Genomic DNA, 57,182 nt, shown 5'->3' with positions numbered 1-57,182 from the left:
GGGTGGTGCAGGTGACCGTCGCGCTCGGGGCGGGCGCCCCGTCGCCGGAGGTCGTCGAGCGGGCCGCGCGGCGGGTGCTGACCGAGCCGGTCGCGCTGCTCGACGCCCTGGGAGTCGGCACGGCGGACCAGGCGTCGTGAGTCGCCACGCTGGCCGCGGGGACGACGGCCCGGTCGGCCGCCGAGTCGCCCGGCGCGCCGGCCGCCTCGCGGCGCGCCCTGCCGTGGTCGCGGGCGTCGTCGCCGCCGGCTCGGGCGTGCTCGCCCTCGTCCTGGTGGGCGCCTCCGTCGTCGTGCCGGTGGTGCGCGCCGCGACCGGCATCGAGGCCCCGCTCGGCGACGCGACCTGGACCGAGGACTTCGACGGCCCCGCGGGCACGCCGCCGGACGCGGCGTCGTGGACGGCGCAGACCGGTGCGGGCGGCTGGGGCAACGACGAGCTGCAGACGTACACGGCCGACGCGGCCGTGCTGGACGGCGACGGGCACCTCGTGATCACCGCGACCGTCGGCGCCGACGGCTCGGCCACCTCCGGTCGGATCACGACGCAGACGAAGCGGTCGTTCGGGGCCGGCACGGTCGCGGCACGCGTCCGGCTGCCCGACGGCACCGGCCTGCTGCCTGCCTTCTGGCTGCTCGGCGACTCGGTCGACACCGTCGGCTGGCCGGCCGCCGGCGAGGTCGACGTCGTCGAGACCCCGTTCTCGACCGGCACCTCGACGCACCTGCTGCACGGCGGCACGCTCACGGCGCCGACCACCGACGCGCAGGCAGGGGGAGACGCGGTCCACGACGTCCCCCTGTCCGACGACTTCCACGTCTTCGCGGTGACGCGCACCGTCGACGCCGTCACCTGGACGATCGACGACGAAGAGGTGCAGCGCGTCGACCGCGCGTCCGCGCCGGACGGGCTGCGGTGGGTGTTCACGCAGCCGTTCCATGTGCTGTTCTCCCTCGCCGTCGGCGGCCGCTGGCCGGGTTCGCCCGACGAGACGACGCCCGCTGAGAGCCGCATGGTCGTGGACTGGGTGCGCGCGGCGGAGGGGTAGCTAGCGTGGCGTCATGACCGCCTCCCCGCTGGACGCCTCCCCGGTGTCGGCTGCCGCGCCTCCTCTGCTCCGTCGCCCCTTCGTGCGTCAGCACTGGGGCGGCCTGGCGTTCGCGCACTGGCGGGTGGAGCCCGAGCGGGTCGCGCCCCTGCTGCCGCCCGGCACCCGGCCCGACGTGCACGACGGGTCTACGTGGGTCGGGCTCATCCCGTTCCGCCTCTCGGGCAGCGCGTTCGGGCCGTTGCCCGCAGTCCCGTGGGCGGGCTCGTTCCTCGAGACGAACGTGCGGCTGTACTCGGTCGACGACCTCGGCCGCCGCGGCGTCGTGTTCCGCACCCTCGAGGCGCAGAAGCTGCTGCCGGTGCTCGGCGCGCAGGCCGGTCTCGGCCTGCCGTACCGCTGGGCGTCGATGTCGAGACGAGAACGAGGAGGCGTCGTCGAGTACACCTCCCGCCGCCACGGCCCCGGAGCGCGGCCGTCCAGCCGCCTCGCCGTCCGCCCGCTCGCCGACGAGGTGGTCGGCGACCCCCTCGCGGACTTCCTCACCGGCCGGTGGGGCATGCACGTGGCCCGCGGCGGACGCACCCGCTACTGGCCGAACGAGCACGCGTCGTGGACGCTGCGCCGCGCCGAGCTGGTCGACCTCGACGACGAGCTCGTCGCTGACTCGGGCCTGCCCGGGGTCACTGACCGCGCACCCGACTCGCTGCTCTGGTCGGACGGCGTCGACACGGTGTTCGCGCCTCCCGGCGGCCGGTGGGAGCAGCCCGACCGCTGACGGGGCCTGGACGCCGGCCCGTGGTGCACCTGCGCCGACGGTGGCTGGCCGTGGGCGACGCGTCGTGGTCAGCCGGCGTTGTTGTCGGGGTGCAGCGCCTCGAGATCGATGTCGTGGTCGATGATCGCCTGGACGGCTTCGGGGCTCGCGTCGAGAGCCGCCGAGAGGTCTGCGACGGGGACGTGGGCATCGACGGCGTGCTCCAGGGCGAAGACGGCGGCCGCGGCCGCGTCGTGGATGCCCTCGGCAGGGCTGGCGAGGAACGCCTGGACTTCGTCACGAGCGGTGTCGGCGAGGGACCCTTGCTCGTCGGTGAGTGCTGCCGAGGTGAGGTCGGACGTGGGCAGCGGAGAAGAAGGGTCGCTCATGACGCTGATCCTAGAGCTCGCCGTTCCTGGGACGACTCCGCACGGAGCGGAGCGGCTCGTCCGCCCGCCACCTCAGGGCCCTGAGTCGGCCCGCTCCTCGCCCGCCTGCCGACGAGGTCCAGGGGCCGACCGGCAGGGACGTCTCGTCCCGCGACGGGCGTCGCCGACTGCGCCACGGCCCGGTACGGTTGCGGGATGGTCTCCTCACCCGACGCCCCGTCCGACCTCGACCCCTCGTCGGCCGGAGCGGCCCCCGTCGTGGTGGAGGACGACGTGGCGGGAGATCCTGACGCCGCTGCGCCTGCCGCAGCCGCCGCCTCCTCTGCTCCCGGTCCCGCACCGTCGGGCGAGCGCGAGGTCCTCGGCTGGCTCGAGTTCGGCGAGGCCGCCCGGCACCTCGCCCGCGACGTCGTGGCCGCCGATTTCACGCCCGACGTGATCGTCGCCGTGGCGCGCGGCGGGCTCGTGCTCGCCGGCGCCATCTCGTACGCCCTCGACACGAAGATGTGCGGGTCGATCAACGTGGAGTTCTACACGGGCGTCGACGAGCGCCTGCCCGAGCCCGTGCTGCTGCCCCCGACGCTCGACGCCCCGGCGCTGGCGGGCAAGCGCGTGCTCGTCGTCGACGACGTCTCCGACTCGGGCCGCACGCTCGCCCTCGTCCGCGACCTGCTCGCGGAGGTCGCCTCCGAGGTGCGCACGGTGTGCCTCTACAGCAAGCCCCAGACGATCCTCGAGCCCGACTTCACCTGGAAGCGCACCTCCCAGTGGATCACCTTCCCCTGGAGCGCCCTGCCTCCCGTCACCCGCGACGCCGGACAGGGCGACGCCTCGTGAGCATCCACCTGGTGGGGGGCGGCTGGGCGCCCGACGAGCCCGGGCTCTACGACCTCTTCGTCGCCGAGGCGGCGGTCCGCGGCCGCGCGGTCGGGCGCGACGTCCCGCGGGTCGGCGTGCTGATCGTCGTCGCCGACGACTCGCCCTCGGAGGAGTGGCGCACCGGGTTCCCCGCCCTCATCGCGTCCGGCGGCCGCTGCGAGGCCGTCACGACCGTGGTCGAGGCAGGCGACGTCTTCGACACCCGGGTGCTCAGCGACGTCGACGGCCTCGTCGTCGGCGGCGGGCTGACGCCGGCCTACCTCGAGGCGGTGGCTCCGCTGGTCGACCAGGTGCGCCTCCTCGTCAGCGACGGCCTGCCGTACGTCGGGTTCTCGGCCGGTGCCGCGATCGCGGCCGACCGGGCCCTGCTCGGCGGCTGGCTGATCGGCGACGTCCCCGTCTGCCCCCAGGACGCCGCGGAGGACCTCGACGAGGTCGAGCTCGGCGAGGGCCTCGGCCTCGTCGACCTCGCCGTCGACGTGCACGCCGCCCAGTGGGGCACGCTCACGCGCCTGGTCGCCGCGACCGAGGCGGGCATGGTCCGAGGAGGCGTCGCGATCGACGAGCACACCGCCCTCGTCGTCGGGGAGGGCGCGTTGACCGTGCTCGGCCGCGGCAGCGTCTGGCGAGTGGAGCCGCAGGTCGACGAGCAGGGCGACGTCGTCGGCGTGTCCGTCGGCTCGCTGGGCGCGGAGTGATCGCGCGCCCGCTCGCCGACCTGGTGCACCCGAGCTGGGCTGAGGCGCTCGCGCCCGTCGCGCCGCTCATCGCCGACATGGGCGAGTACCTCCGCGCCGAGGTGCGCGCCGGTCGCGGCTACCTGCCCGCGGGCGAGGCCGTGCTCCGTGTCTTCACGACGCCGCTCGACGAGGTGAAGGTGCTCGTCGTCGGCCAGGACCCCTACCCGACGCCCGGCCACCCGATCGGGCTCTCGTTCGCCACCGCGCCTGACGTCCGGCCCGTGCCGCGCAGCCTCGCGAACATCTACCGTGAGCTGCACGACGACCTCGGCCACCCGCCCGTCGCGCACGGCGACCTCACCTCGTGGCAGCGCAACGGGGTCATGCTGCTCAACCGCGTGCTGACGGTGCGCCCCGGCGAGGCCGGCTCGCACCGCGGCAAGGGCTGGGAGCCCGTCACCCAGCGCGCCGTCGAGGTGCTCGCCGCGCGCGGCGGGCCGCTCGCGGGCCTGCTCTGGGGTCGCGACGCGGCGTCGCTGGTGCCGATGCTCGGCGACGTCCCGACGGTGCAGTCGGCGCACCCGAGCCCGCTGTCGGCGTCGCGCGGGTTCTTCGGGTCGCGGCCGTTCAGCCGCGTCGACGAGCTGCTCGTGCAGCAGGGCGGCACGCCCGTCGACTGGCGCCTGCCCGATCTGCCCTGAGCTCGCTGGTCTGCCCGCGCCTCCTCGGTGCCGGACCCGCGCCTCCTTCGCGGTTCAGGAGATCGCGGGCGGCGCCTCCTGCATCGTGCACAGGTCAGGACTCGCGTTCCCCCCGCCGCGCGATCCAGGACCGATGTTCCTGAATGAGGAGGCGGCAGAGCGCGGCAGAACGAGGCGGCGGCGTGCCAGAGTGGGGACGTGCTCGAGGAGGAATACCAGCAGAGGCGGCAGCTGCCCCGTCGGCTCCGCCCTGCGCCGGCCCCCGAGCCCGAGTTCTCGTTCGAGATCAGGCCGCTCGAGCCCGCCGACCTGCCGTACGTCCGCGAGATCCACTCCCACTACGTCGCGAACTCGAGCGTGACCTTCGACGAGAAGGCGACGACCCTGGCCGAGTGGCGCCGCAAGGCGGCCGTCGGGCAGAAGCTCGGCATGCCGTTCCTCGTGGCGGTCAGCCCGGCCGGCGAGGTGCTCGGCTACGCCCACGCGACGCCGTGGGGCGGCAAGGCCGCCTACCGGTACACGGTCGAGACGTCGATCTTCCTCCGGGCGGCGGCGACCGGCCGGGGGCTCGGCCGGGCCCTGCTGGAGGCGCTGGTCGAGGCCTGCAGGGAGGCCGGCATCCGCGAGATGATCGCGGTCATCGCCGACGCCAAGGCCGACGCCTCGATCGCCCTGCACGCGCGGCTCGGCTTCGTCGAGGTGGGCCGGATGGGCCGGGTCGGGTTCAAGTTCGGCCGCTGGCTCGGCACGGTCACGATGCAGAAGTCGCTGAAGAAGCGGCGTCGTCGTGACTCCGCTCCGCGCGCCTGAGGGCCGCGTGCCCTGCGCCTAGGCTCGGGGGCGTGTTCGAACTCCACCACCTGAGCGCCCAGGAGCAGTGGGACTGGCTCCGCCGCGGCGAGGTCACGCCCCGCGAGCTGACCGACCACTACCTGGCGCGGATCGACCGGCTCGACTCAGGCGCCGACGGCGTCGGCGCGTTCGTCGCGGTCGGGGCTGACGCCGCGCGCGGCCGGGCCGACGCCCTCGGGCGCGCCGGCCGCAGCACCGCCCCACTGTGGGGCCTGCCCCTGGCCGACAAGGACCTCACCGACCGTGCGGGCCTGCCGACCGGTCTCGGCTCGCGGCTCTCCCGCGGGCGCGTCGCCGAGCAGGACTCGGAGATCTCCGCGGTGCTGGGCGAGGCCGGCGCGGTCAGCCTCGGCAAGACGGCGACGCCCGAGTTCGGCCTCACGGGCTACACCGAGCCGGTGGTCGGTCCCGTCACGCGCAACCCCTGGCGTCGCGACCTCGGCGCCGGCGGCTCGAGCGGGGGAGCGGCGGCCGCGGTCGCCGCCGGCCTGCTGCCGTTCGCCCCCGGCTCGGACGGCGGCGGCTCGATCCGCATCCCCGCCGCCGTGACCGGGCTCGTCGGCCTCAAGCCCTCGCGCGGCCGGGTGCCGGCCCAGTCGGGCATCACGAGCCTCGGCGGCCTCGCCGTCGGCGGCCCGATCGCCCGCACCGTCGCCGACGCCGCGATGCTGCTCGACGCCATGGTCTCGCCCGACGGACGGGCACCGCGCGACCACTTCGCCCTGCGGGCGCCCGGCTCGCCCGACGGGGCGTGGCTCGGCACCGCCGTCCGCGGCGAGGGGCGGTTCCAGCTCGGGGTGCTGACGGCCAGCCCGTGGGACGACGCGTACGACGTCCGGGTCGACCCGCGCCTCCTCGGGGTGCTGCGCGACACCGCCGACCAGCTCGATGTGCTGGGTCACGGTGTGGAGGACGCGACGCTGCCCGGCTCGGACCCGGGGGCCCCGAACTACCCGGCCCTGTTCCGCACGATCTGGCAGGCCGGAGCGGCGGGCATCCCGGCCGAGACCGACGCCGACTTCGCGCTGCTCGAGCCGATGACGGCGTGGCTCGTCCGCCGGGGCCGCGAGCTCGGCGCCCGCGAGCTGGGCGCCGCCCTCGCCGGCCTCAGCGCCTTCGAGCAGAGCGTCGTCGCGGCCTTCGACCGCTTCGACGCCGTGCTGACGCCGTCGCTCGCCCTGTTGCCGCCGGCTCTCGGCTGGCACGACGCCGACGACCCCGAGCGGGCCTTCGAGCAGCAGTGTCTCGTGTCGCCGTTCACCTCGTTCGTGAACGTGGCGGGCCTGCCGGCGATCACGCTGCCGGTGGCCGAGGTCGACGGGCTGCCCGCGGGGGTCCAGCTGATCGGCCGACCGGGCCGCGAGGACGTGCTGCTCGCGATCGGCGCGCAGCTCGAGCGCCGGCTGCGCTGGCAGCGGCGGCACCCCGACTGCTGGTGAGGCGCGCGGTCAGGACCCGTCGAGGGTCGGCACGGACGCGATGAGCCGCTTCGTGTAGTCGTGCTGCGGCCGCCCGAGCACGTCGGCGGTGGCGCCCTGCTCGACGATGCGGCCGCCTTGCAGCACGGCCACCCGGTCGCTGAGGTGCTGCACGAGCCCCACGTCGTGCGAGACGATCAGCAGCGACAGCCCGAGGTCGTGGCGCAGCTCGGCCAACAGGCCGAGGATCTGCGCGCGCACGGTCACGTCGAGCGCGCTCATCGGCTCGTCGCCGACCAGCAGGTCGGGGCCGTGCACGACGGCACGGGCCAGGGCGACCCGCTGTCGCTGGCCGCCGCTCAGCTCGTGCGGCCAGAGGTCGACGCCCTGGGGGTCGAGTCCGACACGGTCGAGCACGTCGGCGACCCTGCGCTCGTGGTCGCCCGGCACGTGCAGCAGGCGCAGCGGCTCGGCCACGACGTCGCCGATCCGCATGCGGGGGTCGAGCGAGCTGTACGGGTCCTGCAGCACGACGCCCGTGCGGCGGCGCAGCCAGCGGAGGCGCGACGCGCGGTCGGGACGCACCTCCCGCCCGTCGAACGTCACGGTGCCGGCGGTCGGCCGGTCGAGCGCGAGCAGGAGGCGCACCAGGGTCGACTTGCCCGAGCCGGACTCGCCGATGAGGGCGACGCTCTCGCCCCGCCCGACGTCGAGGTCGGCCTCGACGAGGGCGTGCCGCACGGGCCCGGGCTGGAGCGGCGATCGGCGGGGCAGCGTGAAGGTGCGCGAGAGCCCGCGGCCGCTGAGCAGCGGCCCGGTGCCTCCGTCGACGTGCTGCGTGTCCGAGTCGGTCACGGTGCCCTCCAGGTCGTCGCCCGCGTGGCCTCGACGAGGCCGCGCGTCACGGGGTGGGCAGGCGAGCCGAGGAGGCGGGCGACCGGCCCGCTCTCGACCACGCGTCCCCGGGACAGCACCGCCGCCTCCTCGGCCACCTGGGCCAGCACCGCGAGGTCGTGGGTCACGAACAGGAGCGAGGCCCCGCGTTCGTCGACCAGCCGGCGGAACAGCGCGAGCACCTCGGCCTGGGTCGTCACGTCGAGCGCGGTCGTGGGCTCGTCGGCGAGCAGCACGGCGGGGCGGGCGATCAGCGCCGTCGCGATGACGGCGCGTTGCCGCTGGCCGCCCGACAGCTGGTGCGGCCAGGAGTCGGCGACCGACTCGTCGAGCCCGACCTCGGCCAGGGCCTCGACGGCCCGGCGGCGCGCGTCGGCCCGCGAGACGCGGCCGTGCAGGCGCAGCGGCTCGGCCACCTGACGCCCGATGGTCATGACGGGGTCGAGGGCCGTGCGCGGGTCCTGGAACACGGCGGCGATCGTCGCTCCCCGCAGCGGGGCGAGCTGCCGGTCGGAGAGGCCGACGAGCTCGCGGCCGTCGAGGCGGATGCTGCCCGTCACGACGGCCTGCGGCGGCAGCAGGCCGAGCACGGCGAGCGTCGTCATCGACTTGCCCGAGCCGGACTCGCCGATCAGGCCGAGGCGGGCGCCGTCGGCGAGGTGCAGCGAGACGCCGTCGACGACGCGGCGCCCGTCGATCGTCACGGTCAGGTCGTCGACGTCGAGGCTCACGAGGTCACTCCGGGGGAGGCGGCGGGGGAGTCGGCAGCGGCAGGCGCGGCCGTGGGGGCGGCCGGGGCGCCGGGGTCCACGGACAGGCCGGCACGTCGCCCGCCTCCGCGGAGGCGCGGGTCGGCGGCGTCGCGCACCGCGTCGCCCAGCAGGTTCAGCGCCAGCACGGTCAGCGTGATCGCGAGCCCGGGCCAGACGATCGTCCACGGGTGCACGCCGAGGAACTTCTGCAGGTCCGCGAGGAGGCGCCCCCACGAGGCCGTCTCGGCCGACGCACCGTAGCCGAGGAAAGACAGCCCCGCCTCCGCGAGGATCGACGTCGCCATCGCGAGCGACAGCTGCACGACGAACACCGGGGCGATGTTCGGCAGCACGTGCCGCAGCAGCACCGTCGCGGTCCCGGCGCCCGACGCGCGGGCGGCGGTGACGTAGTCCTCCCGGGCGACCCGGCGGATCTCGCTGCGGGAGACGCGGGCGATCGTCACCCCGTAGCCGAGGCCGGCGGCGACCACGACGACCCCGAGCGACCCGCCGAACGCCGCGGCGAGGGCCATCGCGACCAGGATGGTGGGGAACGCGACGAGCACGTCGATCAGCACGGCGACCGACTCGCGCACGAGGCGGGTGGTCAGCGAGCCGAGGGCGGCCAGGCCGAGCCCGACGACGAGCGCGAGGAGGCCGGCCGAGACGGCGACGACCACGGTGGTGCCGCTCGCGGCCATCACGTAGCTGGCGATGTCGCGGCCGACGGCGTCGGTGCCGAACAGGTGCGTTCCCGACGGGGGCAGCCAGGCCGAGTAGGGATCGGTGCGGAACGGGTCGGCCGGGGTCCAGAAGGGGCTGACCGCCGCGGCGAGGGCGACGAGGGCCAGCCAGGCGACGGCTGCCGCGCCCTGGGGTCGGCGCAGCAGGGCGCGCACGAACGAGCCGCGCCTCATCGCTCGACCTCGCGCAGCCGGGGGTCGAGCCGACGGTGCGCGACGTCGACGAGCAGCCCGACGAACAGGACGATCGCGGTGAGCGTCATCAGCTCGCCCTGGACCTTGGTGAGGTCGCGGCGGCCGACGTCGGTGACGAGCATCCGTCCGAGACCGGGCAGCGTGAAGAGCTGCTCGACGACGACGGCGCCCACCACGAGACCGACGACCTGCAGGCCGAGCACGCTGACGACGCTGAGCATCACGTTCGGCAGGCCGTGCCGGAGCAGCGCGCGGTCGAGCGTCATGCCCTTGGCCGCGGCGGCGCGGACGTAGTCCCGGTCGAGCGCGCCGATCGCGGCCGACCGGGTGAAGCGCAGCAGCACCGCACCCTCGATGATGCCGATCGTGAGGGCAGGCAGCACGAGCGAGCGGAGCGCTCGCCCGGGGTCCTGCCAGCCGTCGAGGGGCCAGCCCTGGGTGGGCAGCCAGCCGAGCGTCACCGCGAAGAGGGCGATGAGGAGCATGCCGAGCCAGACGGCCGGCACCGCGGCGAGCAGCTGTGAGCCGAGGCCGACGACGAGGCCGACGGGACGGCGGTGCCGGGCCGCGGCCCAGACACCCGCGGGCACTCCGATCAGCAGGCCGAAGACGAGCGACAGACCCGCGAGGGGCAGGGTGACGCCGAGCTTCTCGGCGATCTCGCCGGCGACGGGGCTGCCGGTCACGAGCGACTCCCCGAGGTCGAGCCGCAGCAGCCCGCCCGCCCAGTCGAGGTACTGCGCGACGATCGGCCTGTCGAGGCCGAGCTGCTCGCGCAACGCCGCGACCTGGGCGGGCGAGCCCGTCGTGCCCGCGATCGCCTGCGCCACGTCGCCGGGCAGGAGGCGGAGCGCCGCGAAGATCAGCACGCTCGCGACCACGAGCCCCAGGGCGAAGAGGGCCGTGCGTCCGAGCAGGAAGCGGGTCACTCCGAGACGGCCAGCGCGGACAGGTCGAGGCGGGTGCTGGTGGACGACGTCGGGAAGCCCGTCACGCCGTCGCGCACGGCCGTCAGCGTCGTGGCGGTGTACAGCCACTCGGCCGGGGCGTCCTCCGAGACGATCCGGGCGGCCTCGGCGAGCTTCGAGGCGGCGACCTCGGGGTCGGTCGCGGCCAGCGACTCGGCGTACAGCTGCTGGACGGGAGCCGAGTCGTAGCCCCAGTAGTAGGTCGGGTCGGCCCAGTTCGAGAAGTCGTGGGTCTCGGCGTGGTTCACCATGCTCAGCTGGAAGTCGCGCGTGCCGCCGTCGGCGGGCGGCGCGAGCACGTCGTCGAGCCAGGTCGTGAAGTCGACCTGCTGCACCGTCAGCGTGACGCCGACGTCGGCGAGCTGGGTGGTGAGCACGTCGCCGATCGCGGCGGGGTAGAAGTTCGCGTACTCGAGCGTGAGGTCGAGGTCGTCGGCGTGGCCCGCCTCCGCCAGCAGCTGCTTCGCCTGGTCGGGGTCGTAGGCGTCGACGTCCGTCAGGTCCTCGAAGCCGGGATCGAGCTCGGGGATCGGTCCGCCCTGGTCGACGGCCGAGCCGCCGACGGCCGCGATCAGGGCGTCGTTGTCGACGGCCATCCGGATCGCCTGGCGCACCCGCGGGTCGGTGAAGGGGGCGACCGCGTTGTTGAAGGCGAGGGTGTACTTGTCGGTCGTCTGGCCCTTCTCGACCGTGATGCCGTCGACGCCGTCGAACTGGGAGGCGAGGGTCGCGTCGACCGCCGTCTGCACGTCCAGGTCGCCCGAGAGCGTCGCGTTGATCGCGGCCGAGCCGTCCGTCACGTAGCGGAACACGACCCCGGCGACGCCGGCCGCCTCGCCCCAGTAGTCGGCGTTCCGCTCGAGGCGGAGGTTGTCGCCCTGGGTCCACGAGCCGAGCGTGAAGGGCCCGGTCCCGTTGGCGGTGGTCGAGAGGTCGTTGGTGGCCGCCTGCTCGAGGACGAGCCCGGCACGGCCGGTCAGCGCGAACAGCAGAGCCGAGTCGGGCTGCGACAGCGTGAGCACGACGGTGTCGTCGTCGGGGGAGCTGATGTCGGCGACCGAGGCGAGGTCGGCGTGGCCCGCCAGCGACTCGTCGTCGGCGACCTGCTGCAGCGACCACACGACGTCGGCTGCCGTCATCGGGGCGCCGTCGTGGAACGTCACGCCGTCCTGCAGCGTGAACGTGTAGGTCAGGCCGTCCGCGCTGATCGTGTGCTCGCTGGCCAGCACGTCGACGATCTCGTTGTCCTGCGTGCGGCCGACGAGGCCCTGGTAGACGTTGTCGATCAGCACCTGGTCGAGGGCGATGCCCGAGGTGGTCCGGACGTCGAGGTCGGAGGGCTCGAGCACGAGGCCCACGGTGACCGTCGCGTCGGATCCGCCGCGCGGGGCGTCGGAGCCGCCCGCGGTGCACCCGGCGAGCAGGGCGAGGGAGGCGGCGGCGGCGACCACGGGGACGAGGAGGCGGGAGGGGCGCATGGCGGTGGAGGTGCCTTTCGGGAGCGGTTCGGGTCGGCGTGCACCGTCGCTCGTGGCGACCTGCACGCTCCGGTCGAAGGAGGACCGTCGTCGCTTGTGGACGTCGGGCCACGGCTGGCACGTCGTCGCTGCCGGACTGACGCGCCGCCCCTCGCCCCCAGGTCGCTGCCGGACCCGTGGACGTCAGAGAATCTACTACACGGGGGTCGGCCCGGCACCGGGCCGCGCGTGCGCCCGAACGGGCGGCGCCTGTGCACCTGCCGCGAGCGCCGGCCGCCGAGTGGCGGATGAGGCAAGGCTCACCTACATTGGGCGGGACATGTTCCTCGACTTCGCCGACCCGCCCCTCCCGTACGACGCGATCCGCGTGCTCTTCGCGGGCGACGCCTCCTCGGTCCCCACGCTCCGTGCCATGCTCGCGGCCCTGCCGATCTGCGCCCGGGGCCAGGTGTTCGTCGAGGTCGACACCGCGGCCCAGATCGAGGAGCTGCCGTCGCCGGGCCGCGTCACGGTCACTTGGCTCGCCCGCGACCGCCGCTCGGGCGCGGCCGGCAGCGGACTCGCCTGCGCGTCCGGCGAGGCGGTCGAGCGGGCCGTGCGCGCGTGGCTCGCCGAGATGTACGTCGACGCGGACGCGCTGGCCGAGGCCGAGCACCTCATCTGGGTCGGGGGCCCCGAGGGCTTCGCGTGGGACCTGCGTCGCGACCTGCACGACATGGTCTCGCACCACCAGAGCGTGTCCACCGACCGGGGCGCGACCGCGGTCTGAGCGCGCGCCTCCTCGGCTCGTGGTCGACACCTGTCTTTCGACGTCGAGACGGGTCCCGTCGACTTAGGTAAGGCATGCCTTAGGCTCGACCCGTGACGATCACGACAGAGGCCCCGCCCGAGGCCCGCCCGAAGCCCGCCCACCGCCCGTACCGGGTGCGCGTCGCGGCCCTGCAGGCCCTGAGCCCGCACTTCGTCCGCGTGACCTTCGCCGGCGACGACCTCGCCGACTTCGGCGTCGACGGCCTCGACCAGCGGATCAAGCTGGTGCTGCCCCTCGAGGCCACCGGCTACGACACGTTCCCCACCGACGACTGGTGGCCCTCCTGGCGGGCGCTCCCGGGGCACGAGCAGAACGCCTTCCGCACCTACACGGCACGCGCCGTCCGGCCGCAGCTCCGCGAGGTCGACGTCGACTTCGTCAGCCACGGCGACCAGGGTGCCGCGGCGTCCTGGCTGGCCCGTACCCGCGTCGGCGACGAGGCGATGCTGATCGGGCCCGACGCGACGAGCGGGGTCACAGGCAGCGGCGTCGAATGGGCGCCCGGCCGTGCCTCCACCGTGATGATCGCCGGCGACGAGACCGCCGTGCCCGCCATCTCGTCCATCGTCGAGTCGTTGCCGGCCGACGCTCGGGGCTGCGTGTTCCTCGAGGTGCCGACCTCGGACGACGTGCTGCCGCTGGTGGCGCCGGCCGGCGTGACCGTGCACTGGCTGCCGCGGGCCGGCAGCGGGGCACCGGCCGCCGACGCCCCCGACGCCGCTTACGGTGCTCCGCTGCAGACCGCCGTCCGGGCTTGGACGGCCCGCTACGTGACCGCCTGGCACCGCGGCTTCGACCTGGAGGAGGTCGACATCGAGCACGACGTCCTCTGGGACGTCCCGCAGGGCGAGGCGCAGCACGGCGCCGCCCTGCAGGGAGAGCTCTACGCCTGGCTGGCAGGCGAGGCGGGCGCGATCAAGGCGCTGCGACGGTTCCTCGTGAGCGAGGTCGGCGTCGACCGCCGCCAGGTCGCCTTCATGGGCTACTGGCGGCTGGGCCGCGCCGAGATGTGACCCGGGGCGGCGTGGATGCCCGCCTCGGGCCGCGCCGCTCAGACCTGGGGGTCGACCCCGACGATCTCGCTCGTCCGGTCCCAGAGCGCCTCGGCCAGCAGGTCGTCCTGCGCGTGCCGGTGCAGGCGGCCGTGCGGCTTCAGCTGGTCGAAGTAGGTGCCGTTCTCGACGCTGACCGAGCTCGGGCCCGACAGCTGGATCAGCGGGACGGCGCCCGCGTGCGCCGAGATGCCGTAGTTGCCGTTCGAGAGCACGTTCGCCATCCGCCACATCGGCGACGACGAGCCGAACGACGTCTTGACGATGCCGGGGTGGAACGAGAACGCCTCGAGGCCGGTGCGCCGGGCGAGCTCGCGGACGAACAGGATCGTCTCGATCTTGCTCGTGCCGTACTGGCGCCAGCCGCCGAGCCAGGGCCGCTTCGCCCAGTTCAGGTCGTCGAGCCGGACGCTGCCGAACAGGTTGGCCACGCTGGCCGTCGAGACGACCCGGCCCGAGCTCTCGAGCAGGCGGGGCAGCAGGAGGCGCGTCAGCAGGAACGGCGCCAGGTGGTTCGACTGCAGGATGCGCTCGTGCCCGTCGTGGCTGAGGCCTCGCTCGCTGACGAGGCCGCCCGCGTTGTTGGCCAGCACGTCGATGCGCGGGTACGCGTCGAGAAGCTCGTCCGCGAGGCGGCGCACGTCGTCGAGCCGGTCGTAGTCGGACAGGAACGCCCGGCCGCCGACCTGGTCGGCGACGGCGCGGGTGCGCTCGGCGTTGCGGCCGACCACGGCCACCTGGGCGCCTCCCGCCGCGAGCTCGATCGCTGCCTCCCGGCCGATGCCGCTGCTGGCTCCGGTGATGATCACGGTGCGGGTCATCGATAGCCGCCTTCCTCGAGGCCTGCCTCGATCTCGAACCTGTTCGTCAGCGGGTCGCTGCCGGCCAGGAAGTACAGGAACGGCATCAGCATGCCGTACTTCTGCCACTGCCTCACGTGGACGGCCTCGTGCTGCAGCACGCGGGGGCCGTCGTTGTCGCGGGTCAGGTAGACCCGACCGACGCAGGTGCCGCCCCGCTTGAACGCCCACCGGGGGAGGCCCCGGCAGACGATCAGGTCGCCGACGACGCGCACCCGGCCGACGCTCAGCGGCACGCCGATCGCGAGCCCGACGGCGGTCGCCCACGCGCAGCCGAGGCGCGAGACCGGCGAGTCGAGGAGGGGGTTTCTCACGGACGCCCGTAGGCGTCGAGCAGGCGCAGCCAGATCTCGCTCACCGTCGGGTACGCCGGGACGGCGTGCCACAGGCGGTCGATCGGCACCTCGCCGACCACGGCGATCGTGGCGGCCTGGAGCAGCTCGGCGACGTCGGGCCCGACGAACGTCGCGCCGACGATGACCTTGCGGCTCTCGTCCACGACGATCCGGGCGTGCCCCTCGTAGTCGTCCGAGTGCAGGGCCGACCCGGCCACGCCGGCGAGGTCGTAGTCGACGACCTTCACGTCGATGCCCCGCTTCTCGGCGGCGTCCGCGGTGAGGCCGACGCTCGCGACCTCGGGGTCGGTGAACGTCACCTGGGGCACGGCGGCGTCGTCCGCGGTCGCGACGTGGGCACCCCACGGCTCGGTCTGCAGCTCACGGCCGAGGGCTCGGGCGGCGATGACCTCGCCGGCGGCCCGGGCCTGGTACTTGCCCTGGTGCGTGAGCAGCGCGCGGTGGTTCACGTCGCCGACGCCGTAGAGCCAGTCGGTGCCGTGCACGAGCAGCGTGTCGTCGACCTGCAGCCAGTCGCCGGGCTCGATGCCGACGTTCTCGAGGCCGAGGTCGGAGGTGCGCGGCACACGGCCCGTCGCGACGAGGATCTCGTCGGCGATCACGACGCTGCCGTCGTCGAGGGTGACCTCGACCGTGTCGTGCTCGGTGCGCAGCACGGAGGCAGGGGACGAGCCGACGCGCACGTCGACGCCGCGCTCCTTCAGCGTCTTGCCGACCAGCTCGCCGGCGAAGGGCTCCTGGCCGCCCAGCAGGCCACTGCGGGCGATGACCGTCACGGTCGAGCCGAGGCCCTGGTAGGCGGTGGCCATCTCGAGGGCGACGACGCCGCCTCCGACGATGACGAGGCTCTGGGGCACGGTCTGCGCGCTGGTCGCCTCGCGGCTCGTCCACGGACGCGCCTCGGCCAGGCCGGGGACGTCGGGCAGCAGGGCGGTGGAGCCGGTGGCCGCGACCACGGCGTGACGGGCGGTGTGCACGGTCCCGTCGACCGTCACCTCCTTCACGCCGGTGATGGTCGCGTGGCCGCGGAGCAAGGCGATGCCCGCGCCCTCGACCCAGTCGGCCTGCCCCGAGTCGTCCCAGCCGCTCGTGAACGAGTCGCGGCGACGCAACACCGCCGCGACGTCGACGTCGCCGGTCACGGCCTGGGCGGCCCCGCCCACGGACTTCGCGGCCCGGATCACCGAGATGGAGCGCAGCAGCGCCTTCGACGGCATGCAGGCCCAGTACGAGCACTCGCCGCCGATCAGCTCGGCCTCGACGAGGGCCACCTCCAGCCCGCTGCGGGTGGCGTAGTCCGCCACGTTCTCGCCGACCGCGCCGGCTCCGATCACGATGAGGTCATAAGTCGTCATGGCTCAGACGGTAGTCCCGGTGGCCTGTCGAGTGCCGGGGGAGCGCACCGCAGCCGCATGAACGACGGCTGTACGGATTCTGAGTACTGGGTGACCGGGGAGGACGTCGCGGGCCCCAGGGCGTACGGTGCTGGAAAAGGCGCAGACAGCGCCGTTAGCGAGGAGGTCACCATGGGACTCGACGACAAGATCAAGAACGCCGCTCAGGACATCGCCGGCAAGGCGAAGGAGGCCATCGGAGACCGCAAGGGCGACGACAGCCTCAAGGCCGAAGGTCAGAAGGACCAGGCCGGCGCGTCCGCCAAGAAGGTCGGCGAAGACGTCAAGGACGTCTTCAAGTAGGTCGATCCGCCTCGTTCTCGAGCCCGTCTCCCCCCAGGGGGAGGCGGGCTCCTGCGTGTGCCCGGGGCCCGCAACGTCCGGGCCCGTCGTCGTCCGTGCCGAGGAGGGCGACCCGAGGAGGCGTCAGTCGCCCTCGTACTCCGCGGTCGTCCTCGAGAGGAACGCCTCCATGCCTCGACGCGCGTCTCCGGACTGCATGAGCCGCACGAGCTCCGGCTGCAGCCGCGCCTCCGCGGCGGCGTCGCCCTCGCGCACCGCGAGCCGGGCGTTCGCCAGCGTCGCCTGCACGGCCAGCGGGGCCTGGGCGGCGATGCGGCGCGCGAGCTCGAGGCCGCGGGTGCGGGCCTCGCCCTCGGGGACGACCTCCTGCACGAGCCCGATGCGCCGCGCCTCCTCGGCGTCGAACAGGTCGCCGGTGAGCATCCAGCGCATCGCGTCGCCCCAGCCGACCCGGCGGGGGAGCCGGATCGTGGCCCCGCCGAACGGCAGGATCGCGCGGCTCACCTCGACCTGCCCGAAGCGGGTGCCGACCTCGGCCACGACGACGTCGCTCGCGAGGGCGAGCTCGACCCCGAGCGTGAGGCAGGTGCCCTGCACGGCGGCGACGACGGGCTTCGTGAGCTGTCGCCCCTCGACCTGCCAGGGGTGCAGCCCGCCCTCGGGGACGAGGTCGAGCCCGTCCTCGCCGACGGCGGGCGCGACGTCGCCGAGGTCGAGGCCCGCCGTGAAGTGCTCGCCCTGGCCGACGAGCAGGCCGACCCGCAGGTCGGGATCGCGGTCGAGCAGGCCGTAGGCGAGCGAGAGCTCGCGGAGCATCCGGAGGTCGGCCGCGTTCCGCTTCTCGGGGCGGTCGAGGCCGATGACGAGCACGTGTCCGTCGCGCTCGACGGAGACGCGGGGCCGGTGGTCGCTCATCGCGCCGTCGTCAGCCGCGCCGTCGTTCATCGGGCCGTCGTTCACCGGGCCAGCGCCCCGACGACGCGGAGGATCGTGCCCATGTCGTCGGCCGCGGCGGCCGCGTCGACGGGGGCGAACGAGCACAGGCCTGCCCCGACGAGGGTGAAGCGCTCCTTGAGCGCGGTGATCGTCGCGATCAGGACGGCCGGGTCGAGGCCGAAGGGGACCGGCTCGAGCAGCCCGTCGAGGGTGCCGGGGTCGAGCACGTCGAGGTCGACGTGCACATACACCTCGGTGGCACCGGTCGCGGCGACCGCCTCGACCACCTCCTCCGGGGTGAGGTCGAGCGACGACACGGTGCGCACGCGGCGGCTCTCGACCCAGGTGTCCTCGGCGTCGTCGTAGGTGCGGCTGCCCGCGAGGACGACCCGCCCCGGCTCCAGACGCCTCGCGCCGGGGCCGGCCTCGAGGGCGCCGAGCTCGTCCGTGCCGTCGCCGGTGAGGGCCCGGAGGACCATCCCGCTGAAGGCACCGCTCTCGCTGGTGCGCGGGCTGTGCAGGTCGGGGTGGGCGTCGAACCAGACGACGGCGGTGTCGGGGCCGAGGGCGTGCTGCACAGCGGCGTACTCGACGCCGCAGTCGCCGCCCACGACGAGGGCGGGCGAGGCGTCGGCCTCGAGCTCGCGGCGGAGCGACGCGGCCACGGCCACGACCGACGAGAACCTGTGCACGCGGGTGCCGAGCGAGTCGCCCGCGCCGACCGGCACCTCGACCAGGGCGGTCGACTTCGCGGGCAGGTCGCCGAGCACGGCGTACGCGCCCTCGGCGAGCCGCATCGCCCTCGACGACGGAGAACCCTGCCACTGGGGGACCACGACGAACCTCATGCGCGTGAGTCTGGCACAGCGCGGTCCGCCGAGCGCCGGGTCGCGCTCATCCCCAGGGCCTGCTCACCCGGGCCACGACCCGCTCGAGCGGACCGCGGCCGACGAACCGGCGCCAGAGGACGGCCCAGGCGATCGTGAGGACGACGGCCGCGACCAACCAGCCGAGGGGCAGGCCGTACCGTCCGCCGTCGAGGCGGTAGAGGGTGAAGAGGGGAGCCGTCAGCACGAGGTGCGCCGAGTAGATGGTGAGCGGCTGGCTGCCGACGGCCGCGACCGGCGACAGGCCGATGGCGAGTGCGCGCCCTGCCGCCCAGGCCGGTCGGGTGGCGAGCAGCAGCAGGCCGACGACGGCCAGCGCCGTGCCGCCCGAGCCGACGATCTCCGCCGGCGCTCCCTCGTGCGCGGCCGGGTCGAGGGCCGGCCACGAGGAGGCGCCCGGCAGCCACCGGGACCCGTAGCCGACGACCGCCGCGACGGTCCCCCCGACGGACAGGACGACGGCCGTGCGCAGCCGCCGGAGGTCGCTCCGGGCGGCGACGAGCCCGACGAGCAGGAACGGCAGCCAGACGAGCGCCGGGTAGGAGCCGACGAGCAGGGCATCCTGGGCGAGGCCCACGAGCCCGCCCGCGAGCGGGCTGCCGAGGTTCGTCACGGGCACCTGGTCGGCGAGCCACGGCGCGACGACGGTCACGACCGCGGCCAGCCCGAGCAACACCGGTCGCGGTGCGAAGAGGACGACGGCGAGCAGCGCGAACATCACGCCGTAGTACGGCAGGATCACGAGCACGTACTCGTTCCAGGCCTGCAGCACGAGGCCGAGCAGCACGAGCACGGCGGCCCGGATCAGCACGGAGCCGACGACTCGAGCACGTCCTCCCGGGGCGACGGGACGCGCACCGCCCGACGACAACCCCAGCGAGATGCCGGCGAGGGTGGCGAACAGGATCGCCGATCGGCCGTCGAAGACACGTTCGTCGAGCTCGGCCCTCGGCCACATGTGCGCGGCGAACATGCCGAGCACCGCCAGCCCCCGCGCGACGTCCACGGCGACGACGCGCGACGTCCCGCCGCCCGGCCGGTGCACGGCGGGAGGCGGGGCGAGGGAGCCGGAGGCGGTGGTCACGCGTCGAGGGCGCCCAGCTTCAGGGCGGCGAGGCGAGCGTCGACCTCGGTCTGCTGGTCGAGGTCCTCGAGGCCCTCGAACTGCGCGTCGAGGCTGGACGCGGCGAGCTCCTGCTGGCCGAGCACCTTGGCCTCCTCGCGTCGGACCTTGTCCTCGAAGCGGCCGATCTCGCTCGTGGGGTCGAGGACGTCCATGCTGCCGAGGGCGTCGGCGACCTGTGACTGGGCCGCCGCGGTCTTCGAGCGGGCGATCAGCTCGTTGCGCTTCGAGTCGAGCTGGTCGAGCTTCGACCGCATCCCGGTGAGCCCCGCCTTCAGCTTGTCGACGACGACTGTCTGGGAGGCGATCGTCGGTTCGGCGTCCTTCGCCTCCTTCTCGGACGAGATCTGCTTGCCGAGGGCGACCTTGGCGAGCGCGTCGAACTTGTCGGCGTCGGCGGCGTTGCCGGAGGTGCGGAGCTGGTCCGCCTTGTTGCTGGCGGCGAGGGCCTTCCGCTCCCAGTCGGCGGCCGCCGCGACGTCCTCCGCGTGGTCCTGCTCGAGCAGGCGCAGGTTGCCGATCGTCTGCGCCACGGCGGACTCGGCCTCGGCGATGCTGTTCGTGTAGTCGCGCACCATCTGGTCGAGCATCAGGGCAGGGTCCTCCGCCTGGTCGAGCAGGGCGTTGATGTTGGCCCGGGTCAGCTGCGCGATCCGGCCGAAGATGGACTGCTTCGCCATGGTGGTGTCCTCTCGTGGGTGGTGCGTCGATCCCGCCGGGCGGCGCCCGCCGGGGAGTCTGGTCGTGGTCGTGGTCGTGGTCGTGGTCGTGCTGGTGGTCGTGTCCGCGCGGGGCAGAGGTCGGGTCTCGGTCAGAACCGTCCGCCGCCGGAGCGACGTCCGCCGCCGCCGCCTCCTCCGAAGCCCCCGCCTCCTCCGAAGCCGCCGCCCCCGCCGCTGCGGCCGCCGAAGCCGCCCAGACCCCCGAGGCCGCCGCTGCCGAAGCCTCCGCCTCGCCCGCCGCCGCCCCCGCCGAGCAGTCCGCCGAGGACGATGCCCGTCACGATCCCGCTCAGGTCGGCCCCGCCGCCGCGTCCGCCGCCCCCGCCGAACGGCACGCCCTGCTGGTACGACGAGACCTCGGCCTGTGCCTCCGACGCGGCCGTGCCGGCCAGCTGCACCGCGAGGTGCGCCTCGCCGAGGGCGCGGTCGCGGTCGGAGGTCGCGAGCGAGACGGAGGTCGCGAGGTGCCGCTCGGCCTCGGACAACCGGGTGCGGGGCTGAGGGCCGACCGCGCCACGCCGGGTCTCGATGAAGTCGCGGGCGGCGCTGATCTGGCTCCGCGCCGTGAGGAGCGCCTGGTCGAGCGCGGCCTGGGCCCTGCGGTCCTTCTCGGCGGCGTCGCGCAGCGCCACGAGGGCAGCGTCGATGCGCACGTTGGCGGCATCGAGGCCCGAGAGCACGGCGAGCGGGTCGTCGGTCTGCGTCTCGCCGAGCGCGACGGCCGCACGGGCCGCGGCCACCGAGCCCACCACGTCGACGCCCTCAGGGACACGGTCGGCGGGCAGGCCCTCCGCAGCCGCGATGTCGCGACGCAGGTCGGCCGAGAGCGCGGCGATCGTCGTGCCCGCGGTGCGCAGGGACTCCGCCGCCTTGTCGACCGAGCCGACGAGCTGGTCGACCTGGCCGAGCGACTGGCGCGCGGCACGAACGGCCCCCACGGCCTCGCCCGTGTCGCCTCGGTCGATCGCCGCGGTGGCCGTCGCGGCCGACTCCTCGGCGAACTCGAGGAGCCGGTCGGCCTGGTCGGGCGCGTCGGCGACCGTGGCCACGGCCCGGGCCGAGTACGTCTGCTGCAGCTGCGTCACGAGCGACCGGGCCCGCTGCACCGTCTCACGTCGGCTCGCGACCTCGCCCGGCAGGGCGGCGGCGTCGCGCGGCGCACGTTCTTCGTCGGCGCGGAGGGCGTCGAAGGCCGCCGACTGCTCGTCGAGCGACCGGCCCGCCCCGTCGCAGAGCTGGACGATGCGCTCGGTCCACTCGCGACGCTGCTCGGGCGAGTCGGGCACGGAGTCGTCCAGCCGCTGCTGCAGCTCGAACGCTTCCCGGGCCTGTTCCCTCGCTCCGGTCAGCGCGGCGGCGAACGGCGCGACGGCGTCGTCGCCGAACTGCGCCGCGGCGAAGCCGACCTCCTGCGCGCCGGCGGTCAGCTCGTCGTCGAGGGCGACGAGCAGGGCGGCCGCGCGCCGGTCGAGCTGAGCCTGCGCCTCCTCGGCCGACCGGAAGGCCCGGCGGCGGGCACGGGAGCGGACCACGGCGAACACGACGGCCCCGGCCGCGGCCAGGACGACGAGCGCGACGAGCACCCAGAGCAGCCAGGAGAGATCGGGGCCTGCGGCGTCCTGCCGGATGCCGTCCGCGAGGGCCACGGCCGCCCCTGCCCAGTCCGAGTCCCGCAGCTCGGGCTCGAGGACGTCCGACTGGAGGGACTCCTGCTGGCCGGTGGTGATCGTCGAGCTCGAGGAGACGGAGAGGTCGTAGACCCGGTCGTCGACCGCGACGCTGAGGAGGACGTCGTCCGTGCCGAGCTGGTTGCGCTCCGCGGTGGCGACGCCCCAGGCCGCACTGTCGGCGGGGGACTCGAAGGAGTCGACGTAGACGACGAAGAGGTCGATGCCGGCATCCGCCGAGAGCTGGTCGAGGCTGTCGGTGACCTGCGAGACCTCGGCCGTCGAGAGGACGCCCGCGTCGTCGAGCACGTAGGCGCCGTCGAGGTCGACGGGCGACGACGCCGCGGCCGGCGTCGCGCCGAGGCCGATCGCCCCCACGGCGAGCAGTGCGGCCACGCCGGCGGTGACGGCCCCGCGCACCCCTCGTCGGTCTCGTCGACCCTTCGCGCTGACGGTCACGGTTCTCCCCTCGTCCCGGTGGCTGGAGTCTAGCCACGGGCCCGCTGACGGGGGCCGGGCGGGGTGCTCAGGGTGAGGGAGGGCATCCGTGCCCGACCTGGGGAGGGAGCTCGGCGGAACGGGAGCTCAGCCGACGAAGAGCAGGACGATCGAGGCGACGGCGCAGAGGGCTCCGACGCCGATCAGGATCCACCCCACCGTTCGTAGGGCCTTGCCGTCCTCGTGCGGCGGGTCGAGCCGGGGCCGGGTGGGCCGCCACGGGTCGTAGTGCACCGCCAGCTCCGTCTCGACCGGGGTGTCGACGGGGTGGTCGTCGAACTCCGTCTCGTGCAGCTCGCCCGAGGAGTCCATCCACCTCGCGGTGGCCGCGTGCGCCCAGTCGGGCGCGGGGATGACGACGGCGACCGTCTCTTCCCACCGACGAGAGCGCGAGCGCATGACGGTGCCGGCAAGCAGGAAAGGCGTGCCCACGATGAACCCGAACCAGCCGAAGAGCTCCACGACGGGGGAGATCACGGTGAGGGCGTCGGACACCCCTCGATCGTACTGTGGCCGGGCCGCGTGGTCCTGCCGCCCTAGACTCGTCCCGCCCCGACGACCCCGGAGACCTGCCGACCGTGACCCGCCCCGCCGCCCTCGAGCGCGTGCCCGCCCCGCTGCTCGCCGTCGCGGCCATCGTGTCGGTCCAGTTCGGCGCCGCCCTGGCCCGCACCCACTTCGACGCCCTCGGCCCGCTCGGCGCGGCGGCGCTCCGCCTGGGCTTCGGCGCCCTCGTCCTGCTGCTCGTGTTCCGGCCGCGCGTCGGCGGCTGGCCGCGCCGCACCTGGCTCGGCGTCGTCCTGCTCGGCGCTGCCCTCGCCGGGATGAACCTGCTCATCTACCTGGCCATCGACGTGGTGCCCCTCGGCGTCGCGGTGACGCTCGAGTTCCTCGGCCCGCTCACCGTCGCCCTCGTGCAGACCCGCCGGTTCGTCGACGCGGCCTGGGCCGTCCTCGCGCTGGCGGGGGTCGTCGTGCTCGGCCTCGACTCGAGCGGGGCCACCCCTCTGCTCGGCGTCCTGTTGGCACTCGGGGCGGGCGCTTTCTGGGCCGGCTACATCGTCGCCAACGCCAGCCTCGGCCGGGGCGACGACTCGCTCGGCGGCCTCGCCGTCGCGATGACGGTCGCCGCGGTGATCGTGGTGCCGCTGGGGGTCGGGGACGCGGCCTCGGCCGTCTCGGCCGACCCGAGCCTCCTGCTCGTGTTCCTCATCGTCGCGGTGCTCACGAGCGCCTTGCCGTACTCGCTCGAGATGGTGGCCCTGCGGCGGCTGCCGACGCGGGTGTTCGGCGTCCTGTCGAGCCTGGGCCCCGCGACGGCCGCGCTCGCGGGCCTCGTCGTGCTCGGCCAGGCCCTGGGGGCGCGCGAGCTCGTGGCCCTCGCCCTCGTGACGGCCGCGAGCGTCGGCGTCACGGCCACCGCGCGCCGGCCCCGTCGCGACGGGCCGCTCGTGGAGCCGCCGCCCACCTGACGTCGTACCCCTGCGACACCCGTTCCGCCGACGGGTGGTGAGCGGGCGGTCCTGGAGTGGCGAGGAGGGGTCGTTGCCGGCTGTACCCCGTTCACGGGGCTTCGCGGCGGCGTCGCGGGGTACTCTCCGGAGACCGGCCTGACCCGAGGCCGTCTGACCTGAGGAGGACATCATGGGTGCTGTTCTTGAGAGGACGTCTCGAGCGGAGGTCGTGCCCCTGGGCGACGGCTTCCACCGGGTGTCCACCCCCACCGCCGGCGTGATCGGCTTCGTGCACGAGACCGAGGGGCGCTTCGAGGTCCTCCGTGGTCGCGTTCGCTCGGCGACCCGTGCCGAGGGCGCGTACCGGACGCTCGACGTCGCCGTCATCGCGCTGACGTACAGCTGAGCCGCGACGAGGAGTCGACCGCCGGCAACGGAGCCGGGGGCCGACCGCCCACCAGCACGACGAAGGCCCCGCATCAGCGGGGCCTTCGTCGTTGCCGGCCGGTCGGCCGAGGTGGTGCGTGTGCCCCCAGAAGGATTCGAACCTTCGCCCCTGCCTCCGGAGGGCAGTGCTCTATCCCCTGAGCTATGGGGGCCAGGGACGTCGACAAGGCTAGCAGCGATTGCACGCGGTCACGGACGTGGTCGACGGACGCGGCGACCGGACGGGAGCAGGCTGGTCCTGTGACTCCTCCCGACTCCGCGCCCGGCGCCTCCTCGTCCTCGTCCTCGTCCTCGTTCCGCGACCGAGTGAGAGGGGCGGCGTCGCCGAGCCCCGACGTCCGCGAACTCGATGTCTCGTCGACGCCTGCCGACCCGGTCTCGCTGTTCCTCGAGTGGCTCGACGCCGCCGTCGCCGCCGGTGTCGTCCAGCCGCACGCGTTCACGTTGTCGACGGCCTCGACGGCTTCGGGGCCCACCGCCCGCACGCTCCTGCTCAAGGACGTCGACGACGCCTTCTGGTTCACCTCGTCGGCGCTGAGCCCGAAGGGCCGACAGATCGCCGAGGACGAGCGCGTCGCGCTCACCTTCTTCTGGGCGGCGCAGGGGCAGCAGGTCCGCGTCACCGGCTCGGCGGTCGCCGGCCCGCGGGACGTGGCGGAGCAGGACTTCCGCCACCGGCACCCCGACTCGCGTGCCGTCGCCGTCGCCGTGCCGCAGAGCACGGAGGTGGACGACGTGCGGGCGGCCGACGAGGCGCTCGACCGTGCCCGCGCCGAGGTGGAGGCCGACGACGACCTCGTGCCCGACGACTGGACCGCGTACCGAGTCCTTCCGGTGTCGGTCGAGTTCTGGCAGGCCATGACGGGCCGCGACCAGGTGCGCGTGCGGTACGACAGGGTCGGCGACGACTGGCGCCGCGCCTCCCTCTGGCCCTGAGGCAGCGACCGGTTCTGCTGTCGGGCCGACGCCGGAGCCGTAACGCCGCGACACACAGCTGGCCAGGGCCGCGGCCGCCGACGAGCATGGAGCCATGACCTCCTCCCTCGTCCGCCCCGGGTCCGCTGCCGTCGTCGCCGCGCGCCCGATGCTGGCCGTGGTCGAGGTGACGGCGCACCGGCCCCACGCTCCGCGGTACCACGCGTACGTCCAGACGCTGAACGAGCGGATCGTCGAGGACGCGATCGCGCTCGGCTGGGACGCCCGGCGTCTCGCAGCGGGCGACCTCGGCGCCGCCGAGCTCCTCCGCGTCACCGACGGTGCCTCCGCGATCGTGATCGCCGGAGGAGAGGACCTCGATCCGGTCACCTGGGGCGGACGCCGCGGCTACGAGGGCGAGGGCCGTCACGACGAGGAGGCGGACGCCGGCCAGATCGCCCTCGTGCGTCGTGCACTCGTGCGGTCCACCCCCCTGCTCGGCATCTGCCGCGGGCACCAGGTGATCGACGTGGCGCTCGGCGGCACGCTCGTGCCGCACCTCGACGACGCCGACGGCGCCCACCGGGGCTCCGGAGCGGTCGAGAGCCTCATGGTCGACCACGACGTCGAGCTCGCCCCTGGCAGCCGCGTCGCGGCGGCGTTCGGCAGCACCACGGCCCGTGTCCGCAGCGCGCACCACCAGGCCGTCGACCGTGTCGGCGAGGGCCTGGAAGTCGTCGCCCGCACCGCCGACGGCGGGGTCGAGGCCGTGGAGCACCAGACCGCGCCGATCACGGGCGTGCAGTGGCACCCGGAAGACCGCGGCGCCGACCGGACGCAGCTGCCGCTCCTCCTGTCCCTGCTGGCGGCCCAGGCCGCCGAGGTGTTCCGCGCCGCCTGACCGCCGCGTCCCGCGCACCGTCCCGACGACCGCGGCTCGGCCGGTGGTCGACCGATCCGCCGGTCGCCCCGCGCCCAGCCGGTAAGATCGACGACCGTGACTCCCGCCGAACTCTCCACGTCCCTGCTCGCCGTCGTCGACGGGGTGCTCCAGCGTCGAGGCGTTCCCGCCGACGTCGTCGTGACGCCCGCCGACGTCGTGCTCGAGCGGCCCCGCAACCGCGACCACGGCGACTGGACCACCAACGTGGCGATGAAGTTCGCCAAGCGGGTCGGCGCCTCGCCGCGCGACCTCGCGACCGAGATCGCGGCCGAGCTGGCCGAGGTCGACGGCGTGTCCGACGTCGACGTCGCCGGCCCCGGCTTCGTCAACGTGCGGCTCGACGCGGCCGCCGCGGGCCTGCTCGCGCGGACGATCGTCGAGCAGGGCGCCGAGTTCGGCCGCGGCACCTACTACGACGGCGTCACCATCGACCTCGAGTTCGTCTCGGCGAACCCGACCGGGCCGATCCACATGGGCGGCGTCCGCTGGGCGGCCGTGGGCGACAGCCTCGCCCGCGTCTTCGAGGCGCAGGGCGCGCTCGTCACCCGCGAGTACTACTTCAACGACCACGGCGGGCAGATCGACCGCTTCGCGCGCAGCTTGGTCGCCCGGGCGCTCGGCGAGCCGACCCCGGAGGACGGCTACGGCGGTCAGTACATCTCCGACATCGCCGACCGCGTGCTCGCGGCGACCGACGTCGACGTGCTCGCGCTGCCGCGCGACGAGGCACAGGAGGCCTTCCGGGCCGCCGGGGTCGACTTCATGTTCGCCGACATCAAGCAGTCGCTGCACGACTTCGGCGTCGACTTCGACGTCTACTTCCACGAGAACGAGCTGCATGAGTCGAAGGCCGTCGAGCGCGCCGTCTCCCGTCTCCGCGAGCTCGGGCACATCTACGAGGCCGAGGGCGCCACCTGGCTGCGCACCAGCGAGTTCGGCGACGACCGCGACCGGGTCGTCATCAAGACGGACGGCGAGGCGGCGTACATCGCGGGCGACCTCGCCTACTACCTCGACAAGCGCGAGCGCGGCTTCGAGCGCAACCTGATCATGCTCGGCGCGGATCACCACGGCTACGTCGGCCGCATGATGGCGATGTGCGCCGCGTTCGGCGACGAGCCGGGCGTCGCCCTCGAGATCCTCATCGGCCAGATGGTCAACCTGCTCCGCGACGGCGAGCCGATGCGCATGTCGAAGCGCGCCGGGACGGTCGTCACGATGGAGGACCTCGTCGACGCCGTCGGCATCGACGCCGGCCGCTACTCGCTGGTGCGCAGCCCGGTGAACAGCTCGATCGACATCGACCTGGACCTCTGGACGCGGCGCACCAACGACAACCCCGTCTTCTACGTCCAGTACGCGCATGCCCGCACGCGGTCCGTGGCGCGCAACGCCGAGGCCGCCGGCGTGACGCGCGACGCGTTCGACGCCTCCCTGCTCGTCCACGAGACCGAGAGCGCCCTCCTCGGCGCCCTGGCCGAGCTGCCGCGCGTCGTCGTCCAGGCCGCCGAGCTCCGCGAGCCGCACCGGGTGGCTCGCTACGTCGAAGAACTGGCAGGCTCGTACCACCGCTGGTACGACAGCTGCCGGGTGACTCCGCTCGGCGACGAGGAGGTGACCGACCTGCACCGCACGCGCCTCTGGCTCAACGACGCGGCCGGGCAGGTCATCCGCAACGGCCTCGGCCTCCTGGGAGTCTCCGCTCCCGATCGGATGTGACGAGGGCATGAGCGACGTCGACGACTTCTTCGCCGAGCGGGCCGTCCCGCGCCGCCGTGCCCGGGGCGCCGCCGCCGGTCTGTTCGTGCTGGTCGGCGTCCTGGTGGTGCTCGCGATCCTCGCGGTCGTCGCCGACGTCGTGACCCGCGGCCTGGTCGAGCAGCGCGCCGCAGCCGAGATCTCGACCGCGACCGGCCTCGACGACGTGGCCGTCGACGTCCACGGCACCTCCGTGCTCTGGCAGATCGTGCACGGCTCGCTCGACGACGTGACGCTCTCCTCGGGCTCGGCGGGCGACCCCGTCTCGTTCCGGTTCGACGTCAGCGACGTCCCCACCGATCTCGAGGGCACCTCCGGCGCGGTCACGGGCACGCTCTCGGCCGACTCCGCGACGGTGAGCTCGCTCGAGGGCGTCTCGTCCGCCGGCGCGACCGTGACGCTCGGCGACGGCGAGATGACCTACGCCCGCAGCTTCGACGTGCCCCTGCTCGGGCCGGTGCCCGTCGACGTGACGGCCACGCCCGCGATCGCCGACGACGGCCGTGCCCTCGACTTCACCCCGACGCGGGCGTCGCTGCCCGACACCTCCCTGTCGCTCGACCTGACGCCGTTCCTCGGCGACTTCGCCCAGCGCGTCTGCGTTGCCGAGCAGCTGCCCCCGGGCGTGGTGCTCACGTCGGTCGACGTCGAGCCGGGCCGGGCGCAGCTCGGCCTCCGGTCGGACGGGCTGCCCCTCACCTCCTCCGGCCTGGCCGCGAAGGGCAGCTGCAGCTGATGCCGGGGCGCCGGCAGCCGCAGGGCTCCGTCACCGACGGCCGCTGTCGCTAGGCTCGTCGTCGTCCCGCCCCTCCCGATCCCCACCGAGGTCCCCGTGTCGCCCAACCCCCTCGCTCCCGACTGGCTGCTCGAGCCCGACGACGTCGACGCGCTCGACCGCTCGGTCTGGTCGCACGGCGCCCGCCGTGGCGACGACGGCGTCGTCGCCGTCGCCGGCGTCCGGGCCACCGAGCTCGTCGCCCGTCACGGCAGTCCTCTCTACGTCGTCGACGAGGACGACTTCAGAGGGCGCGCCCGCGGCGCGAAGGAGGCGTTCGACCGAGAGCTCGGACGCGTCGGCACCAGCGCGGTCGTGTACTACGCCGCCAAGGCCTTCCTGTCCGTCGAGGTCGCCCGCTGGGTCGCCGAGGCGGGCCTGCGCGTCGACATCTGCACCGGCGGCGAGTTCGCCGTCGCCGCGGCGGCCGGGGTCGAGCCCTCGCGCATGGCGTTCCACGGCAACAACAAGTCGCTGGCCGAGATCGACCGCACCGTCGCGGCGGGCATCGGCAACATCGTCGTCGACAACGCGGAGGAGGTGGTGCGGGTGGCCGAGGCCGCGGCCCGTCACGGCGTCGTCCAGTCCGTCCGCGTCCGCGTCAACAGCGGCGTGCACGCGTCGACCCACGACTACCTCGCGACGGCCCGCGAGGACCAGAAGTTCGGCATCACCCTCGCCGACGCACCCGCCGTGGTGGCGGACATCCGCAGCCGGCCGTCGCTGCGGCTCCTCGGCCTGCACTCCCATATCGGCTCCCAGATCTTCGGCTCGGACGGCTTCGGCGAGGCCGCGCGGCGGCTCCTGGCCCTCCACGCCGAGCTGCTCGTCGACGGTCCGGTCCCCGAGCTCAACCTCGGCGGCGGCTTCGGCATCGCCTACACGTCGGTCGACGACGCGCGGCCCCTCGACGAGCTCGCCGCCGCGCTGGCCGACATCGTCGCGGCCGAGTGCGCGCGGCTCGGCATCCCGCTGCCCGTGGTCGCCGTCGAGCCCGGCCGGGTGATCGCCGGGCCGTCCGGCACGACCCTCTACACGGTGGGCACGGTCAAGGACGTCGCGGTCACGGTCGACGAGCAGACCGGCGAGACCGCCGTCCGTCGCTACGTCAGCGTCGACGGCGGGATGAGCGACAACGCCCGGCCGGCCCTCTACGAGGCCGACTACTCCGCACGCGTGGTGAGCCGCGCCTCCTCGGCGGCCCCTGCCCTCGTCCGGGTCGCGGGCAAGCACTGCGAGAGCGGCGACCTCGTCGTGCTGGCCGAGTACCTGCCCGCCGACGTCGTGCCGGGCGACCTGCTCGGCGTACCCGCGACGGGCGCGTACTGCTGGAGCCTCGCGAGCAACTACAACCACGTCGGGCGGCCCCCGGTCGTCGCGGTGCGTGACGGGGCCTCGCGGGTCATCGTCCGCGGTGAGACCGAGGCCGACCTGCTCGCCCGCGACGCCGGCCTCGACTGAGCCTCGCGGCGCACGTCTCCCGACCACCCCTGCCCCTCAGCTCACGGCGCCCCGACCGGGTCGCCTCCACAGAACGGAACACCATGGACGAATACCGCGACGTGAGGGTCGCCCTGCTGGGCGCCGGATCGGTCGGGTCGCAGGTGGCCCGCCTGCTCCTCGAGCACGCCGACGAGCTGGCGGGTCGCGCCGGCGCCGGCCTGCAGCTGGTCGGCATCGGGGTCCGCGACGTCGACGCGCCCCGCGACGTCGACCTGCCGCGCGAGCTGTTCACCACCGACCTCGAGTCGCTGATCCTCGGGGCCGACATCGTCGTCGAGCTCATGGGCGGGCTCGAGCCGGCCCGCCACCACGTGCTGCAGGCGCTGCTGTCGGGCGCCGACGTCGTCACGGGCAACAAGGCGCTGCTCGCGCACCACGGCCCCGAGCTCTTCGCGGCGGCCGAGCAGGTCGGCGCCCAGCTCTACTACGAGGCGGCCGTCGCCGGCGCCATCCCCATCATCCGACCGCTCCGCGACAGCCTCGCCGGCGACCGGATCCGCCGGATCATGGGCATCGTCAACGGCACGACCAACTTCATCCTCGACCGGATGGACACCGACGGCGACACGCTCGAGGACGCCCTGGCGACCGCGACGGCCCTCGGCTACGCCGAGGCCGACCCGACGGCCGACATCGAGGGCTTCGACGCCGCGCAGAAGGCGGCCATCCTCGCGAGCCTCGCCTTCCACACGACGGTGCCGCTCTCGGCCGTGCACCGCGAGGGCATCACGTCCGTGACGCACGAGCAGGTGCAGGCTGCGCGCAAGGCCGGCTACGTGGTCAAGATCCTGGCGATCTGCGAGCGGCTCACCGACTCGGACGGCGTGGACGGCGTGAGCGCACGCGTCTACCCGGCGCTCGTCCCGCTCGACCACCCGCTGGCCGCCGTCCACGGGGCGAAGAACGCGGTGTTCGTCGAGGCCGAGGCCGCCGGCGACCTCATGTTCTACGGCGCCGGCGCCGGGGGAGTTGAGACCGCCTCGGCGGTGCTCGGCGACCTCGTGTCCGCCGCGCGCCGACACGTCATCGGCGGCCCCGGCGTCGCCGAGTCGACCCAGGCCGACCTGGCCGTGCTGCCCATCGGCCACGTCGTCACCCGATACCAGATCACCCTCGACGTCGCGGACCAGCCCGGCGTCCTCGCCGAGGTCGCGACGGTGCTCAGCCAGCACGGCGTCAGCGTGCACAGCGTCGAGCAGACCGGCGGGCTCGAGCCCGGCGCGTCACGTGACGAGGAGGCGCCCCCCGCGACCGCTACCCTGATCATCGGCACCCACCGTGCCCGCGAGTCCGACCTCGCCGCCACGGTCGTCGCCCTCCGCAACACCGCGGTCGTGAACTCCGTCACGAGCGTCCTGAGAGTCGAAGGAGCCTGATGGCCCACCAGTGGCAGGGTGTCCTGCGCGAGTACGCCGACCGTCTCGACGTGACGGAGGCGACCCCGGTCGTCACCCTCGGCGAGGGCGGCACGCCCCTCATCCCGGCGCCGGCGCTGTCCGCGCGCACCGGGGCGAAGGTGTTCGTCAAGTACGAGGGCATGAACCCGACCGGCTCCTTCAAGGACCGCGGGATGACGATGGCCATCTCGAAGGCGGTCGAGCACGGCGCCAAGGCCGTCATCTGCGCGTCGACCGGCAACACGTCGGCGTCGGCCGCCGCCTACGCCGCGCACGCCGGCATCACCGCCGCGGTGCTCGTGCCCGAGGGCAAGATCGCCATGGGCAAGCTGAGCCAGGCCGTCGCCCACGACGGTCAGCTGATCCAGATCCAGGGCAACTTCGACGACTGCCTCGACATCGCGCGCGACCTGGCCGAGAACTACCCGGTGCACCTCGTGAACTCGGTCAACAACGACCGCATCGAGGGCCAGAAGACGGCCGCGTTCGAGGTCGTCGACGTGCTCGGCGACGCCCCCGACTTCCACTTCCTCCCCGTGGGCAACGCCGGCAACTACACGGCCTACACCCGCGGCTACCGCGAGGACGTCGAGGCCGGTCGGTCCACCCGCCTGCCGCGGGTGTTCGGCTTCCAGGCCTCCGGCTCGGCGCCGATCGTGGCCGGCGAGGTCGTGAAGCACCCCGAGACCATCGCGAGCGCGATCCGGATCGGCAACCCCGCCTCCTGGCAGCTGGCCCTCGAGGCCCGCGACCTCACGAACGGCTGGTTCGGAGCGATCACGGACGAGGCGATCCTCGCCGCCCAGAAGATCCTGGCGGCCGAGGTCGGCGTCTTCGTCGAGCCGGCCTCGGCGATCAGCGTGGCGGGCCTGCTCGAGCGCTCCGACGCGGGCGTCGTCCCGGCGGGCGCGACGGTCGTCCTCACGGTCACCGGCCACGGCCTCAAGGACCCGCAGTGGGCCCTCCGTCGCGCCGACGGCTCCGAGGTCACGCCGACGGTCGTCGAGAGCGACACCTCGCGCGTCGCCGAGGTGCTCGGGCTCGTCCCGGCCTCTGCGTGACCGAGGCGTGCTGATGACCCGAGCGGGCGACGTGCGGTCGGTGCTGGTCCGGGTGCCGGCGACCTCGGCGAACCTCGGCCCCGGCTTCGACACGCTCGGGCTCGCCGTCTCGCTCTACGACGAGCTCGTGGTCACCACGACCACGGGCTCGGGCGTCGAGGTGCACGTCGAGGGCGTCGGGGCAGGCGAGGTCCCCACCGACGAGGGCAACCTCGTCGTGCAGGCGATCGCCGCGGCCTACGCATCCGTCGGCCAGCCGCTGCCGGGTCTCCGGCTCGAGGCCCGCAACGTGATCCCGCACGGGCGCGGCCTCGGCTCGTCGGCCGCCGCCATCGTCTCCGGCGTCGTCGCGGCCAAGGGCCTGCTGGAGGGGGTGGTCGAGTTCTCCTCCGCCGACCTGCTGCGGGTGGCCACCGAGATGGAAGGACACCCCGACAACGTCGCCCCGGCGCTCTTCGGCGGGCTGACCATCGCGTGGATGACCTCGTCGGGCCCCGCCCACAAGCGCCTGCTCGTGCACCGGGGCGTGTCTCCCGTCGTGTTCGTGCCGGAGTCGACCCTCTCGACGAAGCTCGCACGCAGCCTCCAGCCCGCGTCGGTGCCGCACGAGGACGCGACGTTCAACGTGTCCCGCTCCGCGCTGCTCGTGGCGGCGCTGATCCAGAGCCCCGAGCTGCTGCTCGCCGCCACGGAGGACAGGCTCCACCAGAGCTACCGGGCGAGCGCCATGCCCGAGACCGACGCGCTGATCACCATGCTGCGGGACGCCGGCCTGGCCGCGGTCGTGTCCGGCGCGGGGCCGTCGCTGCTGGTGCTCGGGAGCGACCCCGCGCAGCGCCTCTTCGCAGCGGATCTCGTGGCCGAGCACTCCCTGTCCGACTGGCGCGCCGTCATGCTCGCCGTCGACCTGCGGGGTGCTACAGTGAAGCCGCACCCGGTAGAGAATCAAGATCCCCTGGGCTTCTAGCAGCACCTCCTCGGTTCTCGAGTAGGCGTGTCGAGTCCCCAGGCTCCCTGATCCCCCCGGGCCGCACATCCCGTAGTGCACATCTCGCAGCGTCCGTCCGCCTGTCTGGCGTACGTGCGCCGCACCTCCGTGAGCTCCTCTGCGCATCCCGCGCAGCGCGCATCCGCGCAGGGCCTGCCGACAGGGCAGACCCCAGGCCACGAGGTGTGACCAGCTCAGCCTCGCGGCTCTCGCGGGGGAGCGGAAGGAACCCAACACCAGTGTCAGACGTCGACATCCCCAACTCTGCGGACACCACCGCCGAACTCAGCGCCATGCGCCTCCCGCAGCTCCAGGCCCTCGCCTCCTCGCTCGGCATCAGCGGTCTCTCCAAGCTCCGCAAGGGCGACCTCGTCGCCGCCATCGCCGCCGTGCAGGCGCAGTCGGCCGGGGGCGCCGCTGCCCCGGCCGAGGCCGCCGTGCCCGTCGTCGAGCAGCCCGTGCTCGACGTGCCCGTCGAGGCAGTCGCCGACGCGCCCGTCGAGGGCGTCACCGGCACCGAGCAGGCCGACGCTGCCCAGGTCCCCACCGCCGACGAGGCGCCCGTCGCCCCGACCCGTGCCCGTCGCGGCTCGCGTCGCGCCACCTCCGCGGCCGGCGCTCCCGCCCAGCGCGGCGCCGGCGACCACGTCAACGGCGGAGAGTCGGGCGTCGAGCCCGTCCTCCAGGCCCCCGCCGCGACCCCGGTCGAGGCTCCCGTCGCGCAGGCCGAGCAGGCTCCCGCGGCAGAGGTCGCCCAGGAGGCGCCCGTCGCCGCCGAGCGTCCCTCGCGCAGCCGCCGTGGCTCGCGCCGCGCCTCCGACGCGACCGTCGCCGAGGCTCAGGCCGCGGCGCAGGGCGAGCAGCCCTCCGACGCCACCACCGACCTCGACACGTCCGGCGACGCCGCCGAGCGCGCCCAGGGCGACCAGGGTGTGGACGACCAGGGCCAGGGCGACCGGGCGCAGGGCGACCAGGCGCAGGGCGACCAGGGCCAGGGCGACCAGTCCGGCCAGCAGGGCGGCGGCCGTCGCAGCCGCAGCCGCGGCCGCGGAGACCGCAAGAACGGCCAGTCCGGCCAGCAGGCCGCGGCCGGCGAGCAGCAGCAGGACCGTCAGCAGCAGGGCGGCCAGAAGGCCGACCAGCAGCAGGGCGACCGCCAGCAGCAGGGCGACCGCCAGCAGCAGGATCGCCAGCAGCAGGGCGGCCAGAAGGTCGACCAGCAGCAGGGCGACCGCCAGCAGCAGGACCGTCAGCAGGGCACCGGCCCGCAGCAGCAGGACGAGAACGGCCGTCAGGGCCGTGGCCGTCAGCGTGACCGCAAGCGCGGACGCGGCGTCCAGACCGACGAGTTCGAGCCTGAGATCTCCGAGGACGACGTCCTCATCCCCGTCGCCGGCATCCTCGACGTGCTCGAGAACTACGCCTTCGTCCGCACCACGGGCTACCTGCCCGGCGCGAGCGACGTCTACGTGTCGCTCGGCCAGGTCAAGAAGTACCACCTCCGCAAGGGCGACGCCGTCGTCGGCGCGATCCGCCAGCCGCGCGAGGGCGACCAGGGCCAGGGGCGCCAGAAGTACAACGCGATCGTCCGGATCGACTCGATCAACGGCCAGCCCGTCGAGGAGGCCGCCAAGCGCGTCGAGTTCGGCAAGCTCACGCCTCTCTACCCCCAGGAGCGACTGCGCCTCGAGACCGAGCAGCAGAAGCTCTCGACCCGCATCATCGACCTCGTGTCGCCCATCGGCAAGGGCCAGCGCGGCCTGATCGTCTCGCCGCCCAAGGCCGGCAAGACGCTCGTGCTGCAGGCGATCGCCAACGCCATCGCGGTGAACAACCCCGAGGTGCACCTCATGGTCGTCCTGGTGGACGAGCGTCCCGAAGAGGTCACCGACATGCAGCGCACGGTCAAGGGCGAGGTCATCGCCTCGACGTTCGACCGCCCCGCCGAGGACCACACGACGGTCGCCGAGCTCGCGATCGAGCGGGCGAAGCGCCTCGTCGAGCTGGGCCACGACGTCGTCGTGCTGCTCGACTCCATCACCCGTCTCGGCCGCGCCTACAACCTGTCCGCCCCGGCCTCCGGCCGCGTGCTGTCGGGCGGCGTCGACTCGTCGGCCCTCTACCCGCCGAAGCGCTTCTTCGGCGCCGCGCGCAACATCGAGAACGGCGGCTCGCTGACCATCCTGGCGACCGCGCTGGTCGAGACCGGCTCGAAGATGGACGAGGTGATCTTCGAGGAGTTCAAGGGCACCGGCAACATGGAGCTCCGCCTCTCGCGCCACCTCGCCGACAAGCGCATCTTCCCGGCCGTCGACGTCAACGCCTCCGGCACCCGTCGCGAAGAGATGCTGCTCAGCCCCGACGAGGTCAAGATCACGTGGCGCCTGCGCCGCGCCCTCGCCGGGCTCGAGCAGCAGAAGGCGCTCGAGATCGTCCTCGGCAACCTCAAGGAGACGCAGTCGAACGTGGAGTTCCTCGTGCAGATCCAGAAGTCGATGCCCGCGAACGGCCACGACGCCGGCCACAAAGACCACTGATGTTCGAGTCGGTGTCCGTGCTCCTCGCGGAGCACGACGACCTCCAGACGCAGCTCAGCGACCCCGCGGTGCACGCGGACGCCGCTCGCGCCAAGAAGATCAACCGCCGCTACGCCGAGCTCAGCCGCATCGTGGCTGCCCACTCGGCGTGGCAGCAGGCGGGCGACGACCTCGAGGCCGCACGGGAGCTCGCGAAGGAGGACGAGGCGTTCGCCGACGAGGTGCCCGCGCTCGAGCAGGGCCTCGACGAGTCCCAGGAGAAGCTGCGGCGCCTCCTGATCCCTCGTGACCCCGACGACGGCCGTGACGTGATCATGGAGATCAAGGGGGGCGAGGGAGGCGCGGAGAGCGCCCTGTTCGCCGCCGACCTCCTGCGCATGTACCTGCACTACGCCGAGGGCATGGGCTGGAAGTCCGAGATGATCCAGAGCGACGACAGCGACCTCGGCGGCTACAAGAACGTCCAGGTGGCCATCAAGTCGAACGCCACCGATCCGTCGCAGGGCGTCTGGGCCCATCTGAAGTACGAAGGAGGCGTGCACCGCGTCCAGCGCGTGCCCGCCACGGAGTCCCAGGGGCGCATCCACACCTCCACGACCGGGGTCCTCGTGTTCCCCGAGGTCGACGAGCCGGAGGAGGTCGACATCAACCAGAACGACCTCAAGATCGACGTCTACCGGTCGTCCGGCCCCGGGGGCCAGTCGGTCAACACGACCGACTCGGCCGTCCGCATCACCCACCTGCCCACGGGCATCGTGGTGGCGATGCAGAACGAGAAGAGCCAGCTGCAGAACCGCGAGGCCGGCATGCGCGTCCTGCGCGCGCGCATCCTCGCGCGCCAGCAGGAGGAGCAGGCGGCGATCGCGTCGGACGCCCGCAAGAGCCAGATCCGGGGCATGGACAGGTCGGAGCGCATCCGCACCTACAACTTCCCGGAGAACCGCATCGCCGACCACCGCACCGGCTACAAGGCGTACAACCTCGACGCCGTGATGGACGGGGCCCTGCAGCCCGTCGTCGAGTCGTGCATCCAGGCCGACGAGGAGGCCCGGCTCGCCGAGATCGGCGACGCCGCGTCGTGACCGACGCCGTCGCCGACCTCGGGCACGCCCGCACGGTCGACTCCGCCCTCGCGGCGGGGTCGGCCGTGCTCTCGTCGTCCGGGGTGCCGACACCGGACGTCGACGCGGAGCTGCTGCTCGCCCACGTGCTCGACCTCGGTCGGGGTGTGCTCCGCGCCCGGGTCGTCACCCGGTCCGCCCTGACGGCCGACGCCGCCGGCGCGTTCGCGCGCGCGATCGCCCGGCGCGCCGCCCGTGAGCCTCTCCAGCACATCACGGGCACCGCTCCGTTCCGGTCGATGCAGCTGCACGTCGGACCGGGCGTCTTCGTGCCCCGGCCCGAGACCGAGGGGGTGGCGCAGCTGGCCGTCGACGCCCTGCGCGCCGCGGCCGAGCCCGCCCCGATCGCGGTCGACCTCGGCACAGGCAGCGGCGCCATCGCCCTGGCCATGGCCACGGAGGTGCCCCGAGCGTCCGTCGTCGCGGTCGAGCTCTCGGCCGAGGCCGCCGTCTGGACCCGTCGCAACATCGCCGCGGTCGGCGCCGAGAACGCCCGCCTCGTCGAGGGCGACCTCGCGGACGCCCTGCCCGAGCTCGACGGCACCGTGTCCGTGGTCGCCTCGAACCCGCCGTACATCCCCGTCGGGATGGTGCCGCGCGATCCCGAGGTGCGTCTGCACGACCCCGCGCTCGCCCTCTACGGGGGAGCCGACGGCCTCGACGTCGTGCGCGACCTGTCGGCGACGGCCCTCCGCCTCCTGCGCGTCGGTGGTGTGCTCGTCATCGAGCACGGCGAGGCACAGGGAGGCGCCATCCGGGACCTGCTGGACGCCGACGGCTGGCGGTCCACGGTCACCCACCTCGACCTCACCGGTCGCGACCGTGCGACGACGGCGGTGCGCTGACGCCCTCTCCAGGTCGTCCGCACTATCATCGTCAGGTCATGGCCTCCCTCTACGACCTCTCCGTCGACTCCGAGCTCCTCGCCGGCATGCGCCGAGCACGCGGCGCCATCGGCCGGGGCGAGCTCGTCGTCCTGCCCACCGACACGGTCTACGGCGTCGCCGCCGACGCGTTCGACGCCGGTGCCGTGCAGAAGCTCCTCGACGCCAAGGGGCGGGGCCGCCAGTCGCCGCCTCCCGTCCTCATCAAGGGGCAAGAGACGCTCGCCGCGCTCACCTCGACGGTCCCCGAGGTCGTCAGGCCGCTGCTCGACGAGTTCTGGCCGGGGCCGCTCACCGTGATCTTCCGCGCGCAGGCGTCCCTCAGCTGGGACCTCGGCGACACCCGGGGCACCGTCGCCCTGCGCGTGCCGAGCCACCCGCTCACCCTCGAGCTGCTCGAGGAGACGGGGCCGCTCGCCGTCTCGAGCGCCAACCTCACCGGCCAGGCGGCGGCCGAGACCGCCCAGGCGGCCCTCGACATGCTGGGCGACTCGGTGTCGGTGTACCTCGACGCCGGGCCCGTGGGCAGCGACTGGGAACGACGGCCCGGCGCCAACACGGGCTCGACGATCGTCGACGCGACGGGTGCGTCCGACGGCGTCGTCCGCATCGTCCGGCACGGCGTCCTGCCCGACTCCGAGATCAGACGCGTCGTCGGGGCCGACGCCCTCGCGTGAGGTACTACCTGCTCGCGATGGTCATCGCGGCAGTCGTCAGCTTCGTGCTGTCCGTCGTCGTGTGGCGCCTCGGCCTCCGGTTCAAGCTCTACCCGACGATCCGCGAGCGAGACGTCCACCAGACGCCGACGCCTCGGCTCGGGGGAGTGGCGATGTGGGCGGGAGTCGTGGTCGCCCTCCTCGCGGCGTGGTTCGTCTTCCCCCTCATCTCCGGCGTCGACTACTTCCGCCTCGTGTTCGCGGACCCCGGCCCGCCGCTGGCGATCCTGGGCGCGGCGACGATCATCGTCGTGATCGGCGTGGTCGACGACCTCTACGACCTCGACTGGATGACCAAGCTCGCCGGCCAGATCATCGCGGCGGGCGTCCTCGCGTGGCAGGGCGTCCAGCTGGTGTCGCTCCCGATCGGCGGCAGCCTCGCCATCGGTTCTCCCTACATGTCGCTGATCCTGACGATCCTGGCCATCGTCCTGGTGATGAACGCGGTCAACTTCATCGACGGCCTCGACGGGCTGGTCGCCGGGGTGACGATCATCGCGAACAGCGTGTTCTTCATCTACAGCTTCGTCATCTCGATCACCATCGGCCAGACCGAGTACTTCAACCTGGCTGCGCTGCTCACGGCCGTCCTCATCGGTGCCTGCCTCGGCTTCCTCCCCCTCAACTGGCATCCGGCACGCCTCTTCATGGGCGACGCGGGCGCCCTGCTCACCGGGCTCGTGATGGCGACCAGCGCCATCTCCGTGACGGGCCAGATCGACCCGGCCACGATCTCACGGTCCGCGCTGCTGCCCGCCTTCATCCCGATCCTGCTGCCGTTCGCCGTCCTGGTGGTGCCCCTCCTCGACTTCGGCCTCGCCGTCCTTCGTCGCGTGAGCGCAGGCAAGTCGCCGTTCACTGCCGATCGCAAGCACCTGCACCACCGCCTCCTCGACATGGGCCACTCGCACTTCCAGGCCGTGCTGATCTTCTACTCGTGGACCCTCGTGGTCTCCGTCGGCTGCCTGATGTTCCTCTTCGTCAAGCCCGCCTGGCTCGTCGGGCTCTTCCTCGGCGTCGGCCTCGTGGTCTGCGCTGCCCTGACCCTCGCTCCGCTCAGCCGCAGGAAGCGCGTCGAGGTCGCCGTCCAGAGCACCCGCACCGCCGACCTCGCGGCGAGCGAGTCGGGACGCTTCGACCCGCTCGACGAGGCCGCCGGAGTCCTCGACCCGTCCGACACCGACACGGCGCAGAACGCCGTGGTGCCCGAACTGACACCCCCGGAGGAACGCCCATGAACGCCCGATCGATCTTCACCAAGATCCTCACCTACACGGGCTTCCTGGCCCTCGCGATCGCCGTGGTGGGAGGCGGTCTCGGGTACGCCCTCGCCGGGACGGACGGGCTCTGGAGCGCGCTCGTCGGGGTGGCCCTCGCCGTCGTCTTCGCCGGCATCACCGCGGCGAGCATGCTCATCGCGATCCGGTTCCGCCTGGCGGCCTTCTTCGGCATCGTGATGGGCGCGTGGCTGCTCAAGCTCGTCATCTTCGTCGTGCTGCTGGTCCTCGTGAAGGACCAGCCCTTCGTGAACGACGTCGTGCTCTTCCTGGCCCTCGTCGTGTCGATCATCGGCACCCTGGCCATCGACGCCCTGGTGGTCGTCCGCGGTCGACTCGGCAACGTCAGCGACGCGGTCCTGCCTCCCGCGCCGCAGGACTGACGGGTCCACGGACCACCACGACGAGGCCCTCCCGGGCCCGTGTGCGGCGGCGGCCGGGTCATGTTCCTTGCAGGGCATGAAAAGACCGCCGCCGATTCGTGCCAGCGCCGAATACCTTGATAGAGTCATGACCGTTCCCCGGCCGCGATTCTCTGCGGGTTCGGATGACAACCCCACCAATCGTCGCGACACTTCAGGGTGCTCGCCCCGACACAGGAGATAGCGCTGATAGCGAACGCTGTGAACCTGCTCTCCGCTGCCGAGACCGGCCACGGAGACGGGGGATTCCACGCCCCGACTCTTGACGAGTTCTTCCCGTCCGCGATCTTCTTCGAAGGCACCCCCTTCGAGCTGAACCGCATCATGCTGGTCCGCCTCTTCGCGATCGCCGTCATGCTGCTGCTCTTCTGGCTCGCCCTCCGCAAGGGGCGCCTCGTGCCGTCCCGCGGCCAGAGCATCGCCGAGCTCGGCCTCGACTTCGTCCGCGTGCAGATCGTCGAAGAGATCTTGGGCGAGAAGCTCGGCCGAAAGTACCTGCCGCTGCTGGCCGCGATGTTCTTCGGCATCTTCGCGATGAACATCACGGGCATCGTGCCCGGGCTGAACATCGCAGGCACCTCGGTCGTCGCCATGCCGCTGCTCCTCGGCGTCGTCGCGTACGTCATGTTCATCTACGCGGGCTTCCGCGAGGTGGGCGGGGCGACCTTCTTCCGGAACGCGCTGTTCCCGGCCGGTGTGCCGTGGTACATGTACATCCTGTTGACGCCCATCGAGTTCATCAACATCTTCATCGTCCGGCCCATCTCGTTGGCCTTGCGACTGCTGCTGAACATGATGGTCGGCCACCTCCTCCTCGTGCTCTGCTTCGCCGCGACGCACTTCTTCTTCTTCAGCATGAGCGGTGGGTTCATGGCGTTCGGCGCCCTGACCCTCATCGGCGGATTCGTGATGACCATCGTCGAGATGGCCGTCGCCGTGCTGCAGGCCTACGTCTTCACGCTCCTCGCCTCGGTCTACATCCAACAGGCCGCGTCGAACGAACACTGAGCGTCGAACGAACACTAAGAACGACGGGGCCCGTCGCCTGACGAGCCCCGCCCAACCGGAAGGAAACACAAGTGGACACCACCACGATCCTCGCTGAGATCAACGGCAACATCGCGACCGTCGGCTACGGCCTCGCAGCGATCGGCCCCGGCATCGGCATCGGCATCGTCGCGGGCAAGACCGTCGAGGCCATGGCACGTCAGCCCGAGCTGGCCGGCCGCCTCCAGGTCACGATGTTCCTCGGCATCGCGTTCACCGAGCTGCTGGGCTTCATCGGCCTCGCCGCCGGCTTCATCTTCTCCTGATCAGTTAGGACGACATACCGATGATCGAGACGATCCTCGCGGCCGAGGGCGGTGCTCCCGAAGGGGCTGCCGTCTTCTTCCCCGCCGGTTACGACATCCTCTGGTCTCTCGTCGTCTTCGTGGTCATCGCCGCGTTCTTCGGGATCTTCGCGATCCCGAAGTTCCGCAAGATCCTCGACGAGCGTGCCGAGCGCATCGAAGGCGGCATCGCCCACGCCGAGGCCGCACAGGCCGAGGCGGCGAAGGCCCTCGACGAGTACAAGAAGCAGCTTGCCGACGCCCGTGCCGAGGCGGCTCGCATCCGTGAGGCCGCTCGTGCCGAGGGCGCCGAGATCCTTGCCGACCTCAAGCAGCAGGCACAGGCTGAGGCCGATCGCGTCACCGCGAACGCCCACGTCCAGATCGAGGCCGAGCGCGCGGCTGCTGTCGCGTCGCTCCGCGCCGAGGTCGGCTCGCTGGCCATCGACCTCGCGTCGGGCGTCATCGGCGAGTCCCTGGCGGACGACGCCAAGGCATCCGCTGTCGTCGACCGGTTCCTGGCCGACCTCGAGGCCGACCAGAACACGAAGGCGGGCCGCTGACGATGGGCTCCATGTCCCGTGAGGCGCTCGGGTCGGCGAGGTCCACCCTCGCCGACCTCGGCGGTGCCGCAGACCTGACCACGGGCGAGCAGGTGCTCGACGCCGGTCGCGTCATCGGCGGCAACGTCCAGCTCCAGGCCTACTTCGCCGACCCCGCCGTCGACGCGGCCACCAAGAAGCAGCTCGTCGACCGCGTGTTCGGTGCCTTCACCGAGCCGGCGCGTGCGCTGGTGCTGTCCGTGGTGGGTCGCCGCTGGTCCTCGAAGCGCGATCTCCTCGCGGGCATGGAAGAGATCGGCATCCGTGTCGTCGCCTCCACGATCCCCGACGGCAGCACGATCGCGAACGAGCTCTTCGCGTTCGACGCAGCCGTCCGTTCCGACTCCTCCCTCGAGCTCGCCATCGGCACCAAGCTGAGCGATCCCGAGGCGAAGGCAGGCCTCGTGCAGCGCCTCCTCGGGGGACGCGCGAGCGAGCAGACGATCACGATCGTCGGCCACCTCGTCCGTCAGCCCCGCGGCCGTCGGATCGGGGAGCTCCTCCGCACGGCAGCCGAGATCGTGTCCGACCAGTCGGACCAGCTCGTCGCCACGGTCACGACCGCGCGCGTCCTCGACGACGCCCACGCGGCCCGCCTCGAACAGGGTCTGTCCCGACAGTTCGGGCGTAGCCTCCGCATCAACCAGGTCGTCGACCCCGCCGTGATCGGCGGGCTCCGCGTCCAGGTCGGCGACGAGGTCATCGACGGGACCGTCGCCACCAAGCTCAGCGCGCTCCGCCTCCAGCTCGCCGGCTAGGCACGCACCCCACACAGACTCGAGGCCTCCTGAAGCCTCGCTACGAATAGGAATCACAATGGCAGACATCAAGATCAGCCCCGATGAGATTCGCGATGCGCTGAAGGACTTCGTGTCGTCGTACGACCCGTCCAAGGCCTCGACGACCGAGGTCGGCTACGTCACGGACGCCGCTGACGGCATCGCGCACGTCCAGGGTCTCCCCGGCGTCATGGCCAACGAGCTCATCCGCTTCGCGGACGGCACGCAGGGCCTGGCCCAGAACCTCGACGAGGACGAGATCGGCACGATCGTGCTCGGCGAGTTCTCCGGCATCGAGGAGGGCATGGAGGTGACCCGCACCGGCGAGGTCCTCTCGGTCCCCGTCGGCGACGGCTTCCTCGGCCGCGTGGTCGACCCCCTGGGGGCGCCCATCGACGGTCTCGGCGAGATCGCGAACGAGGGGCGTCGCGCCCTCGAGCTCCAGGCCCCCGGCGTCATGCAGCGCAAGTCGGTGCACGAGCCCATGCAGACCGGCATCAAGGCCATCGACGCCATGATCCCGGTCGGCCGTGGCCAGCGTCAGCTGATCATCGGCGACCGCCAGACCGGCAAGACGGCCATCGCGATCGACACGATCATCAACCAGAAGGCCAACTGGGAGTCGGGCGACGTCAACAAGCAGGTCCGCTGCATCTACGTCGCCATCGGCCAGAAGGGCTCGACGATCGCGTCCGTGAAGGGCGCCCTCGAAGAGTCCGGCGCCATGGAGTACACGACGATCGTCGCCGCTCCGGCGTCCGACCCCGCGGGCTTCAAGTACCTCGCCCCCTACACCGGCTCGGCCATCGGCCAGCACTGGATGTACGGCGGCAAGCACGTCCTCATCATCTTCGACGACCTCTCGAAGCAGGCCGAGGCCTACCGTGCCGTGTCGCTCCTCCTGCGTCGCCCGCCGGGCCGCGAGGCGTACCCCGGCGACGTCTTCTACCTGCACTCGCGTCTGCTCGAGCGCTGCGCGAAGCTCTCGGACGAGCTGGGCGCCGGCTCGATGACCGGTCTCCCGATCATCGAGACCAAGGCCAACGACGTCTCGGCGTACATCCCGACCAACGTGATCTCCATCACCGACGGCCAGATCTTCCTGCAGTCCGACCTGTTCAACGCCAACCAGCGTCCCGCTGTCGACGTCGGCATCTCGGTCTCGCGAGTGGGCGGCGACGCGCAGCTGAAGTCGATCAAGAAGGTCTCCGGCACGCTCAAGCTCGAGCTGGCGCAGTACCGCTCGCTCGAGGCCTTCGCGATGTTCGCGTCCGACCTCGACGCGGCGAGCCGTCGTCAGCTGGCTCGTGGCGCGCGCCTCACCGAGTTGCTCAAGCAGCCGCAGTACTCGCCCTACCCCGTCGAGGACCAGGTCGTCTCGATCTGGGCCGGCACGAACGGCAAGCTCGACGAGGTCCCCGTGCCCGACGTGCTGCGCTTCGAGCGCGAGCTGCTCGACTACCTCGGTCGCAACACCTCGGTGCTGTCGGACCTCCGTGAGAAGAACGTCCTGTCGGACGACATCGTCTCGGCGCTCGACGCCGGCGTGGACGCCTTCAAGCAGGAGTTCCAGACGGGGGAGGGCAAGCCCCTCGCCTCGGTCGGCACCGAGCAGTTCGAGGCCACCGACGCGGCCGACGTCAACCAGGAGAAGATCGTCAAGGCCAAGCGCTGACGCGCTCGACCGACGATCACGACTGACGAGACAACAGGAGAGTCATGGGAGCCCAGCTAAGGGTCTACCGCCAGAGGATCCGGTCCGCGCAGACCACCAAGAAGGTCACGCGCGCGATGGAGCTCATCTCGGCCTCGCGCATCCAGAAGGCGCAGGCCAGGATGAAGGCCTCCGGGCCGTACTCACGTGCGATCACGCGTGCGGTCTCGGCCGTGGCGACGTTCTCGGACGTCGACCACATCCTCACCACCGAGCCCGCGACCGTGGAGCGTGCAGCGGTCGTCGTGTTCACGTCCGACCGCGGCCTGAACGGCGCCTTCAGCTCGAACACGCTGAAGGAGGCCGAGCAGCTCGCGACCCTGCTGCGCGGACAGGGCAAGGACGTCGTGTTCTACCTCGTCGGTCGCAAGGCGCAGAACTACTTCGCGTTCCGCAAGCGCGACTCGGAGCAGATCTGGACGGGCAACACCGACCAGCCCGAGTTCGCGACTGCGAAGGAGATCGGCGACGCTGTCGTGGCGAAGTTCCTCACGGACGCGTCCGAGGGCGGCGTGGACGAGATCCACATCGTCTACAACCGCTTCGTGAACATGGTCAGCCAGGTTCCCGAGGTCGTCCGTCTCCTTCCCCTCGAGGTCGTCGAGGGCGTCGAGGCGCCCGCCGACGACGAGATCCTGCCGCTGTACGACTTCGAGCCCGACGCCACCGAGGTGCTCGACTCGCTGCTGCCGGTCTACATCGAGAGCCGCATCTTCAACGCGATGCTGCAGTCGGCGGCGTCCGAGCACGCTGCTCGCCAGAAGGCCATGAAGGCCGCCAGCGACAACGCGGACACCCTCATCCGGGACTTCACCCGTCTGGCGAACAACGCTCGCCAGGCCGAGATCACGCAGCAGATCTCCGAGATCGTGGGCGGCGCAGACGCCCTCAGCTCGGCCAAGTAGATCTGCCCCCCAGCATCACCATCCGAAGAGAGAGAAGCCATGACTGACACCGCAACCGCGCCGGTCGCGACCGAGTCGGCTCCCGGCGTCGGGCGAGTCGCCCGGGTCACGGGCCCCGTCGTCGACATCGAGTTCCCGCACGACGCCATCCCGGGCGTGTACAACGCGCTCCACACGACGATCACCATCGGCGACACGACGAGCGAGCTGACCCTCGAGGTCGCACAGCACCTCGGCGACGACCTGGTCCGTGCCATCGCCCTCAAGCCGACGGACGGCCTCGTCCGCGGCCAGGAGGTCACCGACACCGGTGCTCCGATCTCGGTGCCCGTCGGAGACGTCACCAAGGGCAAGGTCTTCAGCGTCACCGGCGAGATCCTCAACCTCGAGGGCAACGAGCAGGTGGAGATCACCGAGCGCTGGCCGATCCACCGCAAGCCCCCGGCCTTCGATCAGCTCGAGTCGAAGACGCAGCTCTTCGAGACCGGCATCAAGTCGATCGACCTCCTCACGCCGTACGTGCAGGGCGGCAAGATCGGCCTCTTCGGGGGTGCGGGCGTCGGCAAGACCGTCCTCATCCAGGAGATGATCCAGCGCGTCGCGCAAGATCACGGTGGCGTGTCCGTGTTCGCCGGCGTGGGCGAGCGCACCCGTGAGGGCAACGACCTCATCGCCGAGATGGACGAGGCCGGGGTGTTCGACAAGACCGCCCTCGTGTTCGGCCAGATGGACGAGCCGCCGGGGACGCGCCTCCGTGTCGCCCTGTCGGCGCTGACGATGGCGGAGTACTTCCGTGACGTGCAGAAGCAGGACGTCCTGCTCTTCATCGACAACATCTTCCGCTTCACGCAGGCCGGTTCCGAGGTCTCGACGCTGCTCGGCCGCATGCCGTCCGCGGTGGGCTACCAGCCGAACCTCGCCGACGAGATGGGCGTGCTCCAGGAGCGCATCACCTCGACGCGTGGTCACTCGATCACCTCGCTGCAGGCGATCTACGTGCCTGCCGACGACTACACCGACCCGGCCCCCGCCACGACGTTCGCGCACCTCGACGCCACGACGGAGCTGTCGCGTGAGATCGCCTCGCAGGGCCTCTACCCGGCGATCGACCCGCTGACCTCGACCAGCCGCATCCTCGACCCCCGGTACCTGGGCGAGGCGCACTACAACACGGCGATCCGCGTCAAGGCGATCCTTCAGAAGAACAAGGAACTGCAGGAGATCATCGCCATCCTCGGTGTCGACGAGCTCTCCGAGGAGGACAAGATCACGGTCGCTCGCGCGCGCCGGATCCAGCAGTTCCTCTCGCAGAACACCTACATGGCGAAGAAGTTCACCGGCGTCGAGGGCTCCACGGTCCCCCTCAAGGAGACCATCGAGTCCTTCACCGCGATCGCGGACGGCGAGTTCGACCACGTCGCCACGCAGGCCTTCTTCAACGTCGGGTCCATCTCCGACGTCGAAGAGAAGTGGGCTCAGATCCAGAAGGAGAACGGCTGATCGTGGCTGCTCTCACCGTGAGCGTCGTCTCGGCCGACCACGAGGTGTGGTCGGGCGAGGCGTCGTCCATCGTCGCCCGTACCGCTGAGGGTGAGATCGGGATCCTGCCGGGTCACGAGCCTCTCCTGGCGATCCTGGCCACGGGCAAGGTCCGCGTCCGCCTGACCGACGGCTCGACCGTCGAGGCGACGGCGGACGACGGGTTCCTCTCCGTCGAGAACGACACGGTCACGGTCGTCGCGCGCAACGCGCAGCTGGCCTGACCTTCGTTCCGACCCTGCCTGATCCACCGTGCTGTTCCTGCTGCCCCCGTCCGAGACCAAACTGGACGGGGGCAGCGGCATGTCCGGGCTCGACCTCGCGTCCCTGTCGTTCCCGCAGCTGAGCGAGGTCCGTCGTGACGTGACGGACCGCCTCCTGGCTCTCTCGTCCGATCGAGAAGCGATGATGTCCGGCCTGAAGCTCGGACCGCGTCTCGCCGACGAGGTCGAGCGCAACAGAAGGGTCGAGTCCTCGCCGACGATGCCGGCCCTGGCGCGGTACACCGGGGTCCTGTTCGATCCTGTCGGGGTCGACGAGCTGGACGAGACGGGCTGGCGGTGGGCTCACCAGCACGTGGCCGTCCACTCTGCGTTGTTCGGGCTGGTCCGGGCGGGGGACCCGATCCCGGCGTACCGGCTGTCCCACGACTCCCGTCTGCCTGTGGCGTCGCTCCGATCCACCTGGTCCGACTCGGTAGCGTCCGTCCTGGCCGACGTCGTCGAGTCAGGGGAGTTCGTCGTCGACCTCCGTTCCGAGGGCTATGTCGCGCTCGGGCCTGCTCCGTGCCCCGGGTCGGTCTTCGTCCGTGTCGTGTCCGACGCGTCCGGTCGACGTCGAGCCCTCAACCACTTCAACAAGAAGTCGAAGGGGCTGCTCGTCGGTCGCCTCCTCCAGGACCGCCCCGAGCTCGCCGGGCTGGACGACCTCCTCGCGTGGGCCCGGAGGGCCGGCATCGTCCTCGAGCCGTCGGCCGAGGGTGAGCTCGTCCTGGTGTCCGAATCGCTGCTCGGGGACCCCGGTCAGACGACCGGCACGGGCCCGATCCGGTAGACGATGCCCTCGTGGCGCAGCAGCCACTGTTTGGTCGGCACGCCCCGGCCGACCGTGTAGCCGGTGACGCCGCCCGTCCGGCCGAGGACCCGGTGGCACGGGACGAGCAACGGCAGGGGGTTCGACGCGACGGCGCCGCCGACGGCCCGCCCGGCCTGCGGGCTCCCCACAGCACCGCCGAGGCGCCCGTAGGTCGTCGTCAGCCCCCACGGGACCGAGACGAGCGCCGACCAGACGGACAGCTGGAAGGCGGTGCCGATCGGCCTGACAGGGAGGTCGAACTGACGACGTCGGCCGTCGAAGTAGTCGTGCACCTGCCGTCGGGCGGCCTCGAGCAGGTCGTCCGAGTGCTCGACGAGCCCGTCGTGGGGCAGGCCTCGTCCGTCGTCGACGAGGACGCGTTCCACGGCGTCCCGTCGACTGTGGATCTCGATCCGACCGACGGGGGAGTGGAGCCGCACGAAGCGCACGTCGCCCGGGTCGTCGTGCAGCCCCGGCGCCAGCGGAGGGACGAGGGTGAGGTCGGGCATGGGGGCACGCTACGGAGGTGCTCCCGCGAGGTCGTGCTCGGCTGCGGCACTTGTGGAGAGGGTGAGGCCGGCGGATCCTGGGGAGGGACCTCGCCAGGAGGCGCGACGCGCGGAGGTGGGGAGCGATCGACCGGTAGCGTGGTCGCGAGGCGTGACGCGCCTCCTCGACCACCCCCTCGTGAGGACACCGTGACACGATCCGATCCACACGACGGCGAGGAACTCGACGACACCGTCCTCGTCGTCCGTGGGGCCGCGACGTCACCGGTCCCTGACGACGACACGGTCGTGCGTCCCCGCGCCAGGACCCACGACGAGCGCCGCAGCGCACCGCCCGTGCCCCCGGCCCCGCCCGCGCAGCCCGCCCGTCGGGTGCACGCGCTCCGCGTGGGCGGCGAGAGCCATCGGCTCGAGGGCCCCGTCGTCGTCGGTCGACGACCGGCTGCCCCGCGTGTCCCGACCGGTGCCCCGATGGTCCTCGTCGTCGTGCCCTCGCCGACCGGCGAGGTCTCGGGCAGCCACGTCCGCGTCGAGCAGGTGGGCGCGACCGTCGTCGTCACCGACCTGCGCTCGACGAACGGCACGGTCGTGACGATGCCCGGACGCCTTCCCGTGACTCTCCGGCAGGGCGAGTCGTCCGTGGCGCTGGCAGGGACCATAGTGGACGTCGGCGACGGCAACCTCCTCGAGATCCTCCCGCCTCCCCGACCCTCAGCCCACGAAGGACCTCGCCCGTGACAGAGCTCGGCCGCCCCACGACCGCCCACCCCCTCGCCGCCGACGCGCCCGGCCTGTCGATCGACTGGGCGGGCGTGACCGACGTCGGCCTCCGCCGCGCGCACAACGAGGACAGCTACGTCGCCGAGGCGCCGGTCTTCGTCGTCGCGGACGGCATGGGCGGGCACAGCGCCGGCGACGTCGCCAGCGACGCGGTGGTGCGGCGGATCGCCGAGGCGGCGGTCCGGGACAGCCTCAGCACGGACGAGCTCGAGGATGCGCTGCGGCGTGCGACGGCGGACATCGCCGTGGCCGCGGCCGAGACCGAGCTCGGGGTCGGCACGACCGCCACCGGCGTGTTCCTCTCCGGCGAGGACGGCGAGGCCGAGTTCACGGTCTTCAACGTGGGGGACTCGCGGGTGTACCTCGTCGCCGACGGCGCCCTGCAGCAGATCACCGTCGACCACTCCGTGGTCCAGGAGATGGTCGACGCGGGCCTCCTCCGTGCAGAGGACGCCGAGTCCCACCCCGACAGCAACGTGATCACGAGGGCCGTCGGCTTCGACGTCGACCAGCGTCCCGACTACTGGCGGATCCCCGCTCGCGCCGGCCTGCGCCTCCTCGTCTGCTCGGACGGGCTGACCAAGGAGCTGTCCGGCCCCGACATCGAGCGTGTGCTCGCCGAGCAGCCGGAGTCGCACGCCGCGGCGTCGGCGCTCGTCCGTGCGGCCGTCGAGGCCGGCGGCCGCGACAACGTCACGGCCGTCGTGGTCGACGTCCGGGGTACAGCGACCGAGCTGCCCGAGGCCTAGCCGCGGCCGTCGTCCACAGGCGTCGAGGCGTTCTTCCTCCCCCGAAGTGGGGGCCCGTCGGTCGTCCCCCGTCCGAGCCGGACGGGGCACGGCCCCCGAGGGCCCGACCTACAATGGCGAGGGCCGGCAGCGTGTCGGCGCGTCCTGCGCGGGCGCACGCCGGAGACAGCCGAGGAGGGTGACGTGGCACGACGACTGCCGTCCCCGCCGCCGGTGCTGCCCGGTTTCTCGCATGTCCACGTGCTCGGCTCCGGCGGCTTCGCCGACGTCTTCCTCTACGAGCAGAACATGCCGAGGCGTCAGGTCGCCGTCAAGGTCATGCTGACCGAGGTCGTGAACGACCAGGTCCGCCAGATGTTCCAGGCCGAGGCCAACCTCATGGCCCAGCTGAGCGCGCACCCCTCGATCCTCACCGTGTACCAGGCGAGCGTGTCGGCCGACGGCCGCCCGTACCTCGTCATGGAGCTCTGCTCGTCGTCGCTCAGCGAGCGCTACCGCCGCGACCGCATCCCGGTCGCGGACGTGCTGCGGATCGGCGTCAAGATCGGCAGCGCCGTCGAGACGGCTCACCGTCAGGGCGTGCTTCACCGCGACGTCAAGCCCTCGAACATCCTCATGACGGCCTACGGCCACCCCGTCCTGTCCGACTTCGGCATCGCCGCCTCGCTGAGCGAGAGCGAGCCGCAGGAGGCGGTGGGCATGTCGATCCCCTGGTCGGCGCCCGAGGTCCTCCTCGACGAGACGAACGGCACGATCGAGTCCGAGGTCTGGTCGCTGGGCGCGACCGTGTACTCGCTGCTCGCCGGCCGCAGCCCCTTCGAGATCCTCGGCAGCGACAAGAACGGCGCCTCCGACCTGATCGGGCGGATCGACAAGGCGAAGTTGGCGCCGACCGGCCGCACCGACGTCCCCGCGAGCCTCGAGCGCATCCTCGCCCGGGCGATGTCGAGGCGACCGGAGCAGCGGCAGGCGAGCGTCCTCGAGCTGCTGCGCGAGCTGCAGCAGGTCGAGTCCGAGCTCGGCGTGGGGCAGACCCCGATCGAGGTCGCGGTCGACGACTGGGCCCTCGCGACGGTGGCCGACCTCGAGGACAGGACGCGCCTCCGCGGTGCCGCCCCGGTGCAGTCGACCCGACGTCGTCGCCGACGCCGTCGCGTGACGGAGGCGCAGGCGGCGGCCGTCCACGGCTCGGGACTCGGGCACAGCAGGGCGGTGCCGCGCAGCACGGGGACCCGACCAGCGCCCCGCAGCCGTCGTGCCCTCGTGCTCGTCTGGTCGCTCGTCGCCGCGGCCGTCGTCGCCATCGGCCTGGGCGCGACGGCCACGCTCGTCCTCGTGCGGGCCACGTCGACCGAGATCCCGCGCGTCTCCGAGATCTCGGCCACGACCGAGGGCTCGTCCGTCGTCTTCACCTGGAGCGACCCGGGCCTCCGCTCGGGCGACGCCTACATCATCTCGACGGGCTCGGACACGAGCCAGCAGACGTCCAACCGCTTCGTGGCCAGCGCCTCCGACACGGGCGAGCAGCTCTGCATCACGGTGAGCGTCAACCGGGCTGGCCAGAGCGGCGAGCCGAGCGGCGAGCAGTGTGCCGTGGCCGGGGGCGGCGAGTGACGCGCCTCGGCGCCTGGGCCCGGTCACGTCGGTCCGCCGTGGCGACCGGCGTGAGCGTGGTCGCCGTCACGGCGCTCGTCGTCACCGTGGCCGTGGCCAGCACGGGCTACGAGGCCCAGCGCCTCGATCTCGACGACGGCACCGTCTGGGTCGCGAACGGCTCGCGCACGGCGCTGGGCCGGGCGAACACCGATGTCGCCGAGCTGAACGCGGCCGTCAGGAGCACCGGAGGCGACCTGTCCGTCGCGCAGTCGTCCGACGCCGTCCTCATGGTCGACCGGAGCAGCGCGACCGTCGGCATCGTCGACCCGGCGACCTCCACCATCGGCGAGAGCGTGCCCCTGCCGCCCGACTCGCCCGACGTCCTCCTGTCCGGCGACCGGGCCGTGGTCGTGTCGGGCGGCACGGGCGAGCTGTGGAGCCTGCCCGTCTCCGACCTGGCGACGTTCAGCGCGGAGGACGACGCCGACCTCAGCCTCGGCGAGGACGCCGTCACGAGCGTCGCCCCGGACGGCACGGTCACCGTCTTCTCGGCCGCCAGCGGCGACGTGTCGCGCGTGGGCCCCGGCGACGCCTTCGACGTCGACTCGACCCGGTCGACGTCCCTGACGGGCCCCGGCGAGCACCAGGTCACGAGCGTGGGCACGCACTGGGCCGTGCTCGACGTCGAGGCCGGGCGTCTCGTCGTGGACGGCGACGAGGTCGACCTCTCGAGCTCCGCCGCGGGCGGGCTCGCGCTCCAGCAGGCCTCCGACGAGGGCGACGGCGTCCTGGTGGCGACGAGCACGTCGCTGCTGCGGGTCCCGTTCGACGGGGGCGAGCCGAGCGAGGTCGTCACCGACCAGACGGGGCTGCCCGCACGGCCGGCTGTCGTCGGGACGTGCACGTACGCGGCCTGGTCGGGCGGCACCGCCTGGAGCGACTGCTCGCGGGCTCGGGGCGGCGTGATGCAGCTCGACGGCGTGCCGGGGGCGGCCGCACTGGTCTTCGACGTCAACGGTCGTCGGACCGTGCTCAGCGACCCCGTCGGGGGCAGCAGCTGGGCCGTGCAGAGCCGCGGCCAGCTGATCGACAACTGGGACGAGCTCCTCGACCGCGACGACGAGCAGCAAGAAGAAGAGAACGACACCACCGACGAGCCGCCTGAGCTCGATCCCGACCAGAAGCCCCCGGTGGCGATCGACGACGACCTCGGCGCGCGCCCGGGTCGGGCCAGCACCCTCTCCGTCCTGCTGAACGACTACGACCCCAACGGCGACCCCCTCGTCGTCGACCAGGTGTCCGACCTCGACCCGGCGACGGGCCGCCTCGACGTCGTGAACGACCGCCAGCAGGTGCTGCTCACCCTCACGGACGAGGCGACCGGGTCGTTCAGCTTCGACTACACGATCAGCGACGGGCGCGGGGGGACCGCGACGGCGACCGTGACCGTCACCGTGCGAGCGCCCGGCGAGAACAGCCCCCCGGCACAGGTGCGGCGGACCTCGGCCGACGTGTCGTCGTCGGGGCGCGTGACGACCTCCGTGCTAGGCGACTGGGTCGATCCCGACGGCGACGCGTTCTACCTGACCAGTGCCGCCGGCGGCGAGGGCGTCTCGTACAAGCCGTCGGGCGACGTCGTCTACCAGGACGCGGGCGCCGGCGCCACGACGCTCGACGTCGGGCTCGTCGTCTCGGACGGCCAGGTCGAGGGCCGAGGGAGCATGACGATCCGCGTCGCGGGGTCGTCGCCGCTCACCGCCGACTCCTTCTCGGTGCAGGCCTACGCGGGCCAGCAGATCACGGTGCGTCCCCTCCCGTACGCGAGCGGGGGCTCCGGCTCCATCCGGCTCAACAGCGTGCCGGCGAAGAACGGCTCGACCGTCACGCCGAGCTACGAGGCAGGCACGTTCCGGTTCGTCAGCGACGAGGTCCGCACCCACAACCTGGAGTACGCCGTCACCGACGGCGACCAGACCGCGACCGGCACCATCAGGGTCGACGTCCAGTCGCCGCCCGATCCGTCGAGCCCGCCCGTCACGACGCCGAAGACGGTCTTCGTCGAGACCCTCAGCAGCCAGACCCTCGACGTGGTGGCGACGGACCACGACCCTGCCGGCAACGTGCTGATGGTGACGTCCACCTCCGAGGTCCCGCTGTCGTCCGGCGTCCGCGTCGAGACGCTCGACCAGCGGTACCTGCGCCTGACCCTGGCCGCGCCCCTCGACGAGGGACCGGTCACCTTCACCTACACGGTCACCAACGGCCTGGCCTCGGCCGAGGGCACGGTCACCGTCATCGAGACGCCGCGGCGTTCGCAGACGCAGCCGCCCGTCGCGACCGACGACCAGGTCACCGTGCGCGTCGGCGACGCCATCGACATCGACGTGCTGGCCAACGACGAACAGCCCGACGGCGACGAGATCACGCTGGTGCCCGACCTCGTCCAGGACGTCCCGACGGACGGCGGGCTGCTCTTCGCGTCCGGCTCGATCCTGCGGTACCTCGCCCCGACGACGCCCGGGAACGTGACCGCCGTCTACGCGGTGGAGGGACGCGACGGTCAACGCGACACCGCGCAGGTCACCATCGCGGTGCGCGAGGCCGACGTGGCGACGAACAACCCGCCCGTGCCCCAGACCGTGACGGCCCGGGTCGTCGCGGGCGAGTCCGTCCGCGTGACCGTGCCCCTCGACGGCGTCGACCCCGACGGGGACAGCGTCTCGCTGCTCGGCGTCGGCACGAACCCGGAGAAGGGCAGCGTGACGAGCGTCGGGACGGACTCGATCGAGTACCAGGCCAACGGCACGAGCGCGGGCACCGACACCTTCACCTACACCGTCGTCGACGGCCTGGGCGCGCGCGCCAGCGGCAAGGTACGGATCGGCATCTCGGCACGGGCCGACGGCTCGCGCAACCCGATCGCCGTGGCCGACGACGTGACCATGCGGCCCGGCGGCACGATCACCGTGCGCGTGCTCGACAACGACTCGGACCCCGACGGCGGGGCGCTGTCCGTCACCGGCGTCGAGGCCAACGACGCGGACACGACCGCGGAGGTCGTCGACGGGACGATGATCGCCGTGCGGCCGCCCGCGGCCGAGGGGCAGTACGGACTCGTCTACACCGTCGAGAACGAGCAGGGCGGCTCGAGCTCGAGCTTCGTGACGGTGAACGTCGACGCCGACGCGCCGCTGAACCACCCCGTCGTCGACGACACGGTGCTCGACCTCAGCGACATCGCGGGGCGGCAGTCGGTCGACGTCAACGTCCTGACCAACGTCTTCTTCGCCGACGGCCCGGTCTCCTCGCTCGGGCTCGACCTCGAGCCCGGCTACGACACGACCTCGCAGATCACGCCGGACCGCCGCGTGCGGGTCACGATCACCGACTCCAGCCAGATCATCCCGTTCTCGGTGTCGCACCCCGACGACCCTGCCGTCCGCACCTACGCGTTCGTCCGAGTCCCGGGCTTCGACGACGCGCTGCCGCAGCTCGACAAGACCGCACGTCCCCTCACCGTCGTCAGCGGCGACCGGCTGACGATCGACCTCACCCGGTACGTCATCGCCGCCGGCGGCAAGAGCATCCGCCTGACCGGGGACGACTCGGTCATGGCGACGCACGCCGACGGCTCCGACCTCGTCGTCGGCCCGACCACCCTGGCCTACACGTCGGAGGAGCTCTACTTCGGCACCGCGTCAGTCTCGTTCGAGGTGACCGACGGCTCGTCCGCGGACGACCCCTCGGGCCGCACGGCGACGTTGGTCCTGCCCATCACGGTGACCCCGCGGGAGAACCAGCCGCCGACCTTCACCGGCACCTCCGTCGACCTCGAGCCGGGGCAGTCGCGGACCCTCGACCTGCAGCGCCTCACCTCGTACCCGTACCCGGACGACCTCTCGGAGCTCCGCTGGAGCGCCGACGCCCAGGCGGTGCCCGGCTTCGCGGTCAGCGTCTCCGGTCGGGACATCACGATCACGGCCGACTCGGGGACGCCCAAGGGCACCACACGCGCGCTGCCCGTGTCGGTGGCGGACGCCGTCACGACGGGTCAGGCCGGGGCGATCCGCCTGGCCGTCGTCGGTTCGAGCAGGCCCCTGGCGCAGCCCGCGGCCGACACGCAGGCGGTGCGCCGTGGCACCTCGGCCTCGATCGACGTGCTCGCGAACGACCAGGCGACCAACCCGTTCCCGGGCCAGCCGCTGCGCGTCGTCGACATCCGAGGGCTCGGCGGAGGCGGGCTGCCGGCAGGCGTCAGCGTCACGCCGAGCGCCGACAACCGCACCCTCGCCGTCACCGTCGGGCAGGGCGCCCAGCCCGGCGACACCAACCTCCAGTACCGCGTGGCCGACGTCACGGACGACCCCGACCGGTACGTGTGGGGCAACGTGACCATCTCCGTGCAGGACGTCCCGGACGCTCCGGCGGCTCCCGTCCGCACCGGCACCTTCACGGGCGGCCAGCTGACCCTGAGCTACGCCGCACCCCAGGCGAACAACTCGCCCCTGACGCGCTTCCGCCTGACGGGCACGGGCAGCGCGGGCGGTTCGTACTCGAAGGACTGCGGACTCACCACGGTCTGCACGCTGACCGACCTCGACCCCGAGCAGACGTTCCGCTTCACGGTCGTCGCCACGAACGGCCTCGGCGACTCGGCTCCCAGCGCGGCCAGCCCCTCGTACAGCGCCGACTTCGTCCCGGCCGCGCCGACCGGAGTCACGGTGACGCCGTCGTCCACGACGCCGAACGAGCTCGTCGTCCGGTGGAACCCCGTGCCCAAGCCAGAGCGGGGAACCCCCGTGCTGGGTGCCGGCGGCTACGTGGTCGAGGTCACCGGTCCGGCGGACGCCCCTGGGGCGATCGCCTCGTCGACCACGACAGCCTCATTCGCAGGCACACCGGGCGCTGCGTACGACGTGCGCGTCTACGCGAAGAACCGGGCACAGGTCTCGAGCGAGGCGGACTGGGCACGGAGCGGAGTCGCGAGGGGAACGGCCGTGGGGACGCCCGGATCTTTCGCTGTCACGGCGACGTCGACGGCCA

General features: G+C 72.8%; 56 protein-coding genes and 1 tRNA gene (2 of these 57 only partly in view). 40 read left to right on the top strand and 17 right to left on the bottom strand.

The window, feature by feature from the left end:
• The 3 genes in view from EDF20_RS03380 to EDF20_RS03370 are tightly spaced (at most 13 nt apart) and all read left to right on the top strand, a layout consistent with a single transcriptional unit that may run on beyond the window.
• Positions 1-140, top strand: partial view of a hypothetical protein gene (locus tag EDF20_RS03380; protein ID WP_133737697.1) — the end only. 1,255 nt of this gene lie to the left of the window's left edge; only the last 140 of its 1,395 coding nucleotides appear in the window; its start codon lies beyond the left edge, outside the window; its stop codon occupies positions 138-140.
• Positions 137-1,048, top strand: a complete 912-nt coding sequence (locus EDF20_RS03375) for a glycoside hydrolase family 16 protein (protein ID WP_133737696.1) — start codon at positions 137-139, stop codon at positions 1,046-1,048. The genes EDF20_RS03380 and EDF20_RS03375 overlap by 4 nt, the downstream gene beginning before the upstream one ends.
• Before the next feature lie 13 nt (positions 1,049-1,061).
• Complete coding sequence (locus EDF20_RS03370; protein ID WP_133737695.1) at positions 1,062-1,826, top strand: DUF2071 domain-containing protein; 765 nt, start codon at positions 1,062-1,064, stop codon at positions 1,824-1,826.
• A gap of 68 nt (positions 1,827-1,894) precedes the next feature.
• Here the strand turns inward: EDF20_RS03370 and EDF20_RS03365 are convergent, their stop codons facing one another.
• The gene (locus EDF20_RS03365) at positions 1,895-2,194 is read right to left on the bottom strand and encodes a hypothetical protein (protein WP_123546371.1); all 300 of its coding nucleotides are present in this window, start codon (positions 2,192-2,194) and stop codon (positions 1,895-1,897) included.
• Between the two features lie 195 nt (positions 2,195-2,389).
• Here EDF20_RS03365 and EDF20_RS03360 point away from each other — a divergent pair, with 195 nt between their 5' ends.
• The 5 genes from EDF20_RS03360 to EDF20_RS03340 all read left to right on the top strand — a co-directional run bounded on the left by EDF20_RS03360 (position 2,390) and on the right by EDF20_RS03340 (position 6,745).
• Entirely contained in the window at positions 2,390-3,031 is a 642-nt protein-coding gene (locus EDF20_RS03360) for a phosphoribosyltransferase (protein ID WP_133737694.1), read from the top strand.
• The gene (locus tag EDF20_RS03355; RefSeq protein WP_243833353.1) at positions 3,028-3,771 is read left to right on the top strand and encodes a Type 1 glutamine amidotransferase-like domain-containing protein; all 744 of its coding nucleotides are present in this window, start codon (positions 3,028-3,030) and stop codon (positions 3,769-3,771) included. The genes EDF20_RS03360 and EDF20_RS03355 overlap by 4 nt, the downstream gene beginning before the upstream one ends.
• Positions 3,768-4,454 carry a uracil-DNA glycosylase gene (locus EDF20_RS03350; RefSeq protein WP_133737693.1) on the top strand — a complete coding sequence of 229 codons (687 nt, stop codon included), beginning with the start codon at positions 3,768-3,770 and terminating at the stop codon, positions 4,452-4,454. The genes EDF20_RS03355 and EDF20_RS03350 overlap by 4 nt, the downstream gene beginning before the upstream one ends.
• Before the next feature lie 198 nt (positions 4,455-4,652).
• Complete coding sequence (locus EDF20_RS03345; protein ID WP_123546368.1) at positions 4,653-5,264, top strand: GNAT family N-acetyltransferase; 612 nt, start codon at positions 4,653-4,655, stop codon at positions 5,262-5,264.
• A gap of 32 nt (positions 5,265-5,296) precedes the next feature.
• Positions 5,297-6,745 (top strand): amidase, encoded by a 1,449-nt coding sequence (locus EDF20_RS03340; RefSeq protein ID WP_133737692.1) that lies wholly within the window; start codon positions 5,297-5,299, stop codon positions 6,743-6,745.
• 9 nt (positions 6,746-6,754) lie between these two features.
• On the opposite strand, the gene EDF20_RS03335 is transcribed toward EDF20_RS03340, so the two are convergent.
• Genes EDF20_RS03335 through EDF20_RS03315 form a run of 5 tightly spaced genes read right to left on the bottom strand, consistent with a single transcriptional unit; the run spans position 6,755 to position 11,754 of the window.
• Positions 6,755-7,579: an ATP-binding cassette domain-containing protein gene (locus EDF20_RS03335; RefSeq protein ID WP_243833352.1), complete on the bottom strand. Its 825-nt coding sequence runs from the start codon at positions 7,577-7,579 to the stop codon at positions 6,755-6,757.
• Positions 7,576-8,349, bottom strand: coding sequence for an ABC transporter ATP-binding protein (locus EDF20_RS03330; protein ID WP_133737691.1), 774 nt, complete (start codon positions 8,347-8,349; stop codon positions 7,576-7,578). The genes EDF20_RS03335 and EDF20_RS03330 overlap by 4 nt, the downstream gene beginning before the upstream one ends.
• On the bottom strand, positions 8,346-9,287 hold the full coding sequence (locus tag EDF20_RS03325) for an ABC transporter permease (RefSeq protein ID WP_133737690.1): 942 nt from the start codon (positions 9,285-9,287) through the stop codon (positions 8,346-8,348). The genes EDF20_RS03330 and EDF20_RS03325 overlap by 4 nt, the downstream gene beginning before the upstream one ends.
• Positions 9,284-10,237 (bottom strand): ABC transporter permease, encoded by a 954-nt coding sequence (locus tag EDF20_RS03320; RefSeq protein WP_133737689.1) that lies wholly within the window; start codon positions 10,235-10,237, stop codon positions 9,284-9,286. Before EDF20_RS03320 ends, EDF20_RS03325 begins: the two co-directional genes overlap by 4 nt.
• Complete coding sequence (locus EDF20_RS03315; protein ID WP_133737688.1) at positions 10,234-11,754, bottom strand: ABC transporter substrate-binding protein; 1,521 nt, start codon at positions 11,752-11,754, stop codon at positions 10,234-10,236. Before EDF20_RS03315 ends, EDF20_RS03320 begins: the two co-directional genes overlap by 4 nt.
• Positions 11,755-12,073: 319 nt before the next feature.
• Here EDF20_RS03315 and EDF20_RS15575 point away from each other — a divergent pair, with 319 nt between their 5' ends.
• Together EDF20_RS15575 and EDF20_RS03305 are read left to right on the top strand one after the other, a co-directional pair.
• A complete protein-coding gene (locus EDF20_RS15575) occupies positions 12,074-12,523 on the top strand; it encodes an SIP domain-containing protein (RefSeq protein WP_166644746.1) in 450 nt (149 codons plus the stop codon).
• Between the two features lie 92 nt (positions 12,524-12,615).
• Positions 12,616-13,578: a siderophore-interacting protein gene (locus EDF20_RS03305; protein ID WP_243833351.1), complete on the top strand. Its 963-nt coding sequence runs from the start codon at positions 12,616-12,618 to the stop codon at positions 13,576-13,578.
• Between the two features lie 38 nt (positions 13,579-13,616).
• On the opposite strand, the gene EDF20_RS03300 is transcribed toward EDF20_RS03305, so the two are convergent.
• Genes EDF20_RS03300 through EDF20_RS03290 form a run of 3 tightly spaced genes read right to left on the bottom strand, consistent with a single transcriptional unit; the run spans position 13,617 to position 16,188 of the window.
• Positions 13,617-14,438 carry an SDR family NAD(P)-dependent oxidoreductase gene (locus EDF20_RS03300; RefSeq protein WP_133737686.1) on the bottom strand — a complete coding sequence of 274 codons (822 nt, stop codon included), beginning with the start codon at positions 14,436-14,438 and terminating at the stop codon, positions 13,617-13,619.
• Entirely contained in the window at positions 14,435-14,791 is a 357-nt protein-coding gene (locus EDF20_RS03295; RefSeq protein ID WP_192169191.1) for a Fe-S oxidoreductase, read from the bottom strand. Before EDF20_RS03295 ends, EDF20_RS03300 begins: the two co-directional genes overlap by 4 nt.
• Positions 14,788-16,188, bottom strand: coding sequence for an NAD(P)/FAD-dependent oxidoreductase (locus tag EDF20_RS03290; RefSeq protein ID WP_133737685.1), 1,401 nt, complete (start codon positions 16,186-16,188; stop codon positions 14,788-14,790). Before EDF20_RS03290 ends, EDF20_RS03295 begins: the two co-directional genes overlap by 4 nt.
• Before the next feature lie 171 nt (positions 16,189-16,359).
• On the opposite strand from EDF20_RS03290, the gene EDF20_RS03285 reads away from it, so the two are divergent.
• Complete coding sequence (locus EDF20_RS03285) at positions 16,360-16,530, top strand: CsbD family protein (protein ID WP_123546355.1); 171 nt, start codon at positions 16,360-16,362, stop codon at positions 16,528-16,530.
• Positions 16,531-16,653: 123 nt separating this feature from the next.
• Here EDF20_RS03285 and EDF20_RS03280 read toward each other — a convergent pair whose 3' ends face one another.
• The 6 genes from EDF20_RS03280 to EDF20_RS03255 all read right to left on the bottom strand — a co-directional run bounded on the left by EDF20_RS03280 (position 16,654) and on the right by EDF20_RS03255 (position 22,858).
• A complete protein-coding gene (locus EDF20_RS03280; protein ID WP_133738091.1) occupies positions 16,654-17,445 on the bottom strand; it encodes a crotonase/enoyl-CoA hydratase family protein in 792 nt (263 codons plus the stop codon).
• Positions 17,446-17,486: 41 nt separating this feature from the next.
• Positions 17,487-18,314 carry an arginase family protein gene (locus EDF20_RS03275; RefSeq protein ID WP_133737684.1) on the bottom strand — a complete coding sequence of 276 codons (828 nt, stop codon included), beginning with the start codon at positions 18,312-18,314 and terminating at the stop codon, positions 17,487-17,489.
• Positions 18,315-18,360: 46 nt separating this feature from the next.
• Entirely contained in the window at positions 18,361-19,437 is a 1,077-nt protein-coding gene (locus tag EDF20_RS03270) for a DUF418 domain-containing protein (protein ID WP_133737683.1), read from the bottom strand.
• Positions 19,434-20,156, bottom strand: coding sequence for a PspA/IM30 family protein (locus EDF20_RS03265; protein ID WP_133737682.1), 723 nt, complete (start codon positions 20,154-20,156; stop codon positions 19,434-19,436). Before EDF20_RS03265 ends, EDF20_RS03270 begins: the two co-directional genes overlap by 4 nt.
• A gap of 131 nt (positions 20,157-20,287) precedes the next feature.
• Positions 20,288-22,324 (bottom strand): TPM domain-containing protein, encoded by a 2,037-nt coding sequence (locus tag EDF20_RS16120; RefSeq protein WP_133737681.1) that lies wholly within the window; start codon positions 22,322-22,324, stop codon positions 20,288-20,290.
• A 126-nt stretch (positions 22,325-22,450) separates the two neighbouring features.
• Positions 22,451-22,858, bottom strand: coding sequence for a hypothetical protein (locus tag EDF20_RS03255; RefSeq protein WP_123546345.1), 408 nt, complete (start codon positions 22,856-22,858; stop codon positions 22,451-22,453).
• Between the two features lie 83 nt (positions 22,859-22,941).
• Here EDF20_RS03255 and EDF20_RS03250 point away from each other — a divergent pair, with 83 nt between their 5' ends.
• Together EDF20_RS03250 and EDF20_RS15570 are read left to right on the top strand one after the other, a co-directional pair.
• Positions 22,942-23,835: an EamA family transporter gene (locus EDF20_RS03250; protein WP_133737680.1), complete on the top strand. Its 894-nt coding sequence runs from the start codon at positions 22,942-22,944 to the stop codon at positions 23,833-23,835.
• Between the two features lie 211 nt (positions 23,836-24,046).
• Entirely contained in the window at positions 24,047-24,223 is a 177-nt protein-coding gene (locus EDF20_RS15570; RefSeq protein WP_158614603.1) for a hypothetical protein, read from the top strand.
• A 121-nt stretch (positions 24,224-24,344) separates the two neighbouring features.
• On the opposite strand, the gene EDF20_RS03245 is transcribed toward EDF20_RS15570, so the two are convergent.
• Positions 24,345-24,416 (bottom strand) — tRNA-Arg (locus EDF20_RS03245).
• A gap of 88 nt (positions 24,417-24,504) precedes the next feature.
• Between EDF20_RS03245 and EDF20_RS03240 the strand changes: the two genes are divergently transcribed.
• From EDF20_RS03240 to EDF20_RS03130, 23 genes are all read left to right on the top strand, one after another.
• The gene (locus EDF20_RS03240; RefSeq protein ID WP_208292568.1) at positions 24,505-25,200 is read left to right on the top strand and encodes a pyridoxal 5'-phosphate synthase; all 696 of its coding nucleotides are present in this window, start codon (positions 24,505-24,507) and stop codon (positions 25,198-25,200) included.
• 94 nt (positions 25,201-25,294) lie between these two features.
• The gene (locus EDF20_RS03235; RefSeq protein WP_243833350.1) at positions 25,295-26,080 is read left to right on the top strand and encodes a gamma-glutamyl-gamma-aminobutyrate hydrolase family protein; all 786 of its coding nucleotides are present in this window, start codon (positions 25,295-25,297) and stop codon (positions 26,078-26,080) included.
• Positions 26,081-26,176: 96 nt separating this feature from the next.
• A complete protein-coding gene (argS, locus tag EDF20_RS03230) occupies positions 26,177-27,841 on the top strand; it encodes an arginine--tRNA ligase (protein WP_133737678.1) in 1,665 nt (554 codons plus the stop codon).
• Between the two features lie 7 nt (positions 27,842-27,848).
• Positions 27,849-28,616, top strand: a complete 768-nt coding sequence (locus EDF20_RS03225; RefSeq protein WP_133737677.1) for a DUF2993 domain-containing protein — start codon at positions 27,849-27,851, stop codon at positions 28,614-28,616.
• A gap of 96 nt (positions 28,617-28,712) precedes the next feature.
• Positions 28,713-30,116 carry a diaminopimelate decarboxylase gene (gene lysA / locus EDF20_RS03220; RefSeq protein ID WP_133737676.1) on the top strand — a complete coding sequence of 468 codons (1,404 nt, stop codon included), beginning with the start codon at positions 28,713-28,715 and terminating at the stop codon, positions 30,114-30,116.
• Between the two features lie 83 nt (positions 30,117-30,199).
• Positions 30,200-31,534: a homoserine dehydrogenase gene (locus tag EDF20_RS03215; RefSeq protein ID WP_133737675.1), complete on the top strand. Its 1,335-nt coding sequence runs from the start codon at positions 30,200-30,202 to the stop codon at positions 31,532-31,534.
• Positions 31,534-32,616, top strand: coding sequence for a threonine synthase (thrC, locus tag EDF20_RS03210; RefSeq protein ID WP_133737674.1), 1,083 nt, complete (start codon positions 31,534-31,536; stop codon positions 32,614-32,616). The genes EDF20_RS03215 and thrC overlap by 1 nt, the downstream gene beginning before the upstream one ends.
• Positions 32,617-32,629: 13 nt before the next feature.
• Positions 32,630-33,583 (top strand): homoserine kinase, encoded by a 954-nt coding sequence (gene thrB / locus EDF20_RS03205; RefSeq protein WP_123547256.1) that lies wholly within the window; start codon positions 32,630-32,632, stop codon positions 33,581-33,583.
• A 260-nt stretch (positions 33,584-33,843) separates the two neighbouring features.
• On the top strand, positions 33,844-36,141 hold the full coding sequence (rho, locus tag EDF20_RS03200) for a transcription termination factor Rho (RefSeq protein WP_133737673.1): 2,298 nt from the start codon (positions 33,844-33,846) through the stop codon (positions 36,139-36,141).
• Entirely contained in the window at positions 36,141-37,223 is a 1,083-nt protein-coding gene (prfA, locus tag EDF20_RS03195) for a peptide chain release factor 1 (RefSeq protein WP_123546327.1), read from the top strand. The genes rho and prfA overlap by 1 nt, the downstream gene beginning before the upstream one ends.
• Positions 37,224-37,288: 65 nt before the next feature.
• Positions 37,289-38,107: a peptide chain release factor N(5)-glutamine methyltransferase gene (gene prmC, locus EDF20_RS03190; RefSeq protein WP_243833405.1), complete on the top strand. Its 819-nt coding sequence runs from the start codon at positions 37,289-37,291 to the stop codon at positions 38,105-38,107.
• Positions 38,108-38,145: 38 nt separating this feature from the next.
• On the top strand, positions 38,146-38,823 hold the full coding sequence (locus tag EDF20_RS03185) for an L-threonylcarbamoyladenylate synthase (RefSeq protein WP_133737671.1): 678 nt from the start codon (positions 38,146-38,148) through the stop codon (positions 38,821-38,823).
• Positions 38,824-38,840: 17 nt separating this feature from the next.
• Complete coding sequence (locus EDF20_RS03180) at positions 38,841-40,100, top strand: MraY family glycosyltransferase (protein ID WP_123547255.1); 1,260 nt, start codon at positions 38,841-38,843, stop codon at positions 40,098-40,100.
• On the top strand, positions 40,097-40,522 hold the full coding sequence (locus tag EDF20_RS03175) for a hypothetical protein (RefSeq protein ID WP_123546321.1): 426 nt from the start codon (positions 40,097-40,099) through the stop codon (positions 40,520-40,522). The genes EDF20_RS03180 and EDF20_RS03175 overlap by 4 nt, the downstream gene beginning before the upstream one ends.
• A gap of 240 nt (positions 40,523-40,762) precedes the next feature.
• A complete protein-coding gene (gene atpB, locus EDF20_RS03170) occupies positions 40,763-41,569 on the top strand; it encodes a F0F1 ATP synthase subunit A (protein ID WP_123546319.1) in 807 nt (268 codons plus the stop codon).
• 71 nt (positions 41,570-41,640) lie between these two features.
• On the top strand, positions 41,641-41,874 hold the full coding sequence (gene atpE, locus EDF20_RS03165) for an ATP synthase F0 subunit C (RefSeq protein ID WP_043594505.1): 234 nt from the start codon (positions 41,641-41,643) through the stop codon (positions 41,872-41,874).
• A gap of 20 nt (positions 41,875-41,894) precedes the next feature.
• Positions 41,895-42,455, top strand: coding sequence for a F0F1 ATP synthase subunit B (locus tag EDF20_RS03160; protein WP_123546317.1), 561 nt, complete (start codon positions 41,895-41,897; stop codon positions 42,453-42,455).
• 2 nt (positions 42,456-42,457) lie between these two features.
• Positions 42,458-43,252, top strand: a complete 795-nt coding sequence (locus tag EDF20_RS03155; RefSeq protein WP_133737670.1) for a F0F1 ATP synthase subunit delta — start codon at positions 42,458-42,460, stop codon at positions 43,250-43,252.
• A gap of 58 nt (positions 43,253-43,310) precedes the next feature.
• Positions 43,311-44,948 carry a F0F1 ATP synthase subunit alpha gene (gene atpA, locus EDF20_RS03150; protein ID WP_123546313.1) on the top strand — a complete coding sequence of 546 codons (1,638 nt, stop codon included), beginning with the start codon at positions 43,311-43,313 and terminating at the stop codon, positions 44,946-44,948.
• A gap of 44 nt (positions 44,949-44,992) precedes the next feature.
• Complete coding sequence (locus EDF20_RS03145; protein ID WP_123546312.1) at positions 44,993-45,892, top strand: F0F1 ATP synthase subunit gamma; 900 nt, start codon at positions 44,993-44,995, stop codon at positions 45,890-45,892.
• Between the two features lie 39 nt (positions 45,893-45,931).
• The gene (atpD, locus tag EDF20_RS03140) at positions 45,932-47,392 is read left to right on the top strand and encodes a F0F1 ATP synthase subunit beta (protein ID WP_133737669.1); all 1,461 of its coding nucleotides are present in this window, start codon (positions 45,932-45,934) and stop codon (positions 47,390-47,392) included.
• A gap of 2 nt (positions 47,393-47,394) precedes the next feature.
• Positions 47,395-47,655, top strand: coding sequence for a F0F1 ATP synthase subunit epsilon (locus EDF20_RS03135; protein WP_123546308.1), 261 nt, complete (start codon positions 47,395-47,397; stop codon positions 47,653-47,655).
• Between the two features lie 28 nt (positions 47,656-47,683).
• Positions 47,684-48,484, top strand: a complete 801-nt coding sequence (locus tag EDF20_RS03130) for a peroxide stress protein YaaA (RefSeq protein WP_133737668.1) — start codon at positions 47,684-47,686, stop codon at positions 48,482-48,484.
• Here the strand turns inward: EDF20_RS03130 and EDF20_RS03125 are convergent.
• Positions 48,454-49,014, bottom strand: a complete 561-nt coding sequence (locus EDF20_RS03125; RefSeq protein ID WP_233568958.1) for a methylated-DNA--[protein]-cysteine S-methyltransferase — start codon at positions 49,012-49,014, stop codon at positions 48,454-48,456. The genes EDF20_RS03130 and EDF20_RS03125 overlap by 31 nt on opposite strands.
• Positions 49,015-49,203: 189 nt before the next feature.
• Here EDF20_RS03125 and EDF20_RS03120 point away from each other — a divergent pair, with 189 nt between their 5' ends.
• From EDF20_RS03120 to EDF20_RS03105, 4 genes are all read left to right on the top strand, one after another.
• Positions 49,204-49,752, top strand: coding sequence for an FHA domain-containing protein (locus EDF20_RS03120; protein WP_123546304.1), 549 nt, complete (start codon positions 49,204-49,206; stop codon positions 49,750-49,752).
• Positions 49,749-50,543, top strand: coding sequence for a protein phosphatase 2C domain-containing protein (locus EDF20_RS03115; protein ID WP_123546302.1), 795 nt, complete (start codon positions 49,749-49,751; stop codon positions 50,541-50,543). The genes EDF20_RS03120 and EDF20_RS03115 overlap by 4 nt, the downstream gene beginning before the upstream one ends.
• A 183-nt stretch (positions 50,544-50,726) precedes the next feature.
• A complete protein-coding gene (locus EDF20_RS03110; protein WP_123546300.1) occupies positions 50,727-52,157 on the top strand; it encodes a serine/threonine-protein kinase in 1,431 nt (476 codons plus the stop codon).
• Between the two features lie 50 nt (positions 52,158-52,207).
• A protein-coding gene (locus tag EDF20_RS03105; protein WP_133737667.1) for an Ig-like domain-containing protein crosses the window boundary here: on the top strand, positions 52,208-57,182 show its 5' portion. Its footprint extends 836 nt past the window's final position; only the first 4,975 of its 5,811 coding nucleotides appear in the window; its start codon is at positions 52,208-52,210; its stop codon lies beyond the right edge, outside the window.

Source organism: Frigoribacterium sp. PhB116 (assembly GCF_004364285.1).
In the GTDB taxonomy this organism is placed as follows: domain Bacteria; phylum Actinomycetota; class Actinomycetes; order Actinomycetales; family Microbacteriaceae; genus Frigoribacterium.
The sequence above is the reverse complement of the archived record's forward strand: the minus strand, read 5'-3'. Positions and strand labels throughout refer to the sequence as shown.

Coding starts and splice junctions, on each gene's coding strand:
- thrB (WP_123547256.1), top strand. CDS start 32,630: ATGACCCGAGCGGGCGACGTGCGGTCGGTGCTGGTCCGGGTGCCGGCG.
- atpD (WP_133737669.1), top strand. CDS start 45,932: ATGACTGACACCGCAACCGCGCCGGTCGCGACCGAGTCGGCTCCCGGC.
- EDF20_RS03315 (WP_133737688.1), bottom strand. CDS start 11,754: ATGCGCCCCTCCCGCCTCCTCGTCCCCGTGGTCGCCGCCGCCGCCTCC.
- EDF20_RS03185 (WP_133737671.1), top strand. CDS start 38,146: ATGGCCTCCCTCTACGACCTCTCCGTCGACTCCGAGCTCCTCGCCGGC.
- EDF20_RS15575 (WP_166644746.1), top strand. CDS start 12,074: ATGTTCCTCGACTTCGCCGACCCGCCCCTCCCGTACGACGCGATCCGC.
- EDF20_RS03235 (WP_243833350.1), top strand. CDS start 25,295: ATGACCTCCTCCCTCGTCCGCCCCGGGTCCGCTGCCGTCGTCGCCGCG.
- EDF20_RS03180 (WP_123547255.1), top strand. CDS start 38,841: ATGGTCATCGCGGCAGTCGTCAGCTTCGTGCTGTCCGTCGTCGTGTGG.
- EDF20_RS03265 (WP_133737682.1), bottom strand. CDS start 20,156: ATGGCGAAGCAGTCCATCTTCGGCCGGATCGCGCAGCTGACCCGGGCC.
- EDF20_RS03275 (WP_133737684.1), bottom strand. CDS start 18,314: ATGAGGTTCGTCGTGGTCCCCCAGTGGCAGGGTTCTCCGTCGTCGAGG.
- thrC (WP_133737674.1), top strand. CDS start 31,534: ATGGCCCACCAGTGGCAGGGTGTCCTGCGCGAGTACGCCGACCGTCTC.
- EDF20_RS03290 (WP_133737685.1), bottom strand. CDS start 16,188: ATGACGACTTATGACCTCATCGTGATCGGAGCCGGCGCGGTCGGCGAG.
- EDF20_RS03125 (WP_233568958.1), bottom strand. CDS start 49,014: ATGCCCGACCTCACCCTCGTCCCTCCGCTGGCGCCGGGGCTGCACGAC.
- prfA (WP_123546327.1), top strand. CDS start 36,141: ATGTTCGAGTCGGTGTCCGTGCTCCTCGCGGAGCACGACGACCTCCAG.
- atpA (WP_123546313.1), top strand. CDS start 43,311: ATGGCAGACATCAAGATCAGCCCCGATGAGATTCGCGATGCGCTGAAG.
- EDF20_RS03145 (WP_123546312.1), top strand. CDS start 44,993: ATGGGAGCCCAGCTAAGGGTCTACCGCCAGAGGATCCGGTCCGCGCAG.
- EDF20_RS03300 (WP_133737686.1), bottom strand. CDS start 14,438: ATGACCCGCACCGTGATCATCACCGGAGCCAGCAGCGGCATCGGCCGG.
- EDF20_RS03285 (WP_123546355.1), top strand. CDS start 16,360: ATGGGACTCGACGACAAGATCAAGAACGCCGCTCAGGACATCGCCGGC.
- EDF20_RS03360 (WP_133737694.1), top strand. CDS start 2,390: ATGGTCTCCTCACCCGACGCCCCGTCCGACCTCGACCCCTCGTCGGCC.
- EDF20_RS03280 (WP_133738091.1), bottom strand. CDS start 17,445: ATGAGCGACCACCGGCCCCGCGTCTCCGTCGAGCGCGACGGACACGTG.
- EDF20_RS03160 (WP_123546317.1), top strand. CDS start 41,895: ATGATCGAGACGATCCTCGCGGCCGAGGGCGGTGCTCCCGAAGGGGCT.
- EDF20_RS03370 (WP_133737695.1), top strand. CDS start 1,062: ATGACCGCCTCCCCGCTGGACGCCTCCCCGGTGTCGGCTGCCGCGCCT.
- EDF20_RS03365 (WP_123546371.1), bottom strand. CDS start 2,194: ATGAGCGACCCTTCTTCTCCGCTGCCCACGTCCGACCTCACCTCGGCA.
- EDF20_RS03325 (WP_133737690.1), bottom strand. CDS start 9,287: ATGAGGCGCGGCTCGTTCGTGCGCGCCCTGCTGCGCCGACCCCAGGGC.
- EDF20_RS03175 (WP_123546321.1), top strand. CDS start 40,097: ATGAACGCCCGATCGATCTTCACCAAGATCCTCACCTACACGGGCTTC.
- EDF20_RS03225 (WP_133737677.1), top strand. CDS start 27,849: ATGAGCGACGTCGACGACTTCTTCGCCGAGCGGGCCGTCCCGCGCCGC.
- EDF20_RS03155 (WP_133737670.1), top strand. CDS start 42,458: ATGGGCTCCATGTCCCGTGAGGCGCTCGGGTCGGCGAGGTCCACCCTC.
- EDF20_RS03215 (WP_133737675.1), top strand. CDS start 30,200: ATGGACGAATACCGCGACGTGAGGGTCGCCCTGCTGGGCGCCGGATCG.